The organism is Lysinibacillus sp. fls2-241-R2A-57, from assembly GCF_030209535.1.
Lineage (GTDB): Bacteria > Bacillota > Bacilli > Bacillales_A > Planococcaceae > Lysinibacillus.
The window spans coordinates 1-44,968 of the sequence record NZ_JARVRU010000027.1 but is presented as its reverse complement, the minus strand read 5'-3'; the positions used below and the strand labels follow the sequence as shown (position 1 = coordinate 44,968).

Here is a 44,968-nt window from a genome sequence, read left to right as displayed (position 1 = left end):
GAAAACGTATGTTCTGTAAAGAAAAAAGCACTTCATTCCTCCCACCTCTGAAGAATTGAGCTTTGAAACATTTATTCATAGAAGGAAGTGAAGCTATTGATTGATTACATGACTTTTGACGTGATGTGGATGGATGACATTATTGCACATGTTGAGTTAAAGCCGACTGACGGTGGCACACCATATGTCATTAACTATATTGAAGATTTTAACAAGCAATTTTCACCGACGATGGAGGGGCATATAACCTTAGAAGAACTGGAACGTTGGCTAAAATGGCGAACTTTCCCCCCTACTCGGGTCAACGCAAAAGAATTACTGGCTTCACTAGATATGCAAACCTATAATCGCTGGGGCATCGTGCGGAAAACACATGGTGTCATGGCAGATGATGAAATTTGGATTCGATTTAAAGGCGAAACACTCTCACATCGAGATGTTTGCTTACGCAAGGATCTATACTATCCTGAGGAACCAAATTTTCTAGAATTTCAATAAGTTAATTGGGGTGGTAAACCTCTTTAATTGGATTTTTTAAAGTTAACCGTTAAATATTAAACGAGCATAAAATTGCACGAAAGGAACAGATGAGGGTATAAAATCCTACTGATGATTAACCGCACCTGCATGTGGCTTGTAGCGACCAGCCCTTGCTTGGGATCAACAAAAATATTTGCCAAACCTCACCCAAAATTTCGCTTATTGAATAAAAAAATGCCCTCAATCTACTTATGTAGTGAGGGCGATATTTTCATATCAGGATTGTCATTAATCAAGCTGTTCTTTTATTTTATTTATTTCACTTAACGTTAATTCTGTAAATTCAGCAATGGTTTCCAAATCAATGCCTTTTTGTAACATCTTTAAGGCAATTTCTTGTTGCTTCTTTCTTTCTCCTTGTTCTATCCCCTTAGCTAATCCTTCTATCCTTCCATAATATTTCGCATCCTCTAGCTTCGCTTCCTCATCTAATAATTGTTCTACTCGGGCTTCATAAGCCAAACGTACTTCTGGAGATTGACTCAATTCTTGCCAAATAATTAAAGCATCTCGTATATTTTTATCCTCCTTCGCAATTTTCTCTAGTTCCAAATACATTTCTTCATAGACTCTTTCGTTTCTCACATCCACCATCCCCTTTGCTTGTTGAATGAAAATCGTCCCCGATCTACTAAGTAACGGAGTAGTCTTTTTCATTAAAGACTATAATTAATAAAACTGTTCCTTTAATTTATTTATTTCACTTAACGTTAATTCTGTAAATTCAGCAATGGTCTCCAAATCAATGCCTTTTTGTAACATTTTTAAGGCAATTTCTTGCTGCTTCTTTTTCTCTCCTCGTTCTATTCCTTGCTCTAATCCTTGCTCTATTCCTTGCTCTAACCCTTGCTCTAACCCTTGTTCTATCCCTTGCTCAATTCCTTGTTTTATACCCTTAGCTACCCCTTCTTTCTCCGCAAAATATTTTGCATCCTCTAACTTCGCTTCCTCATCTAATATATATTTCAAACGGGCTTCATAGGCATAATATTCTTCTGGAGATTGACTTAATTCTTGCCAAATAGTTAAAGCATCTTTTATTCTTTTGTCGTTCATAGCAAGTTCCTCCAATGCCAAATAGATTTCTTTATAGATTTTTTTCTTTCTTACATCAATCACCCCCAGGAACGATAACCAACTCACAAGTTCATTATCTAATGGGTTCAGGTTATTATTAAACCATTGCTTGATCAATTTCGCCTTGGCGTAATTGCGTCCGAATTTTGAATTGTGCCCGCACAATTCATTCCTTTAAAAATTCGTGACATCCGCCGGAGGCTTTATCTTCATTCAGCAGGTGTTTGGATACCCTCTAAAAAGGCCCATTTCCGCATTCATCTCACCATCTTCAAAGGTGGGAATCTTCTGCTGAATGAAGATAAATTTGTTCATTTCTATAAAGTGGATTTCAAGAACATCGTCAATTCTAAATTTTCTGTCATCTTCATACAGATGAAATGTAGTATGATAAGCATCAGTTTGCTCAAACAAACTAAAATTACAAATATTAATAGTAATTGTTGGTCTTAGTTTATGATAACCAAAACCTTTTTTAAGCTCTGAAGTGTAAATTTTTGACCAATAGTATAGTGTCCGCTTGATCATATCATGCTGATTGCTTAATTGAATTTCAATATTTATCGCTATATTCTCCTGAGTTTTCACTAGAATATCTAACCGCGATTGCTTATCATCTCTATGTTCACCACTAAATTCTTGACTCATAAAAGAGACTTCCTTAATAGCGCGGCGACCTGTTCGATTTAAAATTGCATTCAGAAAGAAAATCGTTAGGTCTTTATTTTTTTTATTTCCAAATAATTGCTTAAATGCGTAATCGACTTTGAGATCTACAAATTTTTCAAGTGGAATTCTACGTAATGCATTTTCACTCATCCCCATCACTCCAAATGATTTACCTCAATTATAGCATTTAAAAATAAAATTAAAAGTCAATAATACTTTCAACATCTTTTAAATTCTATAAATATAGTTAATATTATTCAGTATAATTTACTCAGGCCAACACATATTTTCCTATCAAATTTGCATTAATAACTCCGAAAAATCTTCTTCAGAAAAGACCGCAATATTATTTCTTCTTAACAAGGCAGTAGTTACACCTACGCCAACTAATTTTGTACCATTGAAATCTCCATTGTAAATCATTGCACTGCCACAGGATGGACTATACTCTTTTAAAATAACCTTAGTTGCACCTAGTTCGAGAGCTTTCTGTAAAGTTGCATATGCACCTTTTAAATAAAGCTCCGTTACATCACGGCCAGATTTTTCAACCACTTTCGCTTTTCCAGCAAGAACGTCTTCTCCATCTCCACCTACAATTTCAGCAGGCTCACGAGGCGTCGAAAAACCTCCCATAAGTTCAGGGCATACAGTTACCGCCTTATTTTCTAACACAAGCTTTTGAATTCTTTCATCTAAACTATCTGTTCCGTTATAGCGTACCTTTAATCCTGCTAAGCAAGAACTTATTAAAATCATATTTTCCCTCTTTTCATATAATTAATTCCCTGAAAGAATCTTAACACTATTACATAATCATATTCAAAGGTTATTACAATTTTATGCTATGATACAATATTCCTATCAACGTCTTTACCTAAGGAGGGAATAAATGTCAGACAAAATTATTATCATGCCCTATAATGATGAATGGATAAAAGAATTTCAAGATTTAGGCTCCTCACTGCGCAATGCTTTAGGAGATGCTGCCATAAGGATTGATCATATTGGCTCAACATCTATACCTAACTTGGCAGCTAAGCCAATTGTTGATGTGCAAGTTTCTGTAAGCTCTTTAGACACATTAGATTCCTATAGAATACAACTAGAAAATCTAGGTTTTGTCTATAGAGCAAACAATCGAGATATTACTAAACGCTATTTTCGTGAAACACCCGGTAATAAAAGGATACATATACACGTTCGAAAAGCTGGTAGTTGGGCTGAACAGCTTGCATTGTTATTCAGAGATTATATGAGAACACATCCGGATGACTGTAAACGATATGAGGAATTAAAATATGCTCTTGCTAAAAGATACGAAAATAATCGACAAATGTATACTGAATCAAAAGATAAAATCATATGGGAAATAATAAGAAAAGCGGATAAATGGAGTCAGCGTACTGGCTGGAATCCACCAAGGTCAGATGCTTAATTTTTTTGCTTTACTATATAAGAGGAGGAAAAAACATGGTTGAATTTACAATTTGTTTTCTTAAGAAGGGTGACCAAATATTATTGCTAAATAGGGATTTTCCAGAGTGGATGGGGGCTTGGAATGGTGTAGGTGGAAAGATTGAGAAAAATGAAACGCCACTGGCTGGTGCATTACGAGAAATTAAGGAAGAAACGGGCATCTCACTTCAGGATATTACATACAAAGGAAAAATAACGTGGACTGACGGAATCACTAACTTTGGCTGCATGTATGCCTTTATTGCTGAATTACCAGAATCCTATCCATATGCGACACCGATTAAAGTCGCAGAAGGCATTCTCGATTGGAAAGATCTATCATGGATTTTTCACCCTCAAAATGTAGGAATAGCAAATTTAAATTATTACTTACCAAAAATGTTAGAAGAAACAAACAACTATGAATATGTATTTACATATAAAGAGAGTAAATTGATTGACGTTACTACTACTCCATTAGAACAAATCTTTTCTGTATAGATATAACAATGCCTCGTAAACGCAAACATCAACGTTTACGAGGCTTTACTAGTTATCCTGCATTAACGGGCAGTAATTATCTGTACCTAAGATAGGTGGAGACTCACTGCCCGTAAATGCTCGATTCGTTCAACTAATACTAAGTGGGGATGAAAAAAACCACTTAGTAAAGTTTCTCTTTATTTTCTTGGTTGTGCAAATCGCATTCTACACATGGACCAATTAAATGATGTTTTTTGAATTTCATCATGAATATCCCACAAATTATCAACTATTCGTACTTCAACATTACGCTTAAACAATTCCTCAAACAAATTTTCCACTTCAATTTTAGCAATTGGAATTTGTGTAGTTTCACTTGTATAATAACCAGCATTTTGGTCTTGTAGTGTGAATCCATTACTATCAAATTCATATAAGTAAAGATTCGTATTTTTCATCGTCTCAAACCACTTGCTTTCAATAACAATAACGTGTGAACACGATGTCGATGCTATATAGGCTCGTTTATCCTGTTCGGTTGTATCGGCACCAATATGATAGCAAACTCGTGGGCAATTTCTAGGGATTAAAAAGTTAGGTAAACATGTTTCGTTGATTGCCCATACTAGCCCTTTTTCTGGATCTAAATCTAATCGATCAGGTAATCGTGGATAGAATACTGTAATATCACTTTCCTCACTGACATGAACTATACGCACATGCTCCCCTCCTTTATTTTCTTAATTTAAATACGATAAAATCTGCACAATGCAAATCTTCCTCGAATTGTGGATACTTTGTAAGCATCTCTTTTGAAGGCATCGGTTCGATAACGTCTTCTATCGTAAATCCTGCTTGAAAAATTGCTTTCATATAGCTCGTTAATGTTCGGTGATAAAAAACAATTTTTTCATCTGAATCTAGCGGAAGCGTTTGATCATATACACCTTCATAAAAATATCGTTGAACCTTCCAATACTGTTGGTCAAGACTTTCATTTCTTATCCATCCACTATTAGGCGTAACAAAGCAAGGATGAAGAATCGAAAAGATCAAAGTGCTATTTGGTTTTAACAGCCGATACATCTCACTCAAAGCTTCCTTATAATTCTCTAAATCTTGAAGAACCATATTGGAAACAATACAATCAAACTGTTCATCTGCTAAAAAATCTAGTTTTTCGCAATTTCCATATTCATATTGTATAGTGACTTCCTCCTGTGTTCTTTCCCTTGCAATTTCTAGCATCTTTTCTGAATAATCAACAGCTGTGACAATAGCCCCTTGTTGAGCAAGTTTTCTACTTAAATAACCTTCACCACATCCTGCATCTAATAGCCTTTTCCCTTCCACCTCTTCCAATAATAAAAAAATGGCCGGATTTAATAATACTTCACGGTGTATATCACCATGTTCATCGTAGTTTGCTGTAAACCTTTCTGCATGTAGATTCCAGCGTTTAATCGCCTCTTCTGTCGGTACTGTTCTTGCCATACAATTCCCTCATCTCTGTATAGAATCGTAACGTTACGTCCCTTGTGCACATTACCATTTTTTCATATACACAAAAAAAGTTATAGACTTATATTTCATTTTTTTATACCATGTAGATAGAGGCATGCCATCTTTTAAAAAAACACAAGCCAGAAATCCCCAATCGGATTTCTGGCTTTTCTAATTCAAGGACTGGATTGAGTTTTGATCGGCAATGCATTGTCTAAAGTTGCCTGTCGTTTAACAGTTACCCATCTTCCACATAACATAACAATTAATGCAAAAAATACGATGACTCCTGCAAATACAAGCGCTGCCTTATAGCTATTATAAAACGCCACAAGCTGACCAGCGATGATTGGACCGATAATTTGTCCAAATGCATAAAAAGTTGTTAACAAAGATACTACCGGACCGCTTTGTGTCGGGAATAACTGGCGCGCATAGGAGGTCGTTAACGTTACAATTCCTACAAATGTTAAGCCGAATAAAAATGACGATAATAAAACGCTCCATGCTGTTTGTGAAAATACTGGTAACAAGATACCTATCACTTGTAATATGTATGCCACAAACAAAATCTTAATTGCTGAAAACTTTTCTAATAGCACAGTCCAAACAGGTGCTGACGGTATGGCCGCTACTCCAACAATGACCCAGCTATACGATGAGTACTCTTGGAGTGAAGGAATATTATGAATGATATCTACTAAAAAAGTACCTGTGATAATATAGCCTAACCCCTCTAAGCCATATGCGACAATCAGCCATGGCATAAAGCCCGTTGTCATTTTTGCATCAGAGGATTTAGCGGTTTTCACACTATCCTGTACATCCAAATCTCTCCAAAGTATAAATGTCATCACTAAAAACACAGCAGATAAAATCCCTAAGCCGACCCATGTACCTTGCCATGCAAAACGCGCTTCAATAGCTGGTACAAATAAACCTGAAATAGCAATTCCTAATCCAATACCACCAAATAAATAGCCTGACCATCGTGTAAGTGAATGCTTTGCTAAGTAATCCATAATAATGCTCGATGTTAATACAAAAATAAGTCCCCCTGTGATGCCTGCAATCAGACGAAGCGCAAGCCAAACACTGTATATTTCAATGATTCCCATAAGAACAATAGAAAGGACATTCAAAACAACACTTAGCAATAAAAAGTTCTTTTTTTGGCGATTGATAAATCCTGCCCACAACGCGCCAATAAAATAGCCGATATAATTACTTGATGCCAAAAATCCTGCAACTTCAAACGAAAACCCGACATCATTACGCATAAATGGCAAAATTGGCGTGAATGCAAATCTACTAATTCCCATTGCTACTACAAGTAATAGCACCCCTCCAAATAAAATTCCAACATGCTGTCGATTCATCTCATCCCCACCCCCAAAAAACTTTTTGTAATTAAAAGGATACAGAGTGAAAATTAATAAATCTAATATATAATTTATATAAAAGGATAAATTTTTTTTATAAAAGGTGGATACATAATGAATTTACATGCTCTTAGATTATTCACAAAGGTAGCTGAACTCAACAGTGTTTCTAAGGCAGCACAAGCTCTAATGATTAGCCAACCTGCCGTTACCATCCAAATAAGAAATTTAGAAAAGGAACTTGGCTTAACTCTTTTAGAATCGAAAGGCCGAGGAATTACTTTAACACAAAATGGGGAATTTTTATTTAAACAGGCTCAGCGATTATTTGATTTAGAATTGGATATTGAACACAAATTAGAGCAATTAAAAAACACTGGTAATGAAGATTTACAAATCGCTTCTACCCATGTTCCATCCCATTTTTTATTACCAAAATGGCTCGCAAAGTATAAGCATGCCTATCCGACAACTAATATCCACATAAAATCAGCTAATTCCCAGCAAGTTATTGAAGAATTACTTCACTATAAGGCTGATATTGCTTTTATCGTAAAAGAGGACGGTCATCATCCTGATATTGATTATCAATTCCTCATGAATCTCGATTATTGGTTTATCGTCCCATATGGACATCCACTGGCAGATCAAAAAGTGACTTTAGCGGAATTAATGCAAGAGCCATTTGTTTCACGAGAAGATGGTAGCTCTACAAAAGAATATTTAAACGCCTTATGTAAGGTTCATAAAATCCCACCGCCAAGAGTAGGGCTGCAACTGGATGGTATCAATGAGTCCATTCATGCCATTGCTGCTGGGTATGGTACGATGCTAGCTCCATCCATAGCGGCTTCCAGCTTTATTCAACGGCAGCAAGTAGCCCGTGTTTTTATAAAAGACATCGACATCCAGCGCCCCATTTTTCTTTGTACACGAAAAAATGAACAAAATACCTCTTCGACCTTTAATGCCTTTATTAACATCATCAATAACTCAATTTCATAATTTTAAAAGCTTGAACTACACAAAATTTGTACAACAGCGAATGGAAGTGTAGTCTTTTTTATTCACAAAATTTGTAACTAGCCCTCTCTCAATGGCTCATTTCCATAACGTGTGGTTGATTTTTGTTCCGACTGGGGGACTTTTTTAGGGCATCCGATGAGCCGCTTCACTCGCGGTGCTCGATGCCGGGTCTCAAATGAAAGACGCTAAAATAATTAACGGAATTTTGTGATAAACTGAAATTAAGGATAATGAAAGGAATTGATTATATTTATGGATATTAGAAAACCTAACGATTCGGAACTCAAAAAGGTTTTGGAGCTTTCTCCTCAAGCTGTATTTGAAGGTACATTGAGTGAAGTAAAACCTACTAATGAAAAAGTCGAACAACTTGTTAAACCACTACTGGAAAAGGGATGCTATTACTTAATAGCTACAGAAGAAGATAAATTAATGGGCTGGGTTCTTTTAGGGACAAATAAAGATCAGTTTACCGATAAGATAAACGGATTTATTTATGAACTATTTGTTTTAGTAGAATACAGAGGAAAAGGAATTTCTAAACGATTAATGACAACAGCCATTGACCAACTAAGACAACAAGGATACTCTGAAGTTCGTCTTAGTGCTTTTTCCGAGAATAATGCTATTAAACTGTACGAAAAAATGGGTTTTAATACAAGAACCGTTTCTATGAGTCTGTCGTTATGAAAGAAAATATAAAATAATAAACAAGCTCTTCTAAATAATATACCAGCTGTGTTGATTAACCATCTTTATCCTCCCTGATTTATTAAAAGGCTCTGCCTTCCACTACTGGCTACTCGCTTTCCTACAGGCGAGTGTCGAGCTGCTTCCTCCGCTGGTGTTGCCGCTGACACTCCGTTAAAACAATGTTGTTGCTGTCGCTTCGCTTTCGCACATATAAAACTTTTGTTGCTGACGCTTCGCTTTCGTACATATAAAATATTTGCTGGTGACGCTTCGCTTTCGCACATATAAAACATTTGCTGTCGCTACTTTAGCACTTCGCTTTCGCACAGAAAACATACACTTCGTGCAGGGTCTCGTCTGTCTCACTTTTCCCGCAGGAGTCGAGTAGCCTTAAGCTATAATCAGTTAAAGTCTCCCAGCCGGAACGGAAATCAACTACATGGCACACGTTTAAAAACATCATCCTAATTTTTGGCATTGATTCATCTCAATGCTTATAAAAGCTGTAAAAAATAGCGGAATCTATTCAAAAGTCCGTATCGCCCTATTAATATTCGTTTTTATGTAGACTAATCACTTCTAATGTCCTATAATAATCCATGCATTCATCAATAAACGAACATTAAGGTGGTTTTTATGACTTATTATACGTCAATTTTCAAAGGGACAGCTTTTTCAAGTAAGTCTCCTACAGAAGTACAAATATTAAAGGATTATTTATTCTTCATTAATGTTAATGGAATGATTGAAAAAACAGTAGCTCCTGAGCATGCAGATTATCCAAATCTATTAACTACATATCAACATCAAGAAAATTTCCATCAATTAGCTGACGGTCAATATTTCTTTCCAGGCTTTGTCGATTTACATGTACATGCACCACAATGGGCACAAGCTGGAACTGCATTAGATATTCCACTTTATGACTGGCTAAATACATACACATTCCCTATCGAATCGAAATTCTCCGATTTAGAGTTTGCACAAAAGATCTATGAAGATTTAGTAAGTACTCTTCTTGCAAATGGAACTACTACATCACTCTATTTTGCAACTGTCCATAAAGAAGCGAGCCTGCTATTAGCGAAAATTTGCGCTGAAAAAGGGCAACGAGGTCTAGTTGGGAAAGTTGTGATGGATGATCCTGAACAAAATCCAGACTATTATCGTGATACAAATACGCAAACTGCATTAAAAGATACTGAAGAATTTATTTTAGCTGTGAAGGAATTAGCAAAATCAACAAAACAAGGTGTTTATCCAGTTGTCACACCACGCTTTATTCCAAGCTGTACAGACGATGCATTACAAGGTCTAGGAGAATTAGCTGCTAAATACGATACGCATATCCAATCTCATTGTAGTGAAAGTGATTGGGAGCACGGCTACGTAAAGGAACGATTTAAGAAAAATGATGCCTTTGCCTTACATGATTTTGGCCTATTAAGTGACAAATCAGTGATGGCACATTGTAATTTCTTAAATGATGACGATGCACAATTATTTGCTGAAACAGGCACTGCAATTGGTCATTGTCCAATTTCCAATGCTTATTTTGCAAATAGTGTCATTCCAGTTGCCCGCTTCCAAGCAAAAGGTGTTGATATCGGATTAGGGTCCGATATTTCAGGCGGTTTCTCCCCTAGCCTATTCGATAATGCTAGACAAGCAGTTATGTCATCTAGAATGCTAGAAGACGGTGTCGATACATCTCTTCCTGCCGAAAAACGCGGTGTCCCAAATTCACGTATTACGATTACAGAAGCATTTTATTTAGCGACAGCTGGTGGCGGAGAAAGCTTAAGCCTTCCTATTGGCCGTTTACAGAAAAACTATACGTGGGATGTACAAATCATCGATACAAACATACCATCTGCAAAACTTCCTATATTTGATTACAAGGAAGATTTACAGGATATCTTCCAAAAAATTATGTATCTTGTGCGCCCAGAAAATATTCGAGAAGTTTGGGTACAAGGAAATAAGGTTCACGCTAGAGCATAGATAGTCTCTTGCGTAAAAAAATTACAATTTTGAGGTGTACATCTTAGTGGAAACGCAACATAACAAATTAGCTAACGATAAAATGAAAACTCAGCAGTTAACAGTTTTACCAGATGAAAAGGTGTCATTCGGCCAATCAGCCCTACTTGGTTTACAGCACGTTATGGCAATGGACGTTTACGTAGTGCCCTTTTTAATTGCCATGTTAATCGGTTTACAATCAGGTCAATCCAGCGCATTGATTCAATCGACATTCATTGCAGCAGGGATTGCAACGATTATCCAAACCCATTTTTGCATGAAGCTACCGATAGCCCAAGGTCCTTCATATGTTCCTCTTGGTGCCATTGTAGGTATTTATGCAGCAAGTGGGGGTGGAGATCTTGGTTGGAGCACTGTGCTAGGAGCAAGTTTAATCGGCGCCATCTTGGTTATTATTTTAGGTTATACAGGTATATTCAATAAAATCGTGAAAACTTTTATTCCTCCACTTGTCGGAGGGACAATTATCTTTGTTGTCGGTCTTTCTTTAATGCCAGTAGGTTTAAATAATAACATTTTTAACGCAGCAGGTGCATCTATTAACCAAAACATCTATTTAGCTCTTATTTCTGCTACCGTTCTTATCATTTGCGTTATGCTAGGTGCAGTTTTTCATAAAAAAGGTCGCGTATTTCGTATCACTTCAGTAATCATCGCTTTAGTCGCAGGTAGTATTGCCGCGAATATTATGGGTGTATTAGATTTATCAGCCGTATCACAAGCAAAATGGTTTAGTATGCCTCAAATTCCATTTGCGGATTTTGGCTTCACGTTCAATTTTTCCGCCATCATTACAATGGTTATTATTTATATCGTCTTAATGGCAGAAACTACAGGTACGTGGTTTGCAGTGAGTAATGTCATCGATAAACCATTAACAGATAAACAAATTAATCGTGGGGTTATCGGTGAAGGCATTGGCTGTTTCGTTGCCTCTTTACTAGGGTCAACTCCTGTTACTGGCTATTCAACAAATGCAGGTGTCATATCGATTACAGGTATCGCAAGTCGCCGTGTTTTTATTGCCGCAGGTTTTTGGTTCATCTTATTCGGCTTCTCCGGTAAATTAGCTGCTCTAATTTCTGCTATTCCATCAGCAGTTATCGGTGGTGTATTCGTTATCGTTTGTGGCATTATTGCAATCAGTGGTTTACAAGTAATGAAAAATGAAAACATTGGTGAAAAGGAAATGTATGTAATCGCAGTACCGGTGATTTTAACATTAGCCCTAACACTACTTCCTAAAGATTTCTTATATTCATTACCAACAACCGTTCAATATTTATTCGGCTCTCCAATAGCAACTGCTGCTATTGTAGCCATATTGTTGAATAAATTGTTGCCTAGTGTGAAATAGCTTTTAAGCTCGATGCACAGCTCTCTTATTCATATAAAAGAGTTGTGTATTTTCTTTTATTTATGTTCTGTTAAATATTAATGTTGATAATTAAATAAAAAACAAGGGAAACCAAATTAATAAGGTTTCCCTCTTTTTATGACTAATCTTTTGTGACTATTGAACTTCTACAACAAATGTATAGGAAATTGTTCCGTTAGTCCATTCTGCTAATACTTCATAGATATACTTACCTTTACTTGAAGGAACGATTATTTGATTTGCCTTTTGTTCGATTTCTTTTTCTAGTCCTTTTTCATTCCATAAATAAACTTTAATATCTGGGTTTCCCTCAATCTTAATATAAACCTTTTGATTTGGAATTGTGCTAATTGATTCCATATGCTCTGCCATTTGGTTCGGAGATGCGTGGTCTGTTTGCACAACTTCAGTACCTAAAACTTTTTTTCTTTCCCATTTATAACCGCCTTTTTCCATCTGATATTCCGTACCATTAATAATAATTAATCCAGTATAAGATGGAGGAAATTCATTATCTATATCTTCAGTTCCTTTATCTACGTTATTTGAACAACCCGTTATCAAAAATATAGAGAACATTAATATAATTACAAAAAAATGTTTTAATCCCAAAATATCCCCCTTTATTGATTATACGATAGTTTTTTTAAAAGTTTCAGTTCTTTATCCTTATTCAAACCATGATGTTAATAGAAATTCCTTAATATTGTATTTTGTCTTTCGTTACTGCGGCTATCAACAAACACAAACTAAGCAAGGGAGTTGTCGAGATATTTGGTAGCCATATAACATGAAAAAACTATCAAAGAAGGCTTTATATAAGTCTTCTTTGATAGTTTTTATAGCTAGCTGTCACCAATATGCCAAAGAACGTTTCTTCATCGCTTCCCGATATTGCTCGGTTGAGATTGGCAATGCTTTATTTGTTTGGTAATCCATAATGACACCATATCTTCGAACAACATCCATTTGGTTAATTTCACCTTTGTTGTACATTTGCTCAACTTCTATCGGATCTGTCTCCAGCCATCTATGGCGATTTTTGCGAATATAATCGCGTTCTTTTAATGTAGCAGCCATATCAATTTCGTAAGCGTCCATATCGCGGTCAATTTCATGGATGACTACGCCGTAATCAAGCTTCGCACGTTCAAGCGAAACATATTCATCAATAACGTCCTCTAATACAGCTTTGACATCCCGTGCTAACGGATCGCCTAAACCCCCTCCTCCAGCTGAAGGACGTGTAAAGGTATCGCCTTTCTTCAATTCAATATTGGAGAAGATCGTACCTAAAAATTCTTCACCCTCTTTGTTTGGATTTAAAATGGCTCCCTGTGCGATAGAAGGTAAGCCGCCCATAATCCCCCATGTAATGGAGCGAGAACGATCACAGCAATAGGACATCACTGTTTGGTTTACATCCGTTAAAATACCTCCCTTTTCTACACCACAACCGCCACGGTATTTACCTGGACCAGCAGAATCTATAATGATTTCATGCTTCGTTGTAACAACCGGTGACAAACGCTCTTGCCCTTCGCATGGTTGAACACTCAAGCCTACCCCAAACACTGGTGAGGTAGTATTCGCACCATCACGGTCAATACGTCCACCATGGCCACCCGCCATCCAGTCATACCACATAAAATATTCACTACTATCTCTCCGCTGATCGTACCCACCTATTAATAAATACTCTAAATTAAATGAACATGCGATAGCGCGTTCAGGCATAATATTTGACCATAATTCGAAGCAAGCATTCATAATTTTTTCAAACGCCCCTGAACAATAGCCAGAGACAGCTACTGGGCTAGGTGCATTGACGACAGAGTTTTCGGGAAGATAGATTTTAACAACACGATAAAACCCTGAGTTCAGAGGAATCTCTGGGAAAAATGTTTTGGTTCCTGCATAAGTACCAGAAAGTGCTGAGCCAAACCCTGCATTTAAAAAACAGCTAATATAAGGATGTGAATCACTTAAATCATAAGCAATTTCATCCTCCGTAATCGTCATTTTCACACGAATTGGGATGAGGCCATCTCCTAATTGTGGGTCCATATCGATATAGTCCACCGTTTCCCATTGACCTTTTGGTAAAGCTTTAATTTTTGCCCTCATTAATCGTTCAACATAATTTTGGACTTCTTCAAAAGCTACTAGCACTGTCTGAATACCGTACTTTTCTATCATTTCCTTGAGTTGTTTCTCTCCAACTTTCGCCGCTTCCACTTGAGACCGTAAATCTCCAATACGTTCTTCCGGAATACGCATATTCATAACAATAATCTTCACTACATCGGATAAATATTGACCTTTACTATAAATGCGGACAGGGGGGATACGTAGACCTTCCCCGTAATGTTCCTTAGCTGTAATATCAAAGGAACCTGGATTAGAACCGCCGACATCTGCCCAATGTCCATTTGTTTGCATGAGTGCAATTAGTTTATCATCATGGAACACTGGTAAAATCACACGTACATCACTGAAATGCGTTCCCCCACGATAAGGATCATTTACTAAAAATACATCACCTGGATGGATATCATCAGCGAAATCCTCTAAAACAGCTTTTGCCGTTAAATGCAATGTCCCTACATGTACGGAAATATCTTGCGTTCCTTGCATCACGGTATTCCCCTGTGCATCGCATAATGCACAGCTGAAGTCTCGATTATAAATAACAAACGAGTAGCATGTCCGCAGCATTTGTTCAGCCATTTGATCGACTAAATTCACAAAACCATTTTTTAATACTTCAAATGTTACTGGGTCTAGATGTGTGACCTTTTGATTTGTCGCCAATTTCGTTGTACTCAAAGTCAATTCCTCCTTATCGCGTTTTAGTTCACCGTAATAATGATATTTTTATAGGCATCTACTTCCGCTGTAAATCCTGGCGGAATAACAGTCGTCGTATCTAGCTGATCGATAATAGCTGGACCAACAAATTGCGTATAAACAGGAATTTTATCGCGATTATAGACATTTGTTTCAACATATTTACCTTCAAAATAAACAGGACGTGTTTCTTTGAAAGCATCTTCAAGCGATCCTTCAGGAGCATACTCCGGGAAATTAGGCTTTGGCACTGTACCTATCGCCGTTACACGTAAGCCAAATATTTCTACTGTTTGGTCCTTATCGGAAAACGCAAATTCTCGTTCATGTTCTTGATGGAATGCTTCTAGAATAGCGTCTAAGGAAGTTATTTGATCGGATACGAGAACAGCTAGAGATCGCCACTGTCCCTTATAACGAAGATCTATATAATTCGTTAATGACGATGTATCTTCTGCTATCCCTTCCTCTTCTAATAACGCTTTTGCCTCATCTCGCAATTCACTAAATTGATTTGTCAGTTCCTCTACACTTACTTCATCTAGTTTTTTCACATACGTTTTAGAAATATCATGACGTACATCTACAAGTAAACATCCCATTGCTGCAGCTACACCTGGATGAGTAGGAATAATGACTTTTGGGATGTTTAAATCTTTTGCCAAATATGCACCGTGTAATGGCCCTGCACCACCAAAAGCTACAAGGGCAAAATCACGCGGATCATAACCTCTCCGTACTGAAATCAAGCGAACTGCATCACTCATATTGGCATTGGCAACCTCAATTATGGCACTTGCCGCTTCCTCCACAGATTGATCGAATGCATTTGCGATTTTTTTCACAGCATCTCTTGCTGCCTCTTTATTTAACTGCATCGTCCCATCCAACAAATCCACACCTAGACGCCCTAATACTAAATTTGCATCTGAGTTAGTTGGTTCAGCACCTCCTCGGCCATAGCATGCTGGACCTGGTACTGCCCCTGCACTTTGTGGCCCATTACGTAAAGAACCGCCTTCATCTTTCCAGGCGAGGCTACCTCCACCGGCTCCTATTGTTAATATTTCAATGCTCGGGAAACCAATTGGATAACCATATTCTATAGACCAATCCTTTGTGATCCGTATATCCCCCTTATACATCAGTGAAATATCAGTACTTGTACCACCCATATCTAAGCCAATTGCATTGTCAAATCCGCACAGCTTTGCAATATGCTTACTTGCAATTGCTCCAGCAGCTATCCCGGAACTTGCCAATCTAACAGCATAACGAGGAACTGTACTTGAAGTCATGACACCGCCACCAGAATGTAAAACTAATATTTCTTCTTCATAGCCCTTTTTCTGCATTTCATTGCTTAACTTACTAATGTAATTACTCATAATTGGCCCAAGAACGGCATTGATAATCGTTGTACTCATACGCTCATGCTCAAAAATTTCCGGAAGCACCTCACTTGAGATACAAACGTACACATCCGGTAATTCCTCTTTTAAAATTTTTTTGACTTTCGCCTCATTGTCCCCGTTCACATAAGCGTTGATGAAGCACACTGCAATGGATTCTGTTCCTCGACGTTTTAATTTTTTTGCTAATAAACGAACTTCCTCTTCATCAATAGCTTGATGAATATTTCCTTCATAATCTATTCGTTCTGTCACTTCAAATCGATCTCGTCGCTGAATATAGGGCCTGGCAGTATCCTTGTAAGTATCCCAAATATCTTCCTTCGTCCCCCGACGAATTTCTGTAACATCTCTAAAACCCATGGTAGTAATAAGAGCTGTTTTCGGTAGCTTTCGCTCAATTAACGCATTCGTTCCAACCGTTGTGCCATGAGAAAAAATTTTAATATCCTTCCCATTTAAATTTGCTTTTTCTACTCCATTTAAAATTCCTTGTTCTGGGTTTGAAGGTGTAGACGACGTTTTTGTGACAAATACTTCTCCCGTCTCTTCATTAAAAACAAATACATCAGTAAACGTTCCACCGACATCAATTGCTAAACGACTTTGTGTCATAGCTCTACCTTCTTTCGTTTAATAAATTTCAAAAAAGCTATACGCCTCAGCGTAATTTGTTACTTTGCTTTCACTAAAAACTTATTTATGTGTATGAAGTTAATGCCTCAAGCGGATGCCCCAGATTTTTTTAAGTTATTGCGGACAATTTGAAAAAATCTGGGCCATTACACTGAGGCATATGTGACATATATTTTTTTGTTGTCTATTTTAAATTTCTTTCACAATAAACTTTTTACTCGCTTTTGGTGCCAATCGTAATTGTTTTAAACGTTGTAAAGAACTCTTTCGCTGCTTGCCCCTGCTCACGGGCACCCGTACTTGAGTTTTTCATTCCGCCAAACGGCGCTTGAGGCTCAGCTCCACCCGTTTCATCGTTAACCTGTACAAGTCCAACTTCACTACGATTAATAAAATCAAATGCTTTTGGAATGTTATTTGTATAAATAGAAGCACTCAATCCAAAATTAGAATCATTCGATAATCGAATCGCTTCTTCATAATCCTTTACTTTGATGACAGCTAAAACTGGTCCAAAAATCTCTTCATGAGCAATCGACATCTCGTGGGTTACATTCGTAAAGATGGTTGGATCAATATAGTATCCTTCTGACACACCTTTTGTAAGGCCTCCGCCAAATACAAGCTCCGCACCCTCATTTTTTGCTTTTTCGATGGCGGATAAAATAGAATCGTACTGCCCTTTGGATGACACAGGCCCCATCGTGACACCAACTTCAATTTTTTTAGCTTCTTCGATTAATTGCTCTAATACCTTTTCATAAACTGTTTCCTCGATGTACACTCGACTAGTTGCTGTACAACGCTGTCCCGTTTGCTTCATCGCACCTTCAATTGTTAATTTTGCAGCTTGATTTATATTAGCATCAGCTAAAATGATCGCTGCATTTTTGCCCCCAAGCTCGAGCTGAATTTTTTTATGAGTAGATCCAGCAGTATCTAAAATACTTTGCCCCACACTATTCGAACCTGTAAATGTAATCGCCTTTACTTCAGGTGCCTCCAATAATACTTGCCCCACCTTTGAACCGCGACCTTTCACAACATTTAACACATTTTTTGGCAAACCTGCTTGTTGAAATAATTCTCCAATTAATTCACCAGTTAAAGCGCTTTCAATAGAAGGTTTCCAAACAACTGTGTTGCCGCACACCAATGCAGGTGCTATTTTCCAAAGTGGAATAGCGACAGGGAAATTCCAAGGAGTTATAGCAGCGACGACGCCAAGCGGTACACGCATTGTGTATAATAATTTAGCTTCATTTGCGGAAGGTAACACTTCACCTGTTGCACGCATTCCTTCTTGAGCAAAATAACGCAAAATGGAAGCACCACGTTTAACTTCACCAAGCATTTCATTTTTCGTTTTACCCATTTCACTCGAAGCTATTTCAGCAACTTTATCCATATTTTTCTCAAGTAAATCTGCTGTTACGCGTAAAATTTCTCCACGTGCAACAGCAGATGTAGTTTTCCATCCTTCAAATGCTTCCTGAGCTGCACCGATAACTTCTTTCGTTTCATCTATTGTCAAAAGCTCCACTTGGCCAATACATTGAGATGGTTTCGCTGGATTAAATTGTTCACGTATTTCTCTGACGATCGTTGTCATAAAACTCCTCCTTCAAATAATAATTGTTTACACCTACCATCAATTTTTTTCAACAATTGTTTTACGTATATGGTCAAATGTCTCGTCTAAAATACGTAACATTTCATCTAGCTCTACTTTTGATAGAATGAGAGGTGGAGAAAAAACAACTGTATCTTGATCATACGTAACCGTTCGTAGAATCAATCCACGTTTCATCGTTTCCTGAACAAAAATCGGACTAAGAGCCGTCTCGAACAATTCACCCGTCTCACGGCTCTTTACTAATTCAATAGCTCCAAGTAATCCAAGCGTACGCACACGGCCGATAAAGCTATATTTTTCTTGTAATGCTTGGAATCCTTCTAGCAGGGCTTTCCCCATGTTTGCCGCATTTTCAACGAGATTTTCTTGCTCAAGGATTTCTATATTTTTCAATCCAACTTGACAAGCGAGTGCATGACCGCTGTAAGTATATCCGTGCATTAACGTCCCTTTAGAAAGCTCACATAATTCTTGATGAATTGTTTCGGATATCGCCACACCACCAAGTTGAACATAACCACTTGATACGCCTTTAGCGAAAGACATCATATCTGGCACTACCCCGTAATGTTCCATACCGAAAAATTTGCCTGTACGTCCAAATCCGGTAATAACTTCATCCGCAATGAATAAAATACCGTACTCATCACAAATTTTTCTCACTTCTTTAAAGTAATCTTTTTGTGGGATATTGACTCCACCTGCACCTTGTACGGGCTCAGAAATAAATGCTGCCACAGTCTCAGGACCTAACGCTTCAATCGTTTCACGTAAATTACGTACGGATTCGCTATATACATAGTGGAAATCAGGGGCATGTGAATTCGTAAAGTCACGGAATGCTTGTAAGCCGGTCGCATTAGTAGCACCCATAGCTACACCGTGATAGGACTGTGTACGAGAAATAATTTTTTGGCGCTCTGGCTGTCCTTTTAGTAACCAATAATGACGTGCTAGTTTAATCGCTGTATCGTTCGATTCTGAGCCGCCTGAAGTGAAAAATACAGTGTTTAAGTCTCCTGGAGTTAAAGAAGCAATTTTCGCCGCTAAACGAATGGCAGGTTCATTGCTAAATGATGCAAAGCAGGAACTAAATGCTAATGTAGATATTTGCTCCTTCGCCACTTCGGCAATTTCTTTACGACCATGCCCTATATTTACATTCCACAAAGAAGACATCCCATCAATGTAGATATTTCCTTCTATATCTTTTAAATAAATGCCATTCCCCTCTGTAAAAATGGCTGCTGGACCTTGTGTTTGCTGTTGCTCAATCGACGTTGTTGGGTGTAGAAAATGCTTTTGATCTAACGTTTTTAACTCTTCTTTTAGTTGAATTGTCATAAATGCCAACCTCTTTTCGTTTAAAATTTCATACACTTTTTTAATAGCAATTCTCATGCCAACTGATGAAAAAATTCTTTTAACGAAAAAAATATTGCACATTTTCATAACGTGTGGTTGATTTCCGTTCCTGCTGGGCGCTTTCCTGGGGGCGTCCGATGAGCCGCTTCGCTGCGCTGCAGGGTCTCATCTGTGACGCTGATCCCCAAGGAGTCGACCAGCCTCCACTCCAATCAACTTATATTATTGGAATACTATTTACCAAAACATTATTTTCTTTTGGTAATGAGTGAAAAAATCAAAACGTTTCACAAAACAAAATGAAAAAGGAACGCTTTCATTTTCGAAAATGTCCCTTTTAATTCTAAATTTATTACTTATTAATGATGCATTTCACCATTTTCCTTGTATTAATTAGTGAGTATTGCGATATCACATCTTATTTTGCATAAATGAATTTTTGATGCAAAAATTCATCACTAGTCCTTATATGAAATTTGTCGCGTTAATTGGAACTTTTGTATTTTACGTACCAATGTTGACTGATCACAGCCAAGTGATTTTGCCGCTTGTCTTATACTTGGATATTTAGATAAAGCTTCCTTAATAATTTGTTTTTCAAATGCGGCTACTTGTTCCTTTAATGTGCCACTAAACTTTGGAGTTACAACTTGTTCCTGGATGCTTTGTATTTGTACAGGATTTTCTATATCACGGGCAATCATTGTGTTACTGTCTAACTCTTGTTGCACAATAAATACTGTTATTTCTGGCTGTGTTGCTAATAAGCAAATACGCTCCACCATATTTTTAAGCTGCCGTACATTTCCTGGCCAATCGTGAGATTCTAATATTTTCATGGCAGATGAATCAATCGTCCGGTGGATGCCATATTTTTCTCCAACTACAGCTAAAAAATGGTTGACTAGCGGGATTATATCTTGACGACGTTGTCTTAAAGGTGGAATTTCAATAGGGATAATATTTAAACGATAATATAGATCCTCACGGAAATCACCCTGCCTCACCATCTCCGCTAAATTGCGATTCGTTGCTGCGATTATGCGTACATCAATAGGAATAGGCTTTCCACTACCAATACGCTGAACCTCTGATTCTTGGAGTACACGTAATAATTTCGCCTGAAGTAGTAAAGGCATTTCTCCAATTTCATCTAAAAACACTGTACCACCAGATGCGATTTCAAATAACCCTGCCTTTCCGCCTCTTGCCGCTCCCGTAAATGCTCCTGCCTCATAACCAAAAAGCTCGGATTCTAATAAATTTTCAGGAATTGCACTACAGTTAATCGTTAAAATTTGCTTATCGTTACGTCGGCTGTTTGCATGAATAAGCTTTGTAATTTCTTCTTTACCTACGCCCGATTCACCACCAATTAATACAGTAGAATCTACCTCTGCAATCCTCATAACACGCTTTACCACCTGCATCATTTCGGAAGACACAGCGATTAAACTACTTTTTGTTGATTCTTTAGTATGTAAGGCATGTAGCTTATTTTTAAAATTCTCGTTTTGAACTTCTAATTTTTTTACTTCCTTCTCTAACAGTTTTAATTGTGTCATATCACGAGTAATCGCTACTACGTATTGCAATTCACCGTGTTCATCAAATATTGGCTTACCCGTAACTAAAAAGCATTTTCCATTAATGAACGTTTGCAAAATAGTTACTTTTTCTTTTGATTCAATTACTTTCATTGATATAGAATCACTCATTAATCCTTCAGCGATTACGTCTTTTGCATATCTTCCCATTAAATCGATGCCAACAATTTCAATATCATTATGATTTTGAAATAAAATTTTGCCGGCGCAATCACATACTGTAACGCCATCTGAGATAGAGTTTAATACTTTATTTGATAGTGGGTTCATAAAATCAATGTGGCTAAACTGCATGAATGGTTTAACATGAAATAGGTTACCTTGCGAAGTCTCCAATACATGAATAAAATAGCCTTCTACCTCGAACGTTTCTGTTCCTTTACTATATTTTTTTATTATTTTTTCAAGAAGCTCTAGTTGGATATTACTTTTCATCATGACTTCTTCATTTTTTACAATAAAAAAATGTTCCTCTTTATGAAGTTCAGTTATCGACATATAGACCACATCCTCTCGAACTTTAAAAAACTTTATTCATTAAATACAAAAAAATTCGCTCTCTTTCTACGGGGCATCTGCAAGCCTAAAAGGTGTTAAAGCATCCTTTAAGTTCTCTCAAGGCTTGATATCTCGCGGAAACATTGCGAATTTTTTGTATTTTATACCATTCTATTCCGAAGCAAACTTTTCCTCTATTTGCTCTGCTGATCTTGTCGACAGTTTTCGCATAATCATGAACAGCACAACTGAGCCGATTAATACTGCTGTACTTAAATAGAATTGAGAGCGTAAAGATTCAATGAGTGCTTGGCATAAATAAACGACTGTTAAAATTCCAATTGTGACATACGACAGGTATGGGAATAACCACATTTTTATTGCTAATGGCTCATCTGAAACCTTGTCATAATATCGCCGGAAACGAATTTGTGAGATGGCAATGAAAATATAAACAGCTATCATTAATCCTCCAACACAATTACCTAAAAAATAGAAAATGACTTCAGGTGAAATGAAGTATAGCATCGCACAAATATACGCCACCACAGTACTGCCAAGAATAGCTGGTACAGGCACACCTCGATGATTTTTAATTTGCGAGAATATTTTTGGTGCATCTCCTTGACGCGACATTTCAAGTAACATACGTGAGCTTGTATAAAGAGCGGAATTTAAAACAGAGATAAGTGAGATAAAAATGACGATTTGAATAAGTTGAGCAGCAATAGGAAGCCCTGCCATCGTTAAAATATTTGCGTAAGGTGCTGCCAACATTTTTGAATCATTCCAAGGTATAATCAAGACCATAATGGCTACTGAACCTACGAAAAATAAACCTAACCGAAAGACAACATTGCGAATGGCGCGAACAATATTTTTCGCTGGATTTTCAGACTCTGCTGCTGCGATGGCTGCAACCTCAGCGCCACAAATCGAGAAAATAACAAATACAATTGCCGTTAAAATTGGGACAATACCATTTGGTGCAAAACCACCGAATTCAGTTAAAATACCTAACCCCTTCGGTTCATAATTTGGCCAAATTCCTAAAATCATTGCTATACCAACTACTAAAAATACAACGATAGCCGTAACTTTAACAAAGGAAAGCCAATATTCAAATTCACCAAATGATTTTACTGAATAAATATTAACGATTGTCATCAATAACGTTATACCTACGCTTCCAACCCATATAGGTATCATTGGAAACCAATTGTGCAGCATTCCCCCTATGAGTGCTGCTTCTAACCCCACAATAAACACCCAGCTTGCCCAATAAAGCCAACCTACTGTAAAGCCTGCCCATGGACCAATATACTTTCCTGCATATGAAGCAAATGAACCTAACTCTGCTGAACCACCTGATTTCTTCCCTAAAACTATTTCTCCTGATGCCATTTCTCCAACCATTTGCATGATGAGAACTATGAGTAAGCATGCAATCGTATATGAAATCACTGCTGCAGGACCGGTACTTAAAATATTTTTCCCTGTCCCAACGAATAGCCCCGTACCAATAACCCCTCCAATGGAAATCATTGTAATATGCCGTGTTTTCAGTGATTTTTGCAAAGCTCCCATTAAACCACCCCTTTAGTGTTTTATGAAGACATTTACTAGCCCCTTTCCTCTAATTCAATGTCTACTGTTTAATGAGCAATTTTGATGCCAAACTTATTAAATAGTTAAAAAAATCAGAAAATAAAGCCATCCGTACGTCTATTGTTGTTGTCATTTAAAATTTGCTAATTACCAAAAGTGCCTCGACATAATTGCATCCGCCCGCCGAAAGAAATTAAAACGTATGTCGTGTTTATAACTTGATCTTCGTTACGACTGGGCAACTCCTTGGGGATCAGCATCACAAATGAGACCCTGGTGCTCAGCGGATGTTTTCTGTGCGAAAGCGTAGCGGCAGCAACAAATGTTTTATCTGCGCGAAAGCGTAGCGACAGCGGCAAATGTTTTATCTGTGCGAAAGCGTAGCGGCAGCAACAAAGCGCAAAGTCGGAACGGAAATCAACCCTCTTTTTGCCGAAGAGCCTTAATATTACTAGGCTAGAAAAATCTATGAATCTTTTCATATGCGTTTTTGAAATTTTGATGCAAAAATACATCAACGACAGTTTGTTTGCATCATCTATCTTATCCATATACTCGATTAAATGAACTCACAATATTCATTTCTTCTCTGTACTTTGCTACTGTCCGCCTGGATATTTGGATACCTTCTGTAGTTAAAATACTTGTAATATGCTGATCAGTTAAAGGTTTTTGTTTATCTTCAGCATCAATCAACTGTTTGAGTCGCTTTTTAATATACATAATTGAATCCATTTTTCCAGAAATATTCATTACTCCTTTTGTAAATAACGATTGTAAAGCATACACACCATGGGCGGTTTTTATATATTTTCCACGCACAGCTCGACTAATCGTTGATTCATGTACACTTAAAATGTTAGCTACATCCTTTAACCGCATAGGCTTCAATGCCTCAATGCCTTTATGGAAAAAATCCTCTTGCAATTCCACTAGCAATCTAGCTAATTCGTACAGTGTTTTATCACGTTGTTCAATTCCTTGTAATAATAAAAGAGCGTCTTTCATTGTGTCTTTAAAATATGTTTTACAATTCGGGTCATTTTTTAATATCTCAACATAATGTTTATCGATTGAAACGATTGGCAAATATCCACGATTTAATTGTATCATCCATTCTTCTTCTAATTTCTCTACTTCGATTTCAGGAATGACATATGGAATCGTTTCGAATTTATCTCCTGTCATCACTGGTTTTAAATTTTTGATATAGTGGACAATTTTCTTCACTTCCTGTATAGGCGTTCTATACTTTTTACTTAACTGTTTAATAGCCTGTGCTGCCACTAGCTCTAAATCCGTTTTAATAAATTCGGAGGTCAATTTTGGTGCAAGGGTATCCCTGTCTACTTGAATGAGTAAATATTCTTTATAATTACGTGCCCCTACTCCTACTGGCTCAAAAGTTTGAAGTAAGTCCAATAGGGCCTCTACGTGCAAAACATTTGTCTTACATTTATTTGCGACAATATCTAAATCAACATCTAAAAATAGACGATCATCTAAGGAACGAATTAAAAACATTAAGATTTTTAAATCTACAGAAGAAAGATTTTTATGCATAGGCACTTGTTCCAATAAAAACTGCTCATAGCTTTCTTTCGCAGCAAGGTTCATCTCAATAGGATTAAATGTATTATTTTTCGACTCATAATATTGCGCAGGATAACGCTTAAAAGAATAATTTGCTAATTGCATAATTTCCTCATATTGACTTTTCACCGTTGCGTCAGTGACAACTAACAGTGGATTTTCATTTGCTTTGTCATTAATAAACTGTTCTAGCTCATTCGTTGAATATTGCAGTATTTCTAAATGCTGTACTAGTTGCGCTGATAAAACTTGCATTACTTTTTGGGAAGTTTTGATAGCCATTTGCATACCCCATACCTCCTTAACTGAATTTTCTACATAGTAACATGTTTATTCTGCATTTTTCCATTTTTTCATTAAATTTTTATTTCATCTAGACATCCATGAATTCCCCTCTTAATTTTCTAATAATTCCAAAAAAGTAATTGACTACATTCATAAGTAATCATAAAATACACATATACAATAATAGTTACCACATTACGGTAAAACTTAAGGAGTGATGAAATGTTTCATTTACCAACTGTGCAATTTACACAAGAGCAGGAGCAATTTCGTTTAGATGTACGAACATTTCTACAGAATGAATTAGCAAAAGGAACCTTCACGTCTAAATGCGACTCTTGGCTAAGTGGAGATGATCCTGAATTCTCTAAATTAATTGGTCAAAAGGGCTGGATTGGTTTAACTTGGCCTAAAAAATATGGTGGTCAAGAGCGGAGCACCATTGATCGATACATTTTAACAGAGGAATTTTTAGCTATCGGTGCCCCAGTTGCAGCACATTGGTTTGCCGATCGTCAAACAGGACCACTTCTTTTACGATACGGGACAGAAGAGCAGCGTGAATATTTCTTACCAAAAATTGTGAAAGGCGAATGCTACTTCGGCATAGGTTTAAGTGAACCAAATAGCGGTTCTGACTTAGCTTCAGTCAGTACACGTGCCGAAAAAGTAGAGGGTGGCTGGATAGTAAATGGTCAAAAAATATGGACGAGTAATGCTCATCTTTGCCATTATATGGTGACTTTAGTGCGTACAAGTCCTTTTGATGGAAAAAGTAAACACGCTGGGCTTAGTCAGCTGATCGTCGATTTACAGGCAGAAGGTGTAACCGTTGTTCCCATTAAATTTTTAACTGGTGAACATCATTACAATGAAGTGTTCTTTGAAAATGTTTTTGTACCTGACAATATGGTTGTTGGTGAAATTGGTAATGGCTGGGCTCAAGGATTAGCTGAGCTTGCTTTTGAGCGCAGTGGCCCAGAGCGAATATTGAGTACTTTCCCATTAATTGATGAGCTTATTCAGGAGTTAAAGCGCCAAAACAATTTAGAAGGGTTAAAGCAAGCGTCAAAAGTTGTAGCTCGTCTTTGGAGTCTACGGAATATGTCAATTGGAGTAGCCCAGCTTTTAGAGTCTGGTAATGGTGAAGACGTATCAATTCCTGCAGCACTTGTGAAAGCACTCGGGACGAAATTCGAACAAAGCATTCCTGAAATCACACGCTTAATCGTACAGACTTATCCAACACTTGATGCGCATCGTAAAATTGATCGCTTTATGGCTGAATCTATTTTACATGCACCAGGCTTTACTATTCGAGGAGGTACTTCAGAGGTACTGTATGGCGTTGTAGCGAAAGGGGTAATAGCACAATGAGTGAAATGAGAGACATGATTGTTGATGTTGTCGAGCGTATGTTAAAGGAAAAAGTGGATAAAGATTTAGTCGATACAGTAGAACAAGGTCATTGGGCACCAGAGCTATGGGATCTGTTTAAAGAAAACGGTATGACTGCTGTAGCCATTACCGAAGAAAATGGAGGTACAGGTGGCGACATAGAGGATTTATTGAATATTGTTCGTTTAACTGGAAAATACGCTGCACCGATTCCATTTACTGAAACAACATTTGCGAATTATTTATTGGAATTTACGAACTTACAAGTCATCGAGGATTTGGCGACGTATACGCTATGTCCTGACCAAGCCTTTACGTTAGAGAACGGCAAATTAACGGGAGAAGCGATTCATGTTCCTTGGGCACGCCATACAAAACATCTAGTGACACTTGCCCGTAGCAAGGATGGTACACATCTTGTAGAAATAGATTTAAGCCAAGCTGAAATTAAAGAGGGTATGAATTTAGCAGGCGAGCCGCGTGATACTGTGATATTCCACCATGCTACGACTTCACAAGTATCTGCTATGTTATCTCCTGACAAGATGCACACTATAACAACACTCCATACAGCTTTCCAATTAGCATTGATGACTGGTGCCATCGATAAAATAAATGATTTAACTGTTCAATATACAAAAGAACGTGAACAATTTGGTCGTCCTATTCATCGCTTTCAGCTCGTTCAGCAGCATATTGTACATTTAGCAGGTGAAACGGCGATAGCATTAGCAGCATTCAATAATGTAACCGAAGCCCTTCTGACGAACAATCAAAATAGTGAGGTTGCTTACGCTCACATTCGTTTTGAAGAAATCATTCAAGCAGTTACAACAATTGCGCATCAAGTACACGCTGCAATTGGTACAACACACGAACATAGCTTGCATCAATTTACACGTAGACTTTGGTCTTGGCGCGATGAAGGAACTAGCACCTCCTATTGGACTAATTTGGTCGCAACACAACTTTTAGAGAGTGGTGATAGCCTTTGGGGATATTTAACTTCGTTTAGCAAAAGCTCCCCACTTCTCAAAGTGGAGGGATAAATGGAAATGCTGTAATAACTAATTTTGTGATAAAAAATTAATGACATGATAAGGAGAGAGTTATCAATGACTGATTTACTTTTTGAAGTACAAGACCATATTGCCACAATTACATTAAATAGACCTGAAACATATAATGCTTTCAGTGAAGAAATGATTTCTGAATGGATTAAAGCTCTTGAGGTTGTTCGTGACTCAGACGATATTCGCGTTGTCATCGTTAAAGGTAATGGAAAATCTTTTTGTGCAGGTGGGGATATTAAAGCGATGCAAGCCGGTGAAGGATTTTTCCAAAGTGAGGACGATATCTCATCAACAGGTTTAGCACGCAAAAATTCACTATGGAAAAAGATTCAACGTATTCCCCTACTACTTGAGGAAATTGATAAGCCTGTTATTGCACAAGTACATGGATTTGCAATGGGTGCCGGTCTTGATATGGCCTTAATGTGTGACATTCGAATTGCTGCAAAATCTACAAAAATTTCAGAGAGCTACATTAACGTTGCAATTGTTCCTGGTGATGGTGGCGCTTATTATTTACCAAAATTAATCGGCATCGATCAAGCATTGGACATGTTCTGGACAGCTCGTGTATTAACTGCTGATGAAGCAAAAGACAAAGGCGTTGTGACATTTGTTGTGGAAGACCATGAGCTTGAGGAATACACATTGAATTATGCAAAGGAATTAGCAAGTCGTCCAACTACGACATTACAATTTATTAAGCGTGCTGTTTATCAAAGTCAAAAGATGGATTTACGTACTGCCCTTGACTATATTTCATCGCAAATGGCCATTGTCACAGAGTTAGATGATTTTAAAGAGGGTGTAAGCGCAGTTGTAGAAAAACGTAAACCTGTTTATAAATGACGTATGTAGGAGGAAGAACAATGCAACCTCTTGAAAATATTCGAGTATTAGATTTATCCCGTGTATATGCTGCCCCTGCCGGCTCCATGATGTTGGCAGATTTAGGAGCAGAAGTAATTCGCATAGAACATCCGAATGGCTCTGATAGTATGCGTGACTGGGGGCCATTTGTAAATGATCAAAGCACGTATTATTTATGTGCTAATCGCAATAAAAAATCGATCACCTTAGATTTAAAAACAATAGAAGGCAGAGATAGATTTAAAGAGCTTGTCAAAGATGCTGATGTCGTACTCGAAAATTTTAAGACGGGTGACATGGAGCGGATGGGGCTAAGCTATGAGGAACTAACAAAAGTAAATCCAAGAATCATTTATTGTGCCGTAACAGGATTCGGTCAAACCGGCCCTCTTGCGCACGAACCAGGCTTCGACCCAGTTATTCAAGCAATGAGTGGTTTAATGCATGTCACTGGCTCAGCTGAAGGTGATGCGACAAAAGTTGGTGTTCCTATTGCAGATATTTTAACCTCAAATTATGTTGTCATTAGTATTTTAGCCGCTCTACGAATGCGCGATCTAACAAATAAAGGACAATTTATTGACTTAGCTTTATTAGACGTTCAAATGAGTAGTTTAGCAAATGTAGCAAGCGCATATTTAAATACAGGTTTTATCTCAGAACGTCTAGGTAATCGTCATAATAATGTTGCACCGTATCAAGTGTTTCACTGTGCGGATGGCCCATTAATGATTTGTGTTGGTACAGATGGACAATTTCAAAAGTTTTGCACTATGTTGGAACGTAAGGAGTGGGCCGATGATCCGCGCTTTGTAACAAATACGATGCGCAAGCAACATGAAGCTGAGCTTGTTCAGATGATTACGGACATTACAATGACAAAAACACGGGATGAATGGATCACTTTATTACAACAATACAAGATTCCAGGTGGACGTGTGAATACGATCGGTGAAGCACTTGAACAACCGCAACTTATGGTACGTGACATGATTGGTGAAATAGAGCACGAACAATACGGTACAATTAGATTCATCAAAAACCCGTTAAAGTTCTCTGATTTAAATATTCAATATAAACTAGCACCTCCGATACTTGGAGAACATACAAACGAATTCCAAAAGTCCTTTCTACCAGAATAAATTTTGCGCTATAATAGAAGTAAATTTTAGGGTTCATCACTGAATGTTTGGGATGTCATTTTGTTAAAACGTATGCCATGTATATGAGTGAAGTGGAGACCTGGGCGATCAGGGTTACAGATGAGCCATGGAGCGCAAGCGAAGCGGCTCATCGAACGCCCTCAGTCGAACGGAAATCAACCACACGCTATGGTGATGAGCCTATTTTATCTTCATTTAATAATTGTTTTTATGCGCAAAAGCATAACGGCATCTATATATGAAGAGAAACCTCCGGCATATGTCGAAGAGAATTTTATTACGTAGGTGACGGGATGAATCAAGAGATTTTCGAAAAAAACTATACAATGTCATCGCTGCACAAAGCTATTAAAGTATTAAAAGCTTTTTCAAAAGATGAGCCTAGCCTTTCCCTAACTGAGTTAAGTAAAAAAACAGGGATAAGCATCTCTAGTTTGCAACGCTTCGTTTCAACCTTTGTGTACGAAGGCTTTCTTCACAAAGATGAACGTACAAAGCGCTATCAATTAGGTCATTCACTTCTGTATTTAGGAAATTTAGTAAAAGAAGAATCGAGTCTTATTATTGTCGCAGAACCTATTTTAAAAACGCTAAACGAAGAAATTGGAGAAAGTGTTTCCATGAATATTATTGATGGATTTGAGAGACGATGTATTTTAAACTATGATTCAACATATCCGCTTTCAACGAAAATGTTTGTTGGTGACACCTCCCCCCTTTATGCAGGTGCATCATCTAAAATATTGCTCGCGTTTATGCCGAATGTTGAAGAATATGTAGAGAATATAAGTCTTGAAGCCATCACATATAGAACCATACTTTCCAAAGAACAGTTGTGGGAGGATTTACAGGAGATTCGTAGACAGCGCTTTGCAAGAAGCAATAGTGAGCGTGTACGTGGAGCATGTTCTTTATCTGCACCGATTTTAAACGCTTCCAACCAAATAATTGCATCAGTGTCACTCGTTATACCAGAAGTACGATATAGTGACTATGATGAAAATTTTTTAATTGAATCCATTCAAAGCGTTGCATTAGAAATCGAAAAGCAATTGTATTGATAGAAATATTAAATAAACCCCGAATAGGTTCACTTTTTAGTGTCCTTTATTCGGGGTTTATTGCTTTAATCATATCGCTCATCACCAAACGTTGTGGATGACATTTGTTAAAACGTGTGTTGGTCCGACTCCCCCAGGAAGCTTTGCTCTGTGCGAAAGCGAAGCGGCAGCAACATGGTTTTCGTCTGTGCGAAAGCGAAGCGACAGCTACAAAGCGCCAGTCGGAACGGAAATCAACTTCACGTTGAACTAAATATTTACTAATCTCAAGAAATCTTGCCAATGATTTAAGCGTGGCAGTTCAACTTGCTTGTTATAGGATTGATTTTTTAATATCACTTTTGTACTCACATCTTGAAGTGTTTCTAATACAGCCGGTTTATCATCCACATAAACATCTAAAGCTAGCTCTTTGATGATCGCCACTTTCTCTGAGTCCTGCATGCCACAGAAAAAGTGACCTTCTGTGATTGGAAAACCTTGTGCTTTCATCCATTCGCGTGTCTGCTCACAATACTGTTTAGGACGTGAAGTAATATAATAAATGTCATGACCCTGCTGTGCCAAAGCTTGGAGCGTCTCTAATGCTCCCTCAAAAGAAGGACAATCTGTAAAATATATTTCCTCTAATGAACTATTCCACATCGCCGCTCCTTCAGCATCTGTTAATCCAAATGGTTCGTGAATTTCAACTCTTTGCAAAGCTTGAAATGCTTCTAGTGCAACATTTTTACCAAGTTTTTTATTATAAAGTGAAAAGGCGTGTGCTCGTAAATCAATAAGTGTGTCATCTATATCAAAGCCAAATTTCATCTAGTTTGTCTTCCCTTCAAGAAGCCTTGTTTATGAAGTTAGCAGCAAATGTTTGCTCTTTTTCAATTTGCTTTGCTAAAACTTCCTCAATGGCTAGCTCACGCATTTGTTGGAAATCTTGTACGTCAAAATGTGCAAGCAAATCTTTATTTAATAGTGTTGCAAGACACTCTGCATCTTTGAGTGCACTTGAGCCCAGCCCAAACGATACAAATATCTGCTTGATAAATTAATTTCCTTCATCGTTCTTTGGATAAGCAATAATACGTAAATCTTGCCCTACCTGCTCAAACGAAGCAAATTCTACGTCCCATGCCTCATCCATAGTAGATGGGTTATGACCAGCAAAAGGTGTTAATGATAAACGACCACCGAGTACTTTTGGCGCCATGTAAATCACATATTTATTGATAGCACCTTGCTGTAAAAACGAAGCATTTACAGTACTTCCGCCCTCTACCAAAATATCAGTAATGCCATATTGATATAGTTTTTCAAGCATATCATCAACAACAAGCCCCTCCGATTCATGTCGAACCGGCATTACCGTTACGCCTTTTTCTTCAAATGCTATTATTTTTTCTTGGCTAGCATTTTCACTACATACAATAATTGTTTTTGCTTCTTCTACATTCAGTACGTTAGCATGAGCTGGTGTACGAAGCTCACTATCCATAATAATGCGAACTGGATTTTTTCCGTAATCTTCTTGTAATCTTGTCGTTAAGGAAGGATTATCAGCTAAGACTGTACCAACACCAACTAAAATACCATCCACCTCATGACGAATATGGTGAACATCCTCACGTGCTGCCTCCCCAGTTACCCACTTGGAATGTCCTGTATGGGCGGCTATTTTCCCATCTAAGGTCATCGCATATTTCGAAATAATAAATGGTCGTTTTGTTAGCATATTATGAATAAAGCGTTCATTTAAACGGCGAGCCTGAGCTTCTAAAACACCTACCTCTACCTCAATGCCCGCATCTCGTAACAATTGAATACCACGCCCAGCTACCGCAGGATTGGGATCTTGCATCGCTACTACAACACGTTTAACAGCTGATTCCTTCACTAAATTTGCACAAGGAGGTGTTTTTCCATAATGTGAACATGGCTCAAGAGTTACATAAAGTGTCGCACCTTTAGCATGTTCTCCAGCCATACGGAATGCATGCACTTCTGCATGTGGTTCACCTGCTTTTCTGTGTAAACCTGTTCCAACAATTACACCGTCTTTCACGATGACAGCCCCTACAAGTGGATTAGGGTTCGTATTTCCTTTGGCACTAGCGGCTAAATCGAGTGCTAGCTGCATATATTTTTCATCTATTGTCATCTTCGTGTCCTCCACTCACTTCTATTCGCGCATATGTCCAGATTTCTCTACTTTAGTGTTTAAATAAAAATGATTTGTCTCCGTTAACCCTCCCCATAAAGGGACATGTCCTTTTACTGCTAAGCCATGCGCCTGTAATGCGGCAAGCTTTTTCGGATTATTTGTAATCAGTGTAACCGGTTTTGAACGAAGTGCAGCTAACACAGTGATGGCATCTTCATAAGAACGGGTATCATCTGGGAAGCCAAGAGCGTGGTTTGCTTCAACCGTATCTAACCCTTCTTCTTGTAATAAATAAGCAAGAGATTTCGAGAACAGCCCGATACCACGACCTTCGTGATCTGCTAAATAGAAAATAGCACCGCAGCCATGCTCAGCAATCATTTTCATCGATTCATGTAATTGATAGCCACAATCACAGCGCTGGCTCCCAAAAATATCACCCGTATGACAAATGCTGTGCATGCGAATTAAAGCATCCTCGGTATGAGCAAAATCTCCATAAACAAGCACTGATGACTGCTGTAAAAAAGCTAAATTTGCAGATGCTAATCCATCAATAATTTCTTCTTTTGATAGTTTGGCATCTACTTTTAACCAGTTATACCATTGAAATGTCTCTGAAAACGCAGCCTGTTTTATCGGTAATTTAACTGGACCAACTAGGCAAATACTTTCAGTTTCAGAGTGCTTTACGATTATCATTTTGTCTTTCACTATATCCATAACTCTAGTTGTAATTGTCATATTTTCTCCAACCTTCTATTGTTAACAGTTAGCTAAAATCTACTAACTGAGTATCTGTATTCCATAACACTTACATAACGTAACTTAGTTTATAATAATAACTACGAACTGTCAAACAACAGCCTCTATTTTAATCCGCCAGAAGCTTTGGGCAAACTGACGTGGCACTTTCGTTACGAAAAATATTTGCTGAAAGATGTTAAAAACGATTAATAAGAAACAAAAACTGTTATGTGACGTTTTTATCATATACTAATAGCTTATGGTGATGCTATTTTTTCTGTGCAGGCTAGTCTATAATAAGCTGTGGTAACTGTAATGACGAAAGGAAGTTTAGCATGCAATTAGAAAAAAACGTGCAGTTGAAGCAGCCAAAGTACCAGCAAATAGCTGTTGATTTAGCCTCAAAAATTGTGGAAAGAAAATACCGAATCGGAGATAAAATTTATGCAAGATCCTCTCTTGCTAGCCAATATAATGTCTCAGCTGAAACTGCTAGAAGAGCGATTGCTGTTTTGCAGGACTTGGAAATTGTGGAGGCCTCAAAAGGCAGTGGAGTTATTATAAAATCATATGAAAAGGCTGCACATTTTGTCCGACAATTCCATGATGTTCAATCTGTCCATGAGCTTCAAAATGAGCTTATAACTAGTATTCAGAAGCAGCACCAAGAATTAATAAATTTACAGGAAAAGACCAAACAGCTCATTAGTCGAACTGAACATTTCCGATCCGTCAATCCATTTATCCCTTATCAATTAGAGATGACAACTGAAAGTCCTTGCATCCATCAAACAGTACAAGGATTGAATTTTTGGCAAAATACATCGTGTACGATTGTCGGAATTCGTCGTGGAAATGAATTACTACTATCACCTGGTCCATATGTGTCGTTGGAAGATGGAGATATCATTTACTTTATCGGTAATGATGAAAGTTTCGCACGAGTTCAGAGTTTTTTATATCCAAATTAAAATCCGCTTAAGCGCTGATATAACGGCGTTTAAGCGGGTTTTTTCTTATTTGTCGATTTGACAAAAGTAACAACTCTTTGTTAGGGTTAAGTTGTTACTTGTTTATTTTTGGGTATCATTATCCTTAAATAGTATTAATCTTCATTCAGTGGATGTCCAAACACCTACTGCAATAGAAGAACTCAGACTAAGAACCTCACATCCTGTGAAAACGCCTGAGTGACCAACATCATGTTAATTCGCCAAGGCGAAATTGATCTACGAAAGGAATGGTTCTATTGGAAAAAATAAAAGTGGAACATGTTTCTAAAGTTTTTGGGAAACATATTCCTAAAGCATTAGAACTCGTCAAGCAACAAAAAAGCAAGACTGATATTTTAAAAGAAACAGGTGCAACTGTTGGTGTATACGATGCAAGTTTTACTGTAAATGAAGGTGAAATCTTCGTTATTATGGGATTATCAGGGAGTGGAAAATCCACACTTATCCGGCTTCTAAACCGGCTTATTGAGCCTACAAGCGGAAATATTTATATCGATGGAGAAAATATTTCTAAGATGGACAAAGAGAATTTACGTAATGTCAGAAGAAACAAAATGAGTATGGTCTTTCAAAACTTCGGTTTATTCCCCCATCGTACACTTCTTCAAAATACTGAATATGGCCTTGAAATCAGAGGCGTCTCAAAGGAAGAACGACAAGCAAAAGCAGAACAGGCTCTCGAAAATGCAGGCTTACTTGCTTATAAAGACCAATATCCGAGTCAATTGTCAGGCGGTATGCAACAGCGTGTTGGTTTAGCGCGCGCACTTGCAAATGATCCTGAAATATTACTAATGGATGAAGCTTTTTCAGCACTCGATCCATTAATTCGTAAAGAAATGCAAGATGAATTACTTGATTTACAAAGCACAATGAAAAAAACAATTCTTTTTATCACCCACGATTTGAATGAAGCATTACGTATTGGTGATCGTATCGCTATTATGAAAGATGGCTCAATCATTCAAATTGGTACTGGAGAAGAAATTTTAACAAACCCTGCAGATGAATATGTTAAAACCTTCGTAGAAGATGTCGATCGTTCTAAAGTATTAACAGCTGAAAATGTCATGGTTCGACCTGTATATGTCAATGTGGATATAGATGGACCAACCGTAGCACTAAAAAGAATGCGCGAAGAGACTGTTAGTTTGCTAATGGCAGTTGACAAAAATCGACATTTAAAAGGATATATTACTGCTGACGACGCACGGGCTGCTGCTAAAAGACAAGAACAAACGGTACATTCAATTGTTCAATCAGAGATATTGACCGTTCCACCAGATATGCTTTTACAAGATATATTAGGTATGATTCATAATTGTCCGACTCCTATTGCAGTTGTAAAAGATGAGCGCTTACTAGGTGTTCTCATCCGGGGCGTTGTCATCGAAGCACTTTCAACTAGCGATGAGGAGGCAGTTGCACATGAATAGTTTTTTAGACAATATACCAGCTATACCACTGGCTCCATGGGTAGAATCAGCTATGGACTGGTTGACGAGTAATTTTTCAGCATTCTTTGACTCAATCCAAAAATCTGGAAAACTACTCATGAATCAGGTCACTGATTTATTAATTAGCATTCCTGCTATTATTCTTATTTTACTTGTTGTCATTTTTGCCTTTTTCATTACCGGCAAAAAATTTGGGCTCGCAACGTTTTCGTTCATTGGTTTGTTATTTATCTATAATCAAGGCTTATGGACACACCTTATGGAAACAACAACGCTCGTGCTCTTTTCAAGTATTATTTCAATCATTATTGGTATTCCACTTGGCATTCTAATGTCCAAGTCAAGTGTAGCGGAAAATGTGATTAAGCCGTTACTTGATTTCATGCAAACAATGCCTGGCTTCGTGTACTTGATTCCGGCTGTTGCCTTCTTTGGCATCGGAATTGTACCCGGCGTATTCGCATCCGTTATTTTCGCCCTACCACCAACTGTACGAATGACGAACCTAGGAATTCGCCAAGTACCAAAAGAATTAGTGGAAGCTGCGGATTCATATGGTAGTACGGCAAGTCAAAAACTATTTAAAGTAGAAATCCCTCTTGCTAAATCAACTATAATGGCAGGGATCAACCAAACTGTTATGCTATCGCTTTCAATGGTCGTAATTGCCTCAATGATTGGTGCACCTGGTCTAGGACGAGAAGTATTAACTGCACTACAACGTACTCAGGTTGGGAATGGCTTTGTTGCAGGTTTAGGCCTAGTTATTTTTGCCATTATTATTGATCGCCTAACGCAAAGTTTTAATAAGAAGAAAGCCGTATAAAAGAGGTAATTTCATTAGCAAAAGTCCAAGTTTTTCAGTTTTATTACTTGGGTTAGCGTTTTGAAGTTTATTAAAAATAAGGAAGGAAGATTCGATGAAACTGAAAACATTATCTAAATTAGGGATGGCTTTAGGGCTCGGCTTTTTGCTAGCTGCATGTAGTGGCGATGATTCTAGTAAGAGCAGTAGCAGTGGTGACTCAAAGGACGTCAATTTAGCCTACGTTGAATGGGATACAGAAATTGCTTCAACTCATGTCGTTGGGCAAGTGCTAGAGGATTTAGGCTACAATGTAACATTAACACCACTCGATAACGCTATTATGTGGGAGGCAGTTTCAAAAGGTGAAGCAGATGGAATGGTTGCTGCATGGTTACCAAATACACATGCCTCACAGTACGAAAAATACAAGGCTAATCTTGATGAACTAGGTGAAAACCTTGCTGGAGCCAAAATAGGTTTAGTAGTACCAAGCTATATGGACGTTAATTCGATTGAAGATTTAAAAAATCAAGCAGATCACACAATTACGGGTATCGAGCCTGGTGCTGGCATTACAGCTGCTACAGAAAAAGCTTTAGTTGAATATGATAACTTAGCAGATTGGAATCTATTAACATCTTCATCTGGTGCCATGACAACTTCTCTTGCTAAAGCGATTAAAAACAAAGAAGACATCGTTGTGACTGGTTGGTCCCCTCACTGGAAATTCGCTAAATATGACCTGAAATACTTAGAGGATCCAAAAGGTGTTTATGGCGGAGATGAAACGATTAACACATTTGCTCGAAAAGGTTTAAAAGAAGATCAACCAGATGTATATTCTGTACTAGATAACTTCCACTGGACAGCTGAAGATTTAGAGACTGTTATGCTTGAAATTATGGATGGCAAAGACCCAAAAGATGCTGCTAAAGACTGGGTAGAAGCCAATCCAGACAAAGTGGCTGAATGGACGAAGGATGTAAAAAAATAAGATTTAAATAAGCACTTCCGTATATAAAATGCGGAAGTGCTTTTTTACACTTTTACGATAATAATTTCAAAGATATTGCTGCCCCTAAAACAAGAACTATACAAACAACTCGTCTCCAGTCCTTTGATTCATTGAAAAACATCATACCGAGTATAGCACCACCCGCCGCTCCAATTCCTGTCCAAATGGCATATGCTGTGCCCATCGCTAATGTTTCCATGGCATATGCCAGACCAGCAAAGCTTAAAGTAAATGCAAAAATCATTAATACTAAATTTTTCATACACTTAGCATTATTATATTTACTAATCATATAAACACCCATCATCTCACATAGTCCCGCAACAACTAATGCAATCCATGCCATTATTGATTCACCTCTTTATCTTTAGGCTCACCTGTAACAAGCTTTAAGCCAATGACCCCTGCAAGTAAAACAACGATACATATTATTTTAGCTAACTTCCATGGCTCTCCAAATAGTAAACTATCAGCACACACAGTACCCGCTGTACCCAAGCCTACGAACACTGCATAAACAGTACCGACTGGTAAACTCTCTCCTGCCTTAATTAGTAAATAAAAGCTCACAACAATTGCAATAGCGGTACCCATCCATTCGAGTACACTTCCTGCATGTTTTAAACCTATGACCCAGCCGACTTCAAAAAAAGCAGCAATTATGACACTTAACCATTGTTTGTTCATTGCGAATTCCTCCATATTATTGTTAGACACCGCTGAATGACTATTACTTGAGTAGTTTGCTCTAAGCAAAATGAGCCTCACGCTTAGCTGAGTACTTTGAATGGTTCCCCTCCAAAGCGGATTAAGGTATTCTATCCAACCTTTAATCGGGCGACAAAAAAGTATTTTTAACTTCCTTCCCTCAGCATCGATTTAGTCAAACAAAAAAAGCCTAAGGAACACTGCTGTAAACAGTACTCTCTCCCAGGCTTTTATCCTTCCGTGTCACAAAATCAATTTGTGGTTTTCTCTCGGACCAGACTAGCATTTGCTACGGAACCCTAGAAAACTATTATATGTGATTATATTACTAGTATAGCAAACTATTTACTCTATTTCCACCGCTACATAGCCAACTTTTTCGACTAGCACTTGCCCCTCATCTGATACAACCAAGTCGATAAATTTCTTTACATTAGGACTATCTGTTCCTGCTGTAACTGCATAAAATTTAGATACGAGTATGTACCGTTACGAGTAATTTTACACTAGATCATTTCCGGAGATAAACAACGATGTATTCAGAAAATTATGTTAAAATAAAACATAGTATTGTAAGGAGGTATTACATATGGCTATTGAAAAAGTACGTAATTATTTAGCACAATGGAATGTTGAACACAAAATACAGGAGCTAAACGAAAGCTCAGCGACTGTTGAACTTGCAGCCCAGGCACTCGGATGTGAGCCTGAACGTATTGCAAAATCTTTGTCGTTTCAAGTGAATGATGGGGCTATACTAATTGTTGCTGCGGGCGATGCCAAAATCGACAATGCAAAATATAAAGCCATTTTTGGCACGAAGGCGAAGATGCTTGGAAAAGATGAAGTACTTGAAAAGATTGGACATGATGTAGGCGGTGTTTGTCCTTTCGGCATAAATGAGGGCGTCGCAATTTATCTAGATGAATCACTAAAACGCTTTGCAACGGTATTCCCTGCATGCGGTAGTAGTAATTCCGCCATTGAGCTTACTATTTCTGAATTAGAAACTTATACACCATATCAAGAATGGGTTGATGTTTGCAAAGGTTGGAATGAGTAATAAAGCTATAAAAATCGGCGAAACTTTATAGAAAGTCTCGCCGATTTTTATCTCATTCAGCAATGCTTATTTTTACGACAGCTACAAAATTACGCCAAGGCGAAATTTCTTTAGGTTTCTTTCCTATATCCAACCGCTAGCCAGTGCGAATCCCATTCTGTAATTTGATTGCCTACTCTACAAGATAAGCCACATGCACGATTATCAGCGATAAATGAGCCGATTAACCATTTCTTTGTCTGTAATCCATCCTTTAGCTTTATCGTTATAGTGGGCATTTCTACATACTGCTGATAAATAAACAAATTATCATCATAATGGGTATTTGCGGAAGCATTAGTTTTCGTACCATCCCCTGCATAAATTTCAACAGTATTACCTTCCCGTGAATATACAGGTTTCTTGACAAACGGTAAATTTCCCTGAATAAACGGCTCTGCAGTAATATATGTTGGCAGCATATATGTCTGAATGGCAGCTCGTTCTTCTGCATTAAACAGAAGCGGATCATTTCTTCGTTCCCAAATGAGCCCTAATAAAATTTTTGATTGCAGTACATAGGCAGCAGGTGCGTTAATAATTGCAAGCTGCTGATCTTTTACAAGTTCCAATAATTGCAGACCAATACGATCACCATCAGAAGACTCATCATCCATTAAAAACTCTACTGGGTGTGCAGGACGATACAAAATATCAATTTTCTCCATTGCCCCCGTATAAAGTCCTCGAGCTACAGAAGCAGTGTCACTAGAAAAAATTATTAGCTCATGTATAGGCACATATTCTACATCAAAAGGTATACATTTCTTTAAAAACTGTACCTGACAATATTCCTCATAATCTTCCTCAGCTCTTTTCCCTGTAATGACAATCTTAGGTTTTTTTAAATCATTTAAATAATGCATAGCCGCAAAGAGTGCACCGGACAATGTTTTATGTAATGGTGAAACATCATTTGGACTATCGAACCCCAAATGATGACAAAGCGCTTCATTTATCTCAAAAGTTTCTTGGACAAGAAATGGCGTTTCACCATTTAATTCAAGACATTTTATTTGCCCATCTTCAGTACAAATAAAATCAAAGCGAGCAAGTACCGATTGTTGTTGTAAATAATCTAATTCGATATAGGGTATCATTTCAGAACGAATGCCCAATGCTAAAAGTTGTTCATCCGATAAATGCTTAAATTGTTTACCAACCTTTAAAAATATTTTCCAAAGTATAGTAGATGCATAGTTAATTTCATCGATTTTTTCTTTGGGCAAATCTAGCACATCGTATAAGGCATACTCAAGGTCCTCAAAGTCAGGGAAGAAATTAGGAAATTGAGAATAAAACGCTTGGCGTTGTTGAAAATAATTGTCCATGTTGATTTCTCCTTTTAAGAAGATGAAGAGCCACCTCGAGAAGCGCCACCTGAGCCAAAGCCTGATTTCCCTGTGCTGGATGACGAGTGATTTGAATAAGAATTAGTACTATTCGACGATGTACCTGAACTGTTTGAGTATGAACGCTTACCACTCGAATAAGACTTGGAACCGCTTGTATTTGAGTTTGAATTTGAGCTATTTGTTGTTGAGCTATTTGAGCTACCTGATGTTGTACCAGATGTTTTTTGAGAGCCATTCGTCGTAATTCCGTTTGATTTCGTATTTTTACTTTCGCTAGTATTGCTTTTAGTCATACTTGGTGCTACTGAACCGCGACTTTTATCCTTTCTATCTGTACCATTCTTTAAATTGCGACTTTTATAAATGGCACTTCCTATCATTGCTCCGGCAGATGCATACATAAGTCCATTAAAGAAATGATGTGCATAATGAGGCGAATTCTCATCTAAACACTCGAAAGAACCATCATCATTTTCTTTCCATTCATCACATGCATTTGCCATGTCGCTATTATAGACACTTTGTAAATCTCCGCCAGCTGTTGTCGTATTATTTTCTTCAGTAAAATTATTTGAATTAGCTGAAGTAGTAGAAGACTCCTCAACAGTCTGTGTTTCTGAATTCCCACACGCTGCTAATTGCATAGCCATTAATGAAGCCGTAGTCACTGCTATATATTTTTTCATTTGTTTTGCCATATCCATTTCTCCTTTATTTTGTTATCTAGTATACGGACTCCCCATACTTTAAGTTTCATTTTTTTACAATTACATACATTCCATACTAGCATTAAAACTCCCTGACAGATTGAAATCATCTTACCATCAGGGAGTTCGCACAAAATTGTTTTATTTATTTGGCACTGTCTTTCTTCCATATGTCATAAAACGCCACACCTTTTCAAATGGTCCCATTTTAAAGAATTTAAACCAGATGACACTAAAAATCATTTGAATGACAAAAATTAAAATTGCAATGATAACAACATCAGAAGGCGATACAACTTCAAGACCCATACATGAAATAATAGCTAGCCCAATAAAACTTTGAGCTAAGTAGTTGGTAAAGGCCATTTGACCAACTCGTCCAATTGGCTTAAGAAGCTTCACGATTCTCTTATTCTCCAACATAACAAATAGACAAGCTAAATAAAAATACGTTGTCGGAATTACCCCTAAACCAATAATTAATTGAAGATTTTGATCACCTGCTTGAGAGGCAAACCAAATCCAAAGCGAAATGCCTACAAAGAATGGGAATGCCACAAATTGTATCCACTTTATTTGTTTTGAATATTCACCTACATGACTAATCCAATCAATTTTTGCTACTAAAAAACCACTTAAAAACATAATAAAAATAGCAACTGTATCATTTCCTAATAAACTAAAAACAGTTGAAAATGCTCCTTGATTTGGCATAAATATTTGTCCGAGTATGCCAAATACATGAACTGTAATAATAGCGAATAGCCATTTACTAATCGTTGAAACCTTTGCATTGTAAAAAGGTATAAGGAAGAAACCTACTACTGCATACATAGCAAGGATTGAACCCCAAAAAATAACAATATGGACAATGCCTATTAGTAATAACGCTAATAAACGTCTCGCAAAACGCCATCTTGGCTTATCGCCACGAGCTTCTGCACGTGAAGCAAAAATATAAAAGCCTACACCAAAGAGGAATGAAAAAATCGAAAAGAATTTCTTCTGTATAAAAATTTCAATAAGCGTATTAATAACACCATTTATTCCACTATAGTCAGGCATCGGTCCTCCCTCATCTATTACCTGGTAGGCCGCTACATTTATAAATAAAATGCCAAATAACGCCAACCCACGAATAATGTCTAAGGAAACAATTCTCTCTTTTTGAGTAACGGATGGATTCATTCTTTAAAACTCCTTATCTTTCATACTTTACTGCGCTATGGCTATCATAGCTTCCTATCCTTACAGTAGGTTTTTTTTAAGCTTACAGTAACCTTACAAACTATAGTTTGATCATCAGTTATTTGCTTTTTTTCAAATACATTAGTTTATAATCCCCTTCTAAAAGCAAAAATTCCATATTTTATAGTAACAATTATCTTTTAGAAAAGGAGATTAGATGATGTATAGACAACGCAAATTTGGTTTTTGTTACCCTGGTTATAAATACTGTGGACCAGGATGTTCAGGACCGGGCGAACCCATAAATGCTGTAGATTCATGCTGCAAATTACACGACGAATGTTATGCTCGATACGGTAGAACAAGATACTGCGATGAAATGTTCCAAAATTGCTTACGACCACAAATGAATGCAAATAATAAAATGGCTAGAGATGCTAGATTGTTTTACAATATCTTCGAAATGCGTAATCGGTTCTTTTAAGCAATAAAAAAGCTCACGATGTTTTTTTCTACAACGTGAGCCTATCCTTATAAAAAACTGCATATTTTTTTGGATCAGTAAAGCCTAGTTTAGTGCCTAAATGATAAGATCCTTGATTTTGAATATCGCAATCCCAACAAGGCTGCACATCATTTACGAGGCAATAATCAATAAATTTCTCTGCAATGAAGCTTGCTAATCCTTTTCCCCTATAATTCGAATCAGTTATTATATCAACCTCTGCAAATTGATGTGATTTGAAAATAGAGACGGCTTCACTAACAATCTTGTCTCCATGCTGAAGACAAAAACCAAAACCATTTTCAAGAAAATTACTAGTAGAACCCCAGTATTCCTCATAATATTTACTGTCAAATTCTAAACAATGATCAATTTGATGTTGGCTGATTGTAATGAAATCGTAGTCAAGTGAATTTCGTTTCTCTCGATTGTTATAAGCATTTACATCAAAGCTAAAAGTGTATCTTTCTAGTTTTTTTACACGACTATTTAATCGTTGCTCAATTTTTTCGTTCCATTCATCTGAGTAAGAAAAAAGTGTGAAACGTTTACTTTGTTCAATAGATTCTTGTATTAAAGTCACGAGTTTACTTACTAATGCCTCGCTGGACGAATCACCATTAACATAGTATATTCCCGATTTGGTTTGAAATAATAGTGAATGAAAGCTTACATTGTCGGCATAGACAGCGCCTTCTATTACCTGATCTAGTATGCTATAGACAAATGTTGGCGCCCTTCCTATTGTTTCTTTGATAATCGAATAATCCTCGGTCGTTACCTTGATCATTATCATTTCCTCAATTCTTTTGATATGTCTTCACAGGTGTGTTGATTAACCATTTTTATCCACCCTAATTAAATTAGAAGGATCTGATTTCCGCTACGGGCTACTCGC

47 protein-coding genes and 1 riboswitch are annotated in these 44,968 nt (G+C 37.4%); of the genes, 21 read left to right on the top strand and 26 right to left on the bottom strand.

Annotation, left to right across the window (positions count from 1 at the left end):
* Positions 1-96 precede the first annotated feature (96 nt).
* The gene (locus QRN68_RS05590; RefSeq protein WP_285395765.1) at positions 97-498 is read left to right on the top strand and encodes a hypothetical protein; all 402 of its coding nucleotides are present in this window, start codon (positions 97-99) and stop codon (positions 496-498) included.
* 270 nt (positions 499-768) lie between these two features.
* Here QRN68_RS05590 and QRN68_RS05585 read toward each other — a convergent pair whose 3' ends face one another.
* The 4 genes from QRN68_RS05585 to QRN68_RS05570 all read right to left on the bottom strand — a co-directional run bounded on the left by QRN68_RS05585 (position 769) and on the right by QRN68_RS05570 (position 3,045).
* Complete coding sequence (locus QRN68_RS05585) at positions 769-1,197, bottom strand: hypothetical protein (RefSeq protein ID WP_285395764.1); 429 nt, start codon at positions 1,195-1,197, stop codon at positions 769-771.
* Between the two features lie 12 nt (positions 1,198-1,209).
* Positions 1,210-1,596: an RpnC/YadD family protein gene (locus QRN68_RS05580; protein ID WP_350224339.1), complete on the bottom strand. Its 387-nt coding sequence runs from the start codon at positions 1,594-1,596 to the stop codon at positions 1,210-1,212.
* Between the two features lie 234 nt (positions 1,597-1,830).
* Positions 1,831-2,436, bottom strand: coding sequence for an Rpn family recombination-promoting nuclease/putative transposase (locus tag QRN68_RS05575; RefSeq protein ID WP_285395762.1), 606 nt, complete (start codon positions 2,434-2,436; stop codon positions 1,831-1,833).
* 144 nt (positions 2,437-2,580) lie between these two features.
* Positions 2,581-3,045: a 2-thiouracil desulfurase family protein gene (locus tag QRN68_RS05570; RefSeq protein ID WP_285395761.1), complete on the bottom strand. Its 465-nt coding sequence runs from the start codon at positions 3,043-3,045 to the stop codon at positions 2,581-2,583.
* A gap of 133 nt (positions 3,046-3,178) precedes the next feature.
* Between QRN68_RS05570 and QRN68_RS05565 the strand changes: the two genes are divergently transcribed.
* Together QRN68_RS05565 and QRN68_RS05560 are read left to right on the top strand one after the other, a co-directional pair.
* Positions 3,179-3,724, top strand: a complete 546-nt coding sequence (locus tag QRN68_RS05565; protein WP_285395760.1) for a GrpB family protein — start codon at positions 3,179-3,181, stop codon at positions 3,722-3,724.
* 35 nt (positions 3,725-3,759) lie between these two features.
* A complete protein-coding gene (locus tag QRN68_RS05560; RefSeq protein WP_285395759.1) occupies positions 3,760-4,245 on the top strand; it encodes an NUDIX hydrolase in 486 nt (161 codons plus the stop codon).
* A gap of 179 nt (positions 4,246-4,424) precedes the next feature.
* On the opposite strand, the gene QRN68_RS05555 is transcribed toward QRN68_RS05560, so the two are convergent.
* From QRN68_RS05555 to QRN68_RS05545, 3 genes are all read right to left on the bottom strand, one after another.
* Entirely contained in the window at positions 4,425-4,946 is a 522-nt protein-coding gene (locus QRN68_RS05555; protein WP_285395758.1) for a DUF6886 family protein, read from the bottom strand.
* A gap of 13 nt (positions 4,947-4,959) precedes the next feature.
* A complete protein-coding gene (locus QRN68_RS05550; protein ID WP_285395757.1) occupies positions 4,960-5,721 on the bottom strand; it encodes a class I SAM-dependent methyltransferase in 762 nt (253 codons plus the stop codon).
* Positions 5,722-5,906: 185 nt separating this feature from the next.
* Positions 5,907-7,109, bottom strand: coding sequence for a YbfB/YjiJ family MFS transporter (locus tag QRN68_RS05545; RefSeq protein ID WP_285395756.1), 1,203 nt, complete (start codon positions 7,107-7,109; stop codon positions 5,907-5,909).
* A gap of 117 nt (positions 7,110-7,226) precedes the next feature.
* Between QRN68_RS05545 and QRN68_RS05540 the strand changes: the two genes are divergently transcribed.
* Positions 7,227-8,117, top strand: a complete 891-nt coding sequence (locus tag QRN68_RS05540; RefSeq protein ID WP_285395755.1) for a LysR family transcriptional regulator — start codon at positions 7,227-7,229, stop codon at positions 8,115-8,117.
* A gap of 273 nt (positions 8,118-8,390) precedes the next feature.
* The gene (locus QRN68_RS05535) at positions 8,391-8,828 is read left to right on the top strand and encodes a GNAT family N-acetyltransferase (RefSeq protein ID WP_285395754.1); all 438 of its coding nucleotides are present in this window, start codon (positions 8,391-8,393) and stop codon (positions 8,826-8,828) included.
* Positions 8,829-9,002: 174 nt separating this feature from the next.
* On the opposite strand, the gene QRN68_RS05530 is transcribed toward QRN68_RS05535, so the two are convergent.
* Positions 9,003-9,158: a hypothetical protein gene (locus QRN68_RS05530; RefSeq protein WP_285395753.1), complete on the bottom strand. Its 156-nt coding sequence runs from the start codon at positions 9,156-9,158 to the stop codon at positions 9,003-9,005.
* A 309-nt stretch (positions 9,159-9,467) separates the two neighbouring features.
* On the opposite strand from QRN68_RS05530, the gene guaD reads away from it, so the two are divergent.
* The gene (gene guaD, locus QRN68_RS05525; protein ID WP_285395752.1) at positions 9,468-10,835 is read left to right on the top strand and encodes a guanine deaminase; all 1,368 of its coding nucleotides are present in this window, start codon (positions 9,468-9,470) and stop codon (positions 10,833-10,835) included.
* Between the two features lie 46 nt (positions 10,836-10,881).
* Positions 10,882-12,234 carry a uracil-xanthine permease family protein gene (locus QRN68_RS05520; RefSeq protein ID WP_285395751.1) on the top strand — a complete coding sequence of 451 codons (1,353 nt, stop codon included), beginning with the start codon at positions 10,882-10,884 and terminating at the stop codon, positions 12,232-12,234.
* Between the two features lie 156 nt (positions 12,235-12,390).
* Here the strand turns inward: QRN68_RS05520 and QRN68_RS05515 are convergent, their stop codons facing one another.
* The 7 genes from QRN68_RS05515 to QRN68_RS05485 all read right to left on the bottom strand — a co-directional run bounded on the left by QRN68_RS05515 (position 12,391) and on the right by QRN68_RS05485 (position 23,846).
* Positions 12,391-12,867, bottom strand: coding sequence for a hypothetical protein (locus tag QRN68_RS05515; protein WP_285395750.1), 477 nt, complete (start codon positions 12,865-12,867; stop codon positions 12,391-12,393).
* A 240-nt stretch (positions 12,868-13,107) separates the two neighbouring features.
* Positions 13,108-15,084 carry a hydantoinase B/oxoprolinase family protein gene (locus QRN68_RS05510; protein ID WP_285395749.1) on the bottom strand — a complete coding sequence of 659 codons (1,977 nt, stop codon included), beginning with the start codon at positions 15,082-15,084 and terminating at the stop codon, positions 13,108-13,110.
* 23 nt (positions 15,085-15,107) lie between these two features.
* Entirely contained in the window at positions 15,108-17,132 is a 2,025-nt protein-coding gene (locus QRN68_RS05505) for a hydantoinase/oxoprolinase family protein (protein ID WP_285395748.1), read from the bottom strand.
* 235 nt (positions 17,133-17,367) lie between these two features.
* A complete protein-coding gene (locus QRN68_RS05500) occupies positions 17,368-18,765 on the bottom strand; it encodes an aldehyde dehydrogenase family protein (RefSeq protein WP_285395747.1) in 1,398 nt (465 codons plus the stop codon).
* Positions 18,766-18,804: 39 nt separating this feature from the next.
* Positions 18,805-20,133, bottom strand: a complete 1,329-nt coding sequence (locus QRN68_RS05495) for an aminotransferase family protein (RefSeq protein ID WP_285395746.1) — start codon at positions 20,131-20,133, stop codon at positions 18,805-18,807.
* Positions 20,134-20,612: 479 nt separating this feature from the next.
* Positions 20,613-22,259, bottom strand: a complete 1,647-nt coding sequence (locus tag QRN68_RS05490; RefSeq protein WP_285395745.1) for a sigma-54 interaction domain-containing protein — start codon at positions 22,257-22,259, stop codon at positions 20,613-20,615.
* A 171-nt stretch (positions 22,260-22,430) separates the two neighbouring features.
* Positions 22,431-23,846, bottom strand: coding sequence for an amino acid permease (locus QRN68_RS05485; protein WP_285395744.1), 1,416 nt, complete (start codon positions 23,844-23,846; stop codon positions 22,431-22,433).
* A gap of 267 nt (positions 23,847-24,113) precedes the next feature.
* Here QRN68_RS05485 and QRN68_RS05480 point away from each other — a divergent pair, with 267 nt between their 5' ends.
* Positions 24,114-24,251, top strand: a complete 138-nt coding sequence (locus QRN68_RS05480; RefSeq protein WP_285395743.1) for a hypothetical protein — start codon at positions 24,114-24,116, stop codon at positions 24,249-24,251.
* Positions 24,252-24,410: 159 nt separating this feature from the next.
* Here the strand turns inward: QRN68_RS05480 and rpoN are convergent, their stop codons facing one another.
* The gene (rpoN, locus tag QRN68_RS05475; RefSeq protein ID WP_285395742.1) at positions 24,411-25,748 is read right to left on the bottom strand and encodes an RNA polymerase factor sigma-54; all 1,338 of its coding nucleotides are present in this window, start codon (positions 25,746-25,748) and stop codon (positions 24,411-24,413) included.
* A 219-nt stretch (positions 25,749-25,967) separates the two neighbouring features.
* Here rpoN and QRN68_RS05470 point away from each other — a divergent pair, with 219 nt between their 5' ends.
* The 7 genes from QRN68_RS05470 to QRN68_RS05440 all read left to right on the top strand — a co-directional run bounded on the left by QRN68_RS05470 (position 25,968) and on the right by QRN68_RS05440 (position 31,558).
* The gene (locus QRN68_RS05470) at positions 25,968-27,122 is read left to right on the top strand and encodes an acyl-CoA dehydrogenase family protein (RefSeq protein ID WP_285395741.1); all 1,155 of its coding nucleotides are present in this window, start codon (positions 25,968-25,970) and stop codon (positions 27,120-27,122) included.
* Positions 27,119-28,192, top strand: coding sequence for an acyl-CoA dehydrogenase family protein (locus QRN68_RS05465; RefSeq protein WP_285395740.1), 1,074 nt, complete (start codon positions 27,119-27,121; stop codon positions 28,190-28,192). Before QRN68_RS05470 ends, QRN68_RS05465 begins: the two co-directional genes overlap by 4 nt.
* 66 nt (positions 28,193-28,258) lie before the next feature.
* Positions 28,259-29,065 carry an enoyl-CoA hydratase/isomerase family protein gene (locus QRN68_RS05460; protein WP_285395739.1) on the top strand — a complete coding sequence of 269 codons (807 nt, stop codon included), beginning with the start codon at positions 28,259-28,261 and terminating at the stop codon, positions 29,063-29,065.
* 20 nt (positions 29,066-29,085) lie between these two features.
* On the top strand, positions 29,086-30,228 hold the full coding sequence (locus tag QRN68_RS05455; protein ID WP_285395738.1) for a CaiB/BaiF CoA transferase family protein: 1,143 nt from the start codon (positions 29,086-29,088) through the stop codon (positions 30,226-30,228).
* Between the two features lie 92 nt (positions 30,229-30,320).
* Positions 30,321-30,491: a hypothetical protein gene (locus QRN68_RS05450; RefSeq protein ID WP_285395736.1), complete on the top strand. Its 171-nt coding sequence runs from the start codon at positions 30,321-30,323 to the stop codon at positions 30,489-30,491.
* Positions 30,492-30,542: 51 nt separating this feature from the next.
* Entirely contained in the window at positions 30,543-31,310 is a 768-nt protein-coding gene (locus QRN68_RS05445; protein WP_285395735.1) for an IclR family transcriptional regulator, read from the top strand.
* Between the two features lie 104 nt (positions 31,311-31,414).
* The gene (locus QRN68_RS05440) at positions 31,415-31,558 is read left to right on the top strand and encodes a hypothetical protein (protein WP_285395734.1); all 144 of its coding nucleotides are present in this window, start codon (positions 31,415-31,417) and stop codon (positions 31,556-31,558) included.
* Position 31,559: 1 nt separating this feature from the next.
* Here the strand turns inward: QRN68_RS05440 and QRN68_RS05435 are convergent, their stop codons facing one another.
* From QRN68_RS05435 to QRN68_RS05420, 4 genes are all read right to left on the bottom strand, one after another.
* Positions 31,560-32,123: a 5' nucleotidase, NT5C type gene (locus QRN68_RS05435; RefSeq protein WP_285395733.1), complete on the bottom strand. Its 564-nt coding sequence runs from the start codon at positions 32,121-32,123 to the stop codon at positions 31,560-31,562.
* A 16-nt stretch (positions 32,124-32,139) separates the two neighbouring features.
* Positions 32,140-32,265 (bottom strand): hypothetical protein, encoded by a 126-nt coding sequence (locus tag QRN68_RS05430; RefSeq protein ID WP_285395732.1) that lies wholly within the window; start codon positions 32,263-32,265, stop codon positions 32,140-32,142.
* An 87-nt stretch (positions 32,266-32,352) separates the two neighbouring features.
* Positions 32,353-33,462 (bottom strand): bifunctional diaminohydroxyphosphoribosylaminopyrimidine deaminase/5-amino-6-(5-phosphoribosylamino)uracil reductase RibD, encoded by a 1,110-nt coding sequence (gene ribD, locus QRN68_RS05425; RefSeq protein ID WP_285395730.1) that lies wholly within the window; start codon positions 33,460-33,462, stop codon positions 32,353-32,355.
* A 21-nt stretch (positions 33,463-33,483) separates the two neighbouring features.
* On the bottom strand, positions 33,484-34,209 hold the full coding sequence (locus tag QRN68_RS05420; protein ID WP_285395729.1) for a GTP cyclohydrolase II: 726 nt from the start codon (positions 34,207-34,209) through the stop codon (positions 33,484-33,486).
* 338 nt (positions 34,210-34,547) lie between these two features.
* On the opposite strand from QRN68_RS05420, the gene QRN68_RS05415 reads away from it, so the two are divergent.
* From QRN68_RS05415 to QRN68_RS05400, 4 genes are all read left to right on the top strand, one after another.
* Positions 34,548-35,183 carry a GntR family transcriptional regulator gene (locus QRN68_RS05415; RefSeq protein ID WP_285395728.1) on the top strand — a complete coding sequence of 212 codons (636 nt, stop codon included), beginning with the start codon at positions 34,548-34,550 and terminating at the stop codon, positions 35,181-35,183.
* 278 nt (positions 35,184-35,461) lie between these two features.
* Positions 35,462-36,661, top strand: coding sequence for a quaternary amine ABC transporter ATP-binding protein (locus QRN68_RS05410; protein WP_285395727.1), 1,200 nt, complete (start codon positions 35,462-35,464; stop codon positions 36,659-36,661).
* Positions 36,654-37,508, top strand: coding sequence for an ABC transporter permease (locus QRN68_RS05405; RefSeq protein ID WP_285395726.1), 855 nt, complete (start codon positions 36,654-36,656; stop codon positions 37,506-37,508). Before QRN68_RS05410 ends, QRN68_RS05405 begins: the two co-directional genes overlap by 8 nt.
* A gap of 94 nt (positions 37,509-37,602) precedes the next feature.
* On the top strand, positions 37,603-38,484 hold the full coding sequence (locus tag QRN68_RS05400; RefSeq protein WP_285395725.1) for a glycine betaine ABC transporter substrate-binding protein: 882 nt from the start codon (positions 37,603-37,605) through the stop codon (positions 38,482-38,484).
* Positions 38,485-38,536: 52 nt separating this feature from the next.
* On the opposite strand, the gene QRN68_RS05395 is transcribed toward QRN68_RS05400, so the two are convergent.
* Together QRN68_RS05395 and QRN68_RS05390 are read right to left on the bottom strand one after the other, a co-directional pair.
* A complete protein-coding gene (locus QRN68_RS05395) occupies positions 38,537-38,851 on the bottom strand; it encodes a DMT family transporter (RefSeq protein WP_285395724.1) in 315 nt (104 codons plus the stop codon).
* The gene (locus QRN68_RS05390; protein WP_285395723.1) at positions 38,851-39,192 is read right to left on the bottom strand and encodes a DMT family transporter; all 342 of its coding nucleotides are present in this window, start codon (positions 39,190-39,192) and stop codon (positions 38,851-38,853) included. Before QRN68_RS05390 ends, QRN68_RS05395 begins: the two co-directional genes overlap by 1 nt.
* Positions 39,193-39,430: 238 nt before the next feature.
* A riboswitch (guanidine-I (ykkC/yxkD leader) is annotated at positions 39,431-39,527 on the bottom strand.
* A 275-nt stretch (positions 39,528-39,802) separates the two neighbouring features.
* Between QRN68_RS05390 and QRN68_RS05385 the strand changes: the two genes are divergently transcribed.
* Positions 39,803-40,276 (top strand): YbaK/EbsC family protein, encoded by a 474-nt coding sequence (locus tag QRN68_RS05385; protein ID WP_285395722.1) that lies wholly within the window; start codon positions 39,803-39,805, stop codon positions 40,274-40,276.
* 110 nt (positions 40,277-40,386) lie between these two features.
* Here the strand turns inward: QRN68_RS05385 and QRN68_RS05380 are convergent, their stop codons facing one another.
* The 3 genes from QRN68_RS05380 to QRN68_RS05370 form a co-directional block, all read right to left on the bottom strand.
* Positions 40,387-41,646, bottom strand: a complete 1,260-nt coding sequence (locus tag QRN68_RS05380; protein WP_285395721.1) for a glutathionylspermidine synthase family protein — start codon at positions 41,644-41,646, stop codon at positions 40,387-40,389.
* Positions 41,647-41,660: 14 nt separating this feature from the next.
* Positions 41,661-42,368 (bottom strand): hypothetical protein, encoded by a 708-nt coding sequence (locus tag QRN68_RS05375; RefSeq protein ID WP_285395720.1) that lies wholly within the window; start codon positions 42,366-42,368, stop codon positions 41,661-41,663.
* A 150-nt stretch (positions 42,369-42,518) separates the two neighbouring features.
* Positions 42,519-43,565 (bottom strand): DUF418 domain-containing protein, encoded by a 1,047-nt coding sequence (locus tag QRN68_RS05370; protein ID WP_285395718.1) that lies wholly within the window; start codon positions 43,563-43,565, stop codon positions 42,519-42,521.
* A 217-nt stretch (positions 43,566-43,782) separates the two neighbouring features.
* Here QRN68_RS05370 and QRN68_RS05365 point away from each other — a divergent pair, with 217 nt between their 5' ends.
* Positions 43,783-44,049, top strand: coding sequence for a Parvovirus coat protein VP1-like protein (locus QRN68_RS05365; RefSeq protein ID WP_350224338.1), 267 nt, complete (start codon positions 43,783-43,785; stop codon positions 44,047-44,049).
* 28 nt (positions 44,050-44,077) lie between these two features.
* Here the strand turns inward: QRN68_RS05365 and QRN68_RS05360 are convergent, their stop codons facing one another.
* Positions 44,078-44,860, bottom strand: a complete 783-nt coding sequence (locus QRN68_RS05360) for a GNAT family N-acetyltransferase (protein ID WP_285395715.1) — start codon at positions 44,858-44,860, stop codon at positions 44,078-44,080.
* Positions 44,861-44,968: the final 108 nt, after the last annotated feature.

Excerpts from the sequence above, each read along its gene's own strand:
- QRN68_RS05585 (WP_285395764.1), bottom strand. The coding sequence starts at position 1,197 with ATGAAAAAGACTACTCCGTTACTTAGTAGATCGGGGACGATTTTCATT.
- QRN68_RS05580 (WP_350224339.1), bottom strand. The coding sequence starts at position 1,596 with ATGAACGACAAAAGAATAAAAGATGCTTTAACTATTTGGCAAGAATTA.
- QRN68_RS05575 (WP_285395762.1), bottom strand. The coding sequence starts at position 2,436 with ATGAGTGAAAATGCATTACGTAGAATTCCACTTGAAAAATTTGTAGAT.
- QRN68_RS05570 (WP_285395761.1), bottom strand. The coding sequence starts at position 3,045 with ATGATTTTAATAAGTTCTTGCTTAGCAGGATTAAAGGTACGCTATAAC.
- QRN68_RS05565 (WP_285395760.1), top strand. The coding sequence starts at position 3,179 with ATGTCAGACAAAATTATTATCATGCCCTATAATGATGAATGGATAAAA.
- QRN68_RS05560 (WP_285395759.1), top strand. The coding sequence starts at position 3,760 with ATGGTTGAATTTACAATTTGTTTTCTTAAGAAGGGTGACCAAATATTA.
- QRN68_RS05550 (WP_285395757.1), bottom strand. The coding sequence starts at position 5,721 with ATGGCAAGAACAGTACCGACAGAAGAGGCGATTAAACGCTGGAATCTA.
- QRN68_RS05545 (WP_285395756.1), bottom strand. The coding sequence starts at position 7,109 with ATGAATCGACAGCATGTTGGAATTTTATTTGGAGGGGTGCTATTACTT.
- QRN68_RS05540 (WP_285395755.1), top strand. The coding sequence starts at position 7,227 with ATGAATTTACATGCTCTTAGATTATTCACAAAGGTAGCTGAACTCAAC.
- QRN68_RS05535 (WP_285395754.1), top strand. The coding sequence starts at position 8,391 with ATGGATATTAGAAAACCTAACGATTCGGAACTCAAAAAGGTTTTGGAG.
- guaD (WP_285395752.1), top strand. The coding sequence starts at position 9,468 with ATGACTTATTATACGTCAATTTTCAAAGGGACAGCTTTTTCAAGTAAG.
- QRN68_RS05505 (WP_285395748.1), bottom strand. The coding sequence starts at position 17,132 with ATGACACAAAGTCGTTTAGCAATTGATGTCGGTGGAACGTTTACTGAT.
- QRN68_RS05500 (WP_285395747.1), bottom strand. The coding sequence starts at position 18,765 with ATGACAACGATCGTCAGAGAAATACGTGAACAATTTAATCCAGCGAAA.
- QRN68_RS05495 (WP_285395746.1), bottom strand. The coding sequence starts at position 20,133 with ATGACAATTCAACTAAAAGAAGAGTTAAAAACGTTAGATCAAAAGCAT.
- QRN68_RS05490 (WP_285395745.1), bottom strand. The coding sequence starts at position 22,259 with ATGTCGATAACTGAACTTCATAAAGAGGAACATTTTTTTATTGTAAAA.
- QRN68_RS05485 (WP_285395744.1), bottom strand. The coding sequence starts at position 23,846 with ATGGGAGCTTTGCAAAAATCACTGAAAACACGGCATATTACAATGATT.
- rpoN (WP_285395742.1), bottom strand. The coding sequence starts at position 25,748 with ATGCAAATGGCTATCAAAACTTCCCAAAAAGTAATGCAAGTTTTATCA.
- QRN68_RS05470 (WP_285395741.1), top strand. The coding sequence starts at position 25,968 with ATGTTTCATTTACCAACTGTGCAATTTACACAAGAGCAGGAGCAATTT.
- QRN68_RS05465 (WP_285395740.1), top strand. The coding sequence starts at position 27,119 with ATGAGTGAAATGAGAGACATGATTGTTGATGTTGTCGAGCGTATGTTA.
- QRN68_RS05460 (WP_285395739.1), top strand. The coding sequence starts at position 28,259 with ATGACTGATTTACTTTTTGAAGTACAAGACCATATTGCCACAATTACA.
- QRN68_RS05455 (WP_285395738.1), top strand. The coding sequence starts at position 29,086 with ATGCAACCTCTTGAAAATATTCGAGTATTAGATTTATCCCGTGTATAT.
- QRN68_RS05445 (WP_285395735.1), top strand. The coding sequence starts at position 30,543 with ATGAATCAAGAGATTTTCGAAAAAAACTATACAATGTCATCGCTGCAC.
- QRN68_RS05435 (WP_285395733.1), bottom strand. The coding sequence starts at position 32,123 with ATGAAATTTGGCTTTGATATAGATGACACACTTATTGATTTACGAGCA.
- ribD (WP_285395730.1), bottom strand. The coding sequence starts at position 33,462 with ATGACAATAGATGAAAAATATATGCAGCTAGCACTCGATTTAGCCGCT.
- QRN68_RS05420 (WP_285395729.1), bottom strand. The coding sequence starts at position 34,209 with ATGACAATTACAACTAGAGTTATGGATATAGTGAAAGACAAAATGATA.
- QRN68_RS05415 (WP_285395728.1), top strand. The coding sequence starts at position 34,548 with ATGCAATTAGAAAAAAACGTGCAGTTGAAGCAGCCAAAGTACCAGCAA.
- QRN68_RS05405 (WP_285395726.1), top strand. The coding sequence starts at position 36,654 with ATGAATAGTTTTTTAGACAATATACCAGCTATACCACTGGCTCCATGG.
- QRN68_RS05400 (WP_285395725.1), top strand. The coding sequence starts at position 37,603 with ATGAAACTGAAAACATTATCTAAATTAGGGATGGCTTTAGGGCTCGGC.
- QRN68_RS05395 (WP_285395724.1), bottom strand. The coding sequence starts at position 38,851 with ATGGCATGGATTGCATTAGTTGTTGCGGGACTATGTGAGATGATGGGT.
- QRN68_RS05390 (WP_285395723.1), bottom strand. The coding sequence starts at position 39,192 with ATGAACAAACAATGGTTAAGTGTCATAATTGCTGCTTTTTTTGAAGTC.
- QRN68_RS05385 (WP_285395722.1), top strand. The coding sequence starts at position 39,803 with ATGGCTATTGAAAAAGTACGTAATTATTTAGCACAATGGAATGTTGAA.
- QRN68_RS05380 (WP_285395721.1), bottom strand. The coding sequence starts at position 41,646 with ATGGACAATTATTTTCAACAACGCCAAGCGTTTTATTCTCAATTTCCT.
- QRN68_RS05375 (WP_285395720.1), bottom strand. The coding sequence starts at position 42,368 with ATGGCAAAACAAATGAAAAAATATATAGCAGTGACTACGGCTTCATTA.
- QRN68_RS05370 (WP_285395718.1), bottom strand. The coding sequence starts at position 43,565 with ATGAATCCATCCGTTACTCAAAAAGAGAGAATTGTTTCCTTAGACATT.
- QRN68_RS05365 (WP_350224338.1), top strand. The coding sequence starts at position 43,783 with ATGATGTATAGACAACGCAAATTTGGTTTTTGTTACCCTGGTTATAAA.
- QRN68_RS05360 (WP_285395715.1), bottom strand. The coding sequence starts at position 44,860 with ATGATCAAGGTAACGACCGAGGATTATTCGATTATCAAAGAAACAATA.